The 56,607-nt window shown below is 62.9% G+C and carries 54 protein-coding genes (2 of these 54 only partly in view); 24 read left to right on the forward strand and 30 right to left on the reverse strand.

The genetic code is table 11. The annotated features are described in order from the left end of the window. Positions 1-751: the 3' portion of a LysR family transcriptional regulator gene (locus RL_RS26890; RefSeq protein WP_011649730.1), read on the forward strand. Its footprint begins 122 nt before the window's first position; only the last 751 of its 873 coding nucleotides appear in the window; the start codon falls outside the window, past its left edge; it ends in the stop codon at positions 749-751. Between the two features lie 6 nt (positions 752-757). On the opposite strand, the gene msrA is transcribed toward RL_RS26890, so the two are convergent. Further along, on the reverse strand, positions 758-1,267 hold the full coding sequence (gene msrA, locus RL_RS26895; RefSeq protein WP_011649731.1) for a peptide-methionine (S)-S-oxide reductase MsrA: 510 nt from the start codon (positions 1,265-1,267) through the stop codon (positions 758-760). A gap of 185 nt (positions 1,268-1,452) precedes the next feature. Here msrA and RL_RS26900 point away from each other — a divergent pair, with 185 nt between their 5' ends. From RL_RS26900 to RL_RS26915, 4 genes are read left to right on the forward strand one after another with little or no spacing between them, the layout of a single operon-like run. Further along, the gene (locus tag RL_RS26900) at positions 1,453-2,598 is read left to right on the forward strand and encodes an extracellular solute-binding protein (RefSeq protein ID WP_011649732.1); all 1,146 of its coding nucleotides are present in this window, start codon (positions 1,453-1,455) and stop codon (positions 2,596-2,598) included. Further along, a complete protein-coding gene (locus RL_RS26905; RefSeq protein WP_011649733.1) occupies positions 2,598-3,488 on the forward strand; it encodes an ABC transporter permease in 891 nt (296 codons plus the stop codon). Before RL_RS26900 ends, RL_RS26905 begins: the two co-directional genes overlap by 1 nt. Then, entirely contained in the window at positions 3,485-4,312 is an 828-nt protein-coding gene (locus RL_RS26910; protein ID WP_011649734.1) for an ABC transporter permease, read from the forward strand. Before RL_RS26905 ends, RL_RS26910 begins: the two co-directional genes overlap by 4 nt. A 31-nt stretch (positions 4,313-4,343) precedes the next feature. After that, positions 4,344-5,423: an ABC transporter ATP-binding protein gene (locus RL_RS26915; protein WP_041936776.1), complete on the forward strand. Its 1,080-nt coding sequence runs from the start codon at positions 4,344-4,346 to the stop codon at positions 5,421-5,423. A gap of 144 nt (positions 5,424-5,567) precedes the next feature. Here RL_RS26915 and RL_RS26920 read toward each other — a convergent pair whose 3' ends face one another. The 22 genes from RL_RS26920 to RL_RS27025 form a co-directional block, all read right to left on the reverse strand. Next, positions 5,568-6,401: an inositol monophosphatase family protein gene (locus tag RL_RS26920; RefSeq protein ID WP_011649736.1), complete on the reverse strand. Its 834-nt coding sequence runs from the start codon at positions 6,399-6,401 to the stop codon at positions 5,568-5,570. 104 nt (positions 6,402-6,505) lie between these two features. After that, entirely contained in the window at positions 6,506-7,399 is an 894-nt protein-coding gene (locus tag RL_RS26925) for a ribokinase (protein ID WP_011649737.1), read from the reverse strand. Positions 7,400-7,423: 24 nt separating this feature from the next. Then, entirely contained in the window at positions 7,424-8,071 is a 648-nt protein-coding gene (locus RL_RS26930) for a TenA family protein (protein ID WP_011649738.1), read from the reverse strand. Between the two features lie 2 nt (positions 8,072-8,073). Next, positions 8,074-8,916, reverse strand: a complete 843-nt coding sequence (locus RL_RS26935; protein WP_011649739.1) for a BtpA/SgcQ family protein — start codon at positions 8,914-8,916, stop codon at positions 8,074-8,076. Between the two features lie 35 nt (positions 8,917-8,951). After that, a complete protein-coding gene (locus RL_RS26940) occupies positions 8,952-9,725 on the reverse strand; it encodes a glutamine amidotransferase (RefSeq protein WP_011649740.1) in 774 nt (257 codons plus the stop codon). Positions 9,726-9,761: 36 nt separating this feature from the next. Beyond that, positions 9,762-10,841: a phosphotriesterase family protein gene (locus tag RL_RS26945; protein ID WP_011649741.1), complete on the reverse strand. Its 1,080-nt coding sequence runs from the start codon at positions 10,839-10,841 to the stop codon at positions 9,762-9,764. A gap of 4 nt (positions 10,842-10,845) precedes the next feature. Further along, positions 10,846-11,850 (reverse strand): ABC transporter permease, encoded by a 1,005-nt coding sequence (locus RL_RS26950; RefSeq protein ID WP_011649742.1) that lies wholly within the window; start codon positions 11,848-11,850, stop codon positions 10,846-10,848. Beyond that, entirely contained in the window at positions 11,847-12,668 is an 822-nt protein-coding gene (locus RL_RS26955) for an ATP-binding cassette domain-containing protein (RefSeq protein ID WP_011649743.1), read from the reverse strand. Before RL_RS26955 ends, RL_RS26950 begins: the two co-directional genes overlap by 4 nt. After that, positions 12,665-13,618, reverse strand: coding sequence for an ABC transporter substrate-binding protein (locus RL_RS26960; RefSeq protein ID WP_011649744.1), 954 nt, complete (start codon positions 13,616-13,618; stop codon positions 12,665-12,667). Before RL_RS26960 ends, RL_RS26955 begins: the two co-directional genes overlap by 4 nt. A gap of 37 nt (positions 13,619-13,655) precedes the next feature. Then, the gene (locus RL_RS26965) at positions 13,656-14,678 is read right to left on the reverse strand and encodes a LacI family DNA-binding transcriptional regulator (RefSeq protein WP_011649745.1); all 1,023 of its coding nucleotides are present in this window, start codon (positions 14,676-14,678) and stop codon (positions 13,656-13,658) included. Between the two features lie 133 nt (positions 14,679-14,811). Continuing rightward, positions 14,812-15,681, reverse strand: coding sequence for an ABC transporter permease (locus RL_RS26970; RefSeq protein ID WP_011649746.1), 870 nt, complete (start codon positions 15,679-15,681; stop codon positions 14,812-14,814). Between the two features lie 11 nt (positions 15,682-15,692). Further along, entirely contained in the window at positions 15,693-16,622 is a 930-nt protein-coding gene (locus RL_RS26975) for an ABC transporter permease (protein WP_011649747.1), read from the reverse strand. Positions 16,623-16,625: 3 nt separating this feature from the next. Continuing rightward, entirely contained in the window at positions 16,626-17,627 is a 1,002-nt protein-coding gene (locus RL_RS26980) for an ABC transporter ATP-binding protein (RefSeq protein ID WP_041936778.1), read from the reverse strand. Beyond that, the gene (locus RL_RS26985; protein ID WP_041936780.1) at positions 17,618-18,625 is read right to left on the reverse strand and encodes an ABC transporter ATP-binding protein; all 1,008 of its coding nucleotides are present in this window, start codon (positions 18,623-18,625) and stop codon (positions 17,618-17,620) included. The genes RL_RS26980 and RL_RS26985 overlap by 10 nt, the downstream gene beginning before the upstream one ends. Before the next feature lie 186 nt (positions 18,626-18,811). After that, the gene (locus RL_RS26990) at positions 18,812-20,446 is read right to left on the reverse strand and encodes an ABC transporter substrate-binding protein (RefSeq protein WP_011649750.1); all 1,635 of its coding nucleotides are present in this window, start codon (positions 20,444-20,446) and stop codon (positions 18,812-18,814) included. Between the two features lie 33 nt (positions 20,447-20,479). After that, positions 20,480-22,024 (reverse strand): phosphoric/sulfuric ester hydrolase PehA, encoded by a 1,545-nt coding sequence (gene pehA / locus RL_RS26995; protein ID WP_011649751.1) that lies wholly within the window; start codon positions 22,022-22,024, stop codon positions 20,480-20,482. Between the two features lie 306 nt (positions 22,025-22,330). Further along, positions 22,331-23,401, reverse strand: a complete 1,071-nt coding sequence (locus RL_RS27000) for an ABC transporter ATP-binding protein (RefSeq protein ID WP_011649752.1) — start codon at positions 23,399-23,401, stop codon at positions 22,331-22,333. After that, the gene (locus RL_RS27005; protein ID WP_003549270.1) at positions 23,398-24,225 is read right to left on the reverse strand and encodes a carbohydrate ABC transporter permease; all 828 of its coding nucleotides are present in this window, start codon (positions 24,223-24,225) and stop codon (positions 23,398-23,400) included. Before RL_RS27005 ends, RL_RS27000 begins: the two co-directional genes overlap by 4 nt. Beyond that, positions 24,222-25,124 (reverse strand): carbohydrate ABC transporter permease, encoded by a 903-nt coding sequence (locus RL_RS27010; protein ID WP_011649753.1) that lies wholly within the window; start codon positions 25,122-25,124, stop codon positions 24,222-24,224. The genes RL_RS27005 and RL_RS27010 overlap by 4 nt, the downstream gene beginning before the upstream one ends. 314 nt (positions 25,125-25,438) lie before the next feature. After that, entirely contained in the window at positions 25,439-26,671 is a 1,233-nt protein-coding gene (locus tag RL_RS27015; protein WP_011649754.1) for an ABC transporter substrate-binding protein, read from the reverse strand. A gap of 62 nt (positions 26,672-26,733) precedes the next feature. Continuing rightward, positions 26,734-27,636 carry a sugar phosphate isomerase/epimerase family protein gene (locus RL_RS27020; RefSeq protein ID WP_011649755.1) on the reverse strand — a complete coding sequence of 301 codons (903 nt, stop codon included), beginning with the start codon at positions 27,634-27,636 and terminating at the stop codon, positions 26,734-26,736. An 11-nt stretch (positions 27,637-27,647) separates the two neighbouring features. Beyond that, positions 27,648-28,682, reverse strand: coding sequence for a Gfo/Idh/MocA family protein (locus tag RL_RS27025; protein ID WP_011649756.1), 1,035 nt, complete (start codon positions 28,680-28,682; stop codon positions 27,648-27,650). 215 nt (positions 28,683-28,897) lie between these two features. Here RL_RS27025 and RL_RS27030 point away from each other — a divergent pair, with 215 nt between their 5' ends. Both RL_RS27030 and RL_RS27035 read left to right on the forward strand, forming a co-directional pair. Beyond that, positions 28,898-29,941 carry a substrate-binding domain-containing protein gene (locus tag RL_RS27030; protein WP_011649757.1) on the forward strand — a complete coding sequence of 348 codons (1,044 nt, stop codon included), beginning with the start codon at positions 28,898-28,900 and terminating at the stop codon, positions 29,939-29,941. Between the two features lie 49 nt (positions 29,942-29,990). Further along, positions 29,991-30,239, forward strand: coding sequence for a type II toxin-antitoxin system Phd/YefM family antitoxin (locus tag RL_RS27035; protein WP_233938709.1), 249 nt, complete (start codon positions 29,991-29,993; stop codon positions 30,237-30,239). 44 nt (positions 30,240-30,283) lie between these two features. Here the strand turns inward: RL_RS27035 and RL_RS27040 are convergent, their stop codons facing one another. After that, entirely contained in the window at positions 30,284-31,618 is a 1,335-nt protein-coding gene (locus tag RL_RS27040; protein ID WP_011649759.1) for an LLM class flavin-dependent oxidoreductase, read from the reverse strand. Between the two features lie 321 nt (positions 31,619-31,939). On the opposite strand from RL_RS27040, the gene RL_RS27045 reads away from it, so the two are divergent. Then, the gene (locus tag RL_RS27045) at positions 31,940-33,157 is read left to right on the forward strand and encodes an SfnB family sulfur acquisition oxidoreductase (RefSeq protein ID WP_041936783.1); all 1,218 of its coding nucleotides are present in this window, start codon (positions 31,940-31,942) and stop codon (positions 33,155-33,157) included. An 80-nt stretch (positions 33,158-33,237) separates the two neighbouring features. Here the strand turns inward: RL_RS27045 and RL_RS27050 are convergent, their stop codons facing one another. Continuing rightward, positions 33,238-34,446, reverse strand: a complete 1,209-nt coding sequence (locus tag RL_RS27050; RefSeq protein WP_011649761.1) for an acyl-CoA dehydrogenase family protein — start codon at positions 34,444-34,446, stop codon at positions 33,238-33,240. Between the two features lie 78 nt (positions 34,447-34,524). Continuing rightward, entirely contained in the window at positions 34,525-35,571 is a 1,047-nt protein-coding gene (locus tag RL_RS27055) for a substrate-binding domain-containing protein (RefSeq protein WP_011649762.1), read from the reverse strand. A gap of 235 nt (positions 35,572-35,806) precedes the next feature. Between RL_RS27055 and RL_RS27060 the strand changes: the two genes are divergently transcribed. The 9 genes from RL_RS27060 to RL_RS27100 all read left to right on the forward strand — a co-directional run bounded on the left by RL_RS27060 (position 35,807) and on the right by RL_RS27100 (position 46,047). After that, positions 35,807-37,291 (forward strand): sugar ABC transporter ATP-binding protein, encoded by a 1,485-nt coding sequence (locus RL_RS27060; protein ID WP_011649763.1) that lies wholly within the window; start codon positions 35,807-35,809, stop codon positions 37,289-37,291. Further along, entirely contained in the window at positions 37,288-38,349 is a 1,062-nt protein-coding gene (locus tag RL_RS27065; RefSeq protein ID WP_011649764.1) for an ABC transporter permease, read from the forward strand. The genes RL_RS27060 and RL_RS27065 overlap by 4 nt, the downstream gene beginning before the upstream one ends. Positions 38,350-38,365: 16 nt before the next feature. Then, entirely contained in the window at positions 38,366-39,736 is a 1,371-nt protein-coding gene (locus tag RL_RS27070) for an LLM class flavin-dependent oxidoreductase (RefSeq protein ID WP_011649765.1), read from the forward strand. A gap of 167 nt (positions 39,737-39,903) precedes the next feature. After that, complete coding sequence (locus RL_RS27075) at positions 39,904-41,514, forward strand: ABC transporter substrate-binding protein (RefSeq protein ID WP_011649766.1); 1,611 nt, start codon at positions 39,904-39,906, stop codon at positions 41,512-41,514. A gap of 40 nt (positions 41,515-41,554) precedes the next feature. Further along, on the forward strand, positions 41,555-42,544 hold the full coding sequence (locus tag RL_RS27080) for an ABC transporter permease (RefSeq protein WP_011649767.1): 990 nt from the start codon (positions 41,555-41,557) through the stop codon (positions 42,542-42,544). Then, complete coding sequence (locus RL_RS27085; protein ID WP_011649768.1) at positions 42,541-43,374, forward strand: ABC transporter permease; 834 nt, start codon at positions 42,541-42,543, stop codon at positions 43,372-43,374. The genes RL_RS27080 and RL_RS27085 overlap by 4 nt, the downstream gene beginning before the upstream one ends. Next, positions 43,371-44,165: an ABC transporter ATP-binding protein gene (locus RL_RS27090; protein WP_011649769.1), complete on the forward strand. Its 795-nt coding sequence runs from the start codon at positions 43,371-43,373 to the stop codon at positions 44,163-44,165. The genes RL_RS27085 and RL_RS27090 overlap by 4 nt, the downstream gene beginning before the upstream one ends. After that, positions 44,162-44,941, forward strand: coding sequence for an ABC transporter ATP-binding protein (locus RL_RS27095; protein WP_011649770.1), 780 nt, complete (start codon positions 44,162-44,164; stop codon positions 44,939-44,941). The genes RL_RS27090 and RL_RS27095 overlap by 4 nt, the downstream gene beginning before the upstream one ends. Before the next feature lie 11 nt (positions 44,942-44,952). Continuing rightward, positions 44,953-46,047: an aminotransferase class V-fold PLP-dependent enzyme gene (locus RL_RS27100; protein ID WP_041936786.1), complete on the forward strand. Its 1,095-nt coding sequence runs from the start codon at positions 44,953-44,955 to the stop codon at positions 46,045-46,047. Between the two features lie 60 nt (positions 46,048-46,107). Here RL_RS27100 and RL_RS27105 read toward each other — a convergent pair whose 3' ends face one another. Together RL_RS27105 and RL_RS27110 are read right to left on the reverse strand one after the other, a co-directional pair. Continuing rightward, positions 46,108-47,511, reverse strand: a complete 1,404-nt coding sequence (locus RL_RS27105) for a vanillate/3-O-methylgallate O-demethylase (protein WP_011649772.1) — start codon at positions 47,509-47,511, stop codon at positions 46,108-46,110. A gap of 52 nt (positions 47,512-47,563) precedes the next feature. Beyond that, positions 47,564-48,439: a methylenetetrahydrofolate reductase gene (locus RL_RS27110; RefSeq protein WP_011649773.1), complete on the reverse strand. Its 876-nt coding sequence runs from the start codon at positions 48,437-48,439 to the stop codon at positions 47,564-47,566. A gap of 288 nt (positions 48,440-48,727) precedes the next feature. Here RL_RS27110 and RL_RS27115 point away from each other — a divergent pair, with 288 nt between their 5' ends. The 7 genes from RL_RS27115 to RL_RS27145 all read left to right on the forward strand — a co-directional run bounded on the left by RL_RS27115 (position 48,728) and on the right by RL_RS27145 (position 55,277). Continuing rightward, the gene (locus RL_RS27115) at positions 48,728-49,492 is read left to right on the forward strand and encodes a GntR family transcriptional regulator (protein ID WP_011649774.1); all 765 of its coding nucleotides are present in this window, start codon (positions 48,728-48,730) and stop codon (positions 49,490-49,492) included. A 114-nt stretch (positions 49,493-49,606) separates the two neighbouring features. Continuing rightward, positions 49,607-50,785 (forward strand): ABC transporter substrate-binding protein, encoded by a 1,179-nt coding sequence (locus RL_RS27120; protein WP_003549244.1) that lies wholly within the window; start codon positions 49,607-49,609, stop codon positions 50,783-50,785. A gap of 63 nt (positions 50,786-50,848) precedes the next feature. Then, a complete protein-coding gene (locus RL_RS27125; protein ID WP_011649775.1) occupies positions 50,849-51,709 on the forward strand; it encodes a branched-chain amino acid ABC transporter permease in 861 nt (286 codons plus the stop codon). Further along, positions 51,706-52,752 (forward strand): branched-chain amino acid ABC transporter permease, encoded by a 1,047-nt coding sequence (locus RL_RS27130; RefSeq protein WP_011649776.1) that lies wholly within the window; start codon positions 51,706-51,708, stop codon positions 52,750-52,752. The genes RL_RS27125 and RL_RS27130 overlap by 4 nt, the downstream gene beginning before the upstream one ends. Continuing rightward, positions 52,749-53,498 (forward strand): ABC transporter ATP-binding protein, encoded by a 750-nt coding sequence (locus RL_RS27135; RefSeq protein ID WP_011649777.1) that lies wholly within the window; start codon positions 52,749-52,751, stop codon positions 53,496-53,498. Before RL_RS27130 ends, RL_RS27135 begins: the two co-directional genes overlap by 4 nt. Next, positions 53,495-54,217 (forward strand): ABC transporter ATP-binding protein, encoded by a 723-nt coding sequence (locus RL_RS27140; RefSeq protein WP_011649778.1) that lies wholly within the window; start codon positions 53,495-53,497, stop codon positions 54,215-54,217. Before RL_RS27135 ends, RL_RS27140 begins: the two co-directional genes overlap by 4 nt. 202 nt (positions 54,218-54,419) lie before the next feature. Next, the gene (locus tag RL_RS27145) at positions 54,420-55,277 is read left to right on the forward strand and encodes a glycerophosphodiester phosphodiesterase (protein ID WP_173364457.1); all 858 of its coding nucleotides are present in this window, start codon (positions 54,420-54,422) and stop codon (positions 55,275-55,277) included. Here RL_RS27145 and RL_RS27150 read toward each other — a convergent pair. Further along, positions 55,274-56,098: an inositol monophosphatase family protein gene (locus RL_RS27150; protein ID WP_011649780.1), complete on the reverse strand. Its 825-nt coding sequence runs from the start codon at positions 56,096-56,098 to the stop codon at positions 55,274-55,276. The two genes, RL_RS27145 and RL_RS27150, sit on opposite strands and share 4 nt — an antisense overlap. Further along, positions 56,098-56,607 carry the 3' portion of a LacI family DNA-binding transcriptional regulator gene (locus tag RL_RS27155; RefSeq protein ID WP_011649781.1) on the reverse strand. 495 nt of this gene lie beyond the right edge of the window, so the window shows 510 of its 1,005 coding nt (coding positions 496-1,005); its start codon lies beyond the right edge, outside the window; it ends in the stop codon at positions 56,098-56,100. Before RL_RS27155 ends, RL_RS27150 begins: the two co-directional genes overlap by 1 nt.

Below are 56,607 nucleotides of genomic sequence, written 5' to 3' on the forward strand. Positions count from 1 at the left end.
CGAGCTCGGGGTGCGGCTGCTGGTGCGCTCCGGCCGCGTGATGCGGCCGACGGAAGCGGGTTTTGCCATTCTCGACCGCTGCAGGGATCTGGTGCGCGATACACGCGACCTGAAGGCGATGGCCGGTACCGCGACGATTTCGGGCGAGATGCGGATCGGGGCGATCAATACGGCGCTGACCGGTCTCATTCCCGGCATTCTCCACCGCCTTGCGCAGGACTATCCGCTGATCGAAATCTTCCTCAAGCCGGGCGCGTCGATGGATCTCTATGCCGAGGTTCTCAGCGGCACGCTGGATGCCGCCTTCATCATCGAGCCGCGATTTCCGATGCAGAAGACGCTGACCTTCAACAAGCTGCGCCAGGAACCCCTGGTGCTGATCGCTCCGCGGGACTGCGAGGGCGCGGATCCGCTCGAACTGCTGCAGACCCTGCCCTTCATCCGCTACGACCGCAACCAGTGGGGTGGTCATATCGCCGACGAATATCTGCGCGAGATCGGCATCCGCCCGGTCGAGCGTTATGAACTCGACGCGCTGGAGGCGATAGCGGTGATGGTAGACCGCGGTCTCGGGATCTCGATCGTGCCGGATTGGGCGCCGCCCTGGCCGGCGGGATTAGATATCGTCAAGCTGCCCCTGCCCCGCTCGTCCGCTGTGCGCACGGTCGGCATCGTGGTGACGCGATCCTCGCCACGGGCAAATCTCGTCGCCGCGCTTCTGGAAACCAGCCGCGCGGCGATGGAGCTCTGATCAATTTCAGGCGATCTTCTGGCGGACCGGCAGTTTCCAGCCGGGCCGGACGAAATGGCAGGTATAGCCGTTCGGAATCCGCTCCAGATAATCCTGGTGTTCGGGCTCGGCCTCCCAGAAATCGCTGACCGGCACGACTTCGGTGACGACCTTGCCGGGCCACAGGCCTGATGCGTCGACATCGGCGATCGTGTCTTTGGCGACGCGCTCCTGCTCAGGGGTGACGTAGAAGATTGCCGAGCGGTAGCTCAAGCCAACATCATTACCCTGGCGGTTGCGCGTGCTCGGGTCGTGGATCTGGAAGAAGAATTCGAGGATTTCCCGATAGCTGATCCTTGCGGGGTCGAAGATGATCTCGATCGCCTCGGCATGGGTTCCGTGGTTGCGGTAGGTGGCATTCGGCACATCGCCGCCGCTATAGCCGACGCGGGTCGAAATCACGCCCTTGTATCGGCGGATGAGGTCCTGCATGCCCCAGAAGCAACCACCGGCGAGGACTGCACGTTCTTCGGTCATTGGATATCTCCTTTTCCGCAAGAGATAGTATCTCGTGCCGCCGATTTCCACACGGTGCAAAGAGCACAGCTGTGCAATTTCCCTCAGATACGCCCGATCTGTCATGTCGATGTTACGCGCCGGCGCTAGCAAGGCCTTGGACAATCCTGCGGAGGCTGAGCCTCGACACCTGATGGAGACGGGTTATGAATAGACGCGAATTTCTGATCACATCGTCGGCTGCAGCCGGTCTGCTGGCTCTTCCGCGTTTCGCATCGGCTGCGGCCGGCACGATCGATCTCTACAGCGGTTCGGATGCCAACATCGTCGACCTCTGGAACAACTCCATCCGCCCGGCCTTCGAAAAGGCGCATCCGGGTGTTGCCCTGAAGGTCACCGATGCCGGCGACAATAACGGTCTGCGCGCCATCGCCGACCGTGCGCTCGCCGCGCTGAAGACGAAGACCGATCCGCAGGCCGACCTTTTCGAACAATTCGATCCGCGCCTGCCGTCCGGCGGCATCGATGCCGGCCTCTGGGTGAAGTTCTCCGGCGAGAACATCGAGGGCTACGACCATATCAACCCGCTTGCCTTCGACACTCCCTACTCCCTTCCCTATCGCGGTTCGCAGGTCCTTCTCGCCTACGACACGACCAAGCTCGATCCGAAGGATGCGCCGAAGAGCTGGGATCAACTCACCGCCTGGATCAAGGCCAATCCGGGCCAGTTCATTTACAACCGTCCTGATAAGGGCGGTTCGGGCGGAAACTTCGTACGCCGCGCGATCCATGAGGCCAATGGCCGCGATCCGAAGAAGTTCAAGATCGACAATTTCACCGCCGACTTCGCCACTGAGACGCTGACGCCGGCCTGGAAAATCCTCAACGACCTCGCCCCGGCGCTCTATGACAAAGGCGCCTATACGGCCGGCAACACCCAGTCGATCCAACTGCTCGCCCAGGGCGTCGTCACCATGGTGCCGGTCTGGTCGGACCAGGTGCTGCAGGCAATCTCCCAGGGCGTATTGCCTGATACGACCGGCATTGTGCAGCTTAGCGATCTTGCCCTTTGCGGCGGCTTCTCCAGCATCACCGTGTTCTCGAACGGCGCCAACAAGGATGCGGCGTTGAAGCTTGCCGCATTCATGCTGACGAAGGAAATGCAGGAAGCGATCATCACCGGGATCGGCGGTTTCCCTGCCGTCTCCTGGGACCACATCTCCGACGAGCTCCGCAAGAAATATGCCGACGTCATTCCGGCGACCATCCCGACCTTCCCGGGCGGCGACTGGGAAAAGGCGATCGCTGACGGCTGGTATCGCAACGTTGCTCCGGGCATCAGCCGCACCTGATGTCCACTGATACTGCGCCGGCGGTTCTGCGCCGTCACCGGTCCATCAACAGGGGGAGCTCTATCGGGCTCCTCCTCGTTGCCCTGCCGGTCCTCCTGCTCGCATGGCTGATCGTCTTTCCGATCTTTTCGGCGGTCGTCGGCACGATCTTCGTTCGAGGCCCTGACGGCGCGATGGAATTCTCGCTTGCCTCCTACCGCTTCTTCTTCACCGACAGCTACAGCCTCGGCAATTTGTGGCTGACGCTCTGGACCACCGCCGTCTGCGGCATTCTGCTTCTGGCGATCGGCCTTCCGATCGCGCTTTACCTCCGGTTCTCGCAAGGGCGTCTTGCCGCCTATGTGCAGGCTCTTGCGATCTTCCCGATGTTCGTGCCGTCGATCATCCTCGCCTATGCGCTGATCAGGACCATCGGGCCGAACGGCACCGTCGACCTGTTGCTGAACGCTGTCAGCCTGCCCAAGCTGCGCACGCCCTATCTGACGCCCTGGGGACCGGTCATCGGCCTTGTCTGGGACAATCTTCCCTTGACGGTGCTGATGCTGACGGCCGGGCTCTCCTCCGTTTCGAACAGCGCCATCGAGGCCGCACGCGATGTCGGCGCAGGGCCGCTCCGGGTGTTCCTCTCGATTATCCTGCCGCGCATGGGCAATTCCCTGCTGGTGACCGCGTCCTTCGCCGTGCTCGGCATCTTCTCCGCCTTCACCCTGCCCTATGTGCTGGGCTCCGCATCGCCGGAGATGATGGGGCCGTTCATGCAGCGCACCTTCGCCGACATGAACGACCCGCTGAACGCCATGACCCAGGCCGTCATCACCTTCGGCTTCTGCCTGGTCTTCGGTATCTTCTATATCAGGTCGATCGTCCGTAACCGCGAGGCCCAGCCATGAGTGCCGGTAGATCGGGCACGGACCTTCGCTTCGACTGGATCGGCATGCTCTTCGCGTGCCTGCTGACGCTGTTCATCGCGCTGCCGCTGATCGTCGTCGGAACATGGGCTTTCACGGAGGTCTGGCGTTATCCATCGGTGATCCCGCAGCAATTCGGCCTGCGTTTCTGGGGCCAGACGCTGGCGCGTCCGGATGTCTGGGACGCGCTCTTCCTCAGCCTGCGACTGACGACGACGGTCACCATTCTTTCCGCCGTGATCTGCCTTCCCGCGGCTTACGCCTTCGCGCGCATGCGCTTTCCCGGCAGGAACATCCTGTTCCTGTCGTTCCTCGCATCGCATGCCTTCCCGAAATTCGGCCTGCTCGTCGCCATTGCCGGCATCTTCCTGCAACTCGGCTTGATCAGCACCTTCTGGGGCGTCGTGCTGATCCAGCTTGTCGGCACGCTGATGCTGATGATCTGGATCCCGGTCGCAGCCTTCCAGAATGTCGACCGGCGCATGGAAGAGGCGGCGCGCGATGCGGGTGCCACGCCGCTGCGCGTCTTCTGGTCGATCACTCTGCCGCAGGCTGGACCCACGATCGCAGCCGCACTGCTTTTGACTTTCGTCGGCACCTTCTACGAGACCGAAGGCGCCTGGCTGGTCGGCGCGCCTCAGGTCCGCACCATGCCGGTGCTGATGATCAGCTTCATCAACAATCAGATCGTCGTGCAATACGGCGCCGTACTGTCAGTCATGCTGTGGGTGCCGTCCTTCATCGCGCTGATGTTTGCGCGCCGCGTAATTGGCACCGGCGCGTTCGCACGAGGCTTCGGCGCGTGAGGCGCGTACCAGTTCAAGGAAGGGTTTGAGAATGGCACATCTGGCGATCGAGGGCGTTTCGAAGCTGTTCGGGACCACCTTTGCCGTTCGCGACTTCTCGCTCGAAGTGGGCGACGGCGAGCTCGTATGCCTGCTCGGCCCATCCGGTTCCGGCAAGTCGACGCTTCTCAGGATGATCGGCGGCTTCGAGCACCCGACCGGCGGAACGATCCGCATCGACGCGAAGAATGTGACGACGCTGCCGCCCGAGCGACGGCCGACCGGCATGGTATTCCAGAGCCATGCGCTCTGGACGCACATGGATGTCTTCAACAACATCGCCTTCGGCCTGAAGCTCCGCCGGCTACCGAAAGTGGAGATCCGCCAGCGTGTCGAGGATGCTTTGGCCCTGGTCGGCCTCGCCGATTACGGGCGGCGGATGACGACGCAACTCTCTGGCGGCCAGCAGCAGCGCGTTGCGCTTGCCCGCTCGCTGGTGCTCGAGCCGAAGATCCTTCTGCTCGACGAGCCCTTCGCCAGCCTCGACCAGCATTTACGCGAAAGGCTGCGGGAGGAGGTGCGCGATATCCAGCAGCGCCTCGGCATCACCACGCTCTTCGTCACCCATGGCCAGGATGAGGCCTTAGCGCTCGCCGACCGCATCGTCGTCATGCGCGACGGGGGCACCGAACAGATCGCGCCGCCGAGCACCATCTACCGGCAGCCTCAGACCGCCTTCGTCGCCGGTTTCATCGGCTCGATGAATTTTGTCCAGAGCCGCACCAGGAACGGTGTCTGCGAGCATCCGCTGTTCCCGCTTGCGGTTCCCGTCGAGGATGGGCCGGTGACGCTGGCCGCCCGCCCGGAAGCGCTGACGATCCGTTCCTCGGGCCGGGTCGATGCTGCGACAGTCCATCGCATCGTCGATTTCGGCACCCACAAGATGGTCGATATCGATCTTGCCGACGGCACCCGCCTGAAGGCAATGGTGGCGCCGGACGATCGGATCCGGGCCGGGATGAGGGTCGAGCCGAGTTTCGCCGGCTTTTTCGTCTTCCGCGACAACGAGCTCGTCCATCAGTCGATGCCGGCAAAGGGCGACGTGGAGATCGAAGAGCTGCTGCGGGTTTAGAGCGGTTCAGCTTTTCATGGAAACGCAGAACCGCTCTAACCTTTTGTTTTGACGCAATTCCCGGCAAAACCGCTTCGCGCTTTGCCTGGGAAAACCGCTTCGCACTTTTCCTGGAATTGCTCTAGACGCTCGGAATGCGCCCGTTCACGCCTTACTCTGGAAGCCTTCCAGCAGCCAGGGATGCAGCGCCTTGCTGGCGGCCAGGATATCGCTCTTTCCGACAACCTTAGCGCCGGAAAAACGGGTGACGATGCCGCCCGCCTCTTCGACCATCAGCGCCGAGGCGCCGAAATCATGGATCGCGAGCCCGTCTTCGAAGAATCCGTCCAGGCGGCCGCAAGCGACGTAGGCGATCGACAGGGCTGCCGAGCCGAGGCGGCGCACACCCGCCGTATTCGCCATCAGGCGTTTGACGGCTTCGAAATAGGTCTCTTCCGCAACCGCCGTGACCTGGCCGGGGATCGGCAGACCGGCGCCGACAAGTACGTTCTCAATGTCGCCGACATCGGCGCAGCGGATACGCTCGCCGTTCAGATAGGCGCCGCCACCGATCTCGGCGCTGAACAGCTCGTCCTGCATGGCATCATAGACGACGCCCATGACGAGCCTGCCGCTTTCGACGATCGAGATCGTCATGCCGAAATGCGGAATGCCCCAGGCGTAATTGGTCGTGCCGTCGATCGGGTCGATGTAGATAACAGGCGTTTCCGGACCCGCCGTGCGGTTGCCGACGGCTTCCTCGCCCTGGATGGCATAGTCCGGGAAGGCCTTCGTCATCTCGTCGACGATGATCCGCTCGACGGCGACATCGATTTCGGTCTGATAATCGCGCGGCGCCTTGGCGAGCATTTCCTGGGACGCGCGCCGCCGCAGGGAGCCGCGGGCAGTTTCGCCCGCCTTCAATACCGTTTCGGCAAGCACGACGAGGCGGGACGATGCGGTCGGGGAAAGACGCGCGGAAATCGGGGAAGATGTCATGAGAAAAGTCCGGATGCTGCTGATATGACGGGGTGAATCGCGAGGAGCCCATCCCTTCGCAGAGGCCGATGATGGTTTTATGAAGCGCGCCCATGCCTAGCGGATTATCTGAGGATCGCTTCAAGCTCGGAAATGGTCGGAAATGCCTTTCTTGTTCCATGTCTTGAGACGGTGATGGCTGCGGCTGCAACTGCGTGTTCGATGGCTAGCCTGTCCAGGCGCTGCCCACGCAGCGCGCAGGATGCAAGTGCTGCGGCCATGAAGGTATCGCCTGCGCCCGTTGTATCCACAACCTCACAGACCTGGGCGGGCACTTCGATGCTATCGTGCCGGTTCACCAGCGTCGCGCCGTCGCCGCCCAGCGTCAGCACGATTTCACGCAGGCCTCGGCTCAGCAGATATTCGGCAGCATCCCTGCCCGTCGTTCCCGTCAGGGCCTGCGCCTCGCCCTTGTTCAGGAAGGCGATGTCGATCAGATCCCAGAGATCGGAGAAATAGGAGCGCACCGGCGAGGGATTGAAAGCGGTGACCATGCCGATCGCTCTCGCATGCTCGAGAATGTCGCGGGTCGTCCGGTCGGAGAGGTTGCCTTGTAGTATCATCAGATCGCCGGAACCGGCCGTCGACAGGATCCGCCTGACATCGGACAGGGAGAGGCTCTGCGCCGATTCCGTCGTCGTGACGATGGCATTCTCGCCGCCTGGCAGCCGGAAGATGATCGAGACGTCGCTCGATGCATCTTCCATTTCGATCAGCTCGCTCCGAAGCGGCTCGTCCGCGAGGTAATGGCGTATCGTATCGGCCCTCGCATCCTTGCCGACAGGCGCCACCAGCGTTGTCGAAACGCCGCAGCGGGCCATGACGACCGCCTGGTTCGTGCCCTTGCCACCGAGATCGCTGCCCCCGGCATTGCCGAGGATGGAGGCGCCGGTGACGGGAAGTTCGGAAACCGCGATGGTTTCGTCAATGGCGACATTGCCGACTATGTAGGCGCGCATGCATCCGCTTTCACAAGGCTGAAGCTAAAGGTAAGGCGCATCATGAAAATCGATCTCGAGCTGCATCGCCCGGCCGAAGATCGCGCTCAGCCGCGCCTTTTCATTCTCTTCCAGCGTTTCTCCTGCGATGTCGAGTTCATTCTTCAGCCATTGCGCCTGGGCGGCGAAATTCGGATCGACATGCAGGTCGACCCATTCCTTCAAGAGCGGATCGCTGATTGGACGAGTTGCCGCTTCCTTCGACCAGGTCCAGTACATCCATTCGGCCGCAAACATCGCCGCAACCGTGTCGAGGAAGCCGCCCTGGCGGGCGATCTCCAACATGCCGGCGCGAAAGGCCTCGACCTCGGCGATGCCGGTGTCGAAGGACGAGGGATCGATGCCGCGGCTGGCAAAGGTCCGCTCGAAATAGGCGATCTGCTCGTTGGCAAGCGCATCGAGAACCGCGATCAGCCAGCGCTTCTGCGCCATCGTCCCGGCGGTCGCCGCCGCATAGGCGAAGATCGAGATGGCGCTGTCGACGAAGGCGCCTTCATAGACGAGATAACGTTCGAAAGCCGCCTTGCTCAGCCTGTCGTTCTTGACGTCCTCGACGAAGCGGTGACTCAGCATCGTCCGGAAGACGGCGTCGTTCTCGCGCAGGATGCGGTCTGAAAGGCTTTCTGCCGCCATGCTCAGCCCTCCAGTCCCGGTTCGGCCGCCGCCCGGAAGGCGCGCACCCGCTCTATGTCGACCGGGTTCCACCAGACGCCGCCATGCTTCAACGAAGAGGCGACGATGACGCCGTTGGTGCGAGCGAGAATATCGACGATATTGTCCTTGTTGACGCCGGAGCCGACGAGCAGCGGCAGGTGTGTCGCCGCACCGATCTCCTCGATTTCCTCCATCGTTGCCGAATTGCCGGTTCGCTGGCCAGTGGCGATGACGCCATCGGCATCGAAGAAGGCGAGGTCGCGGGTCAGCTCCTGGATCGAGCGGTCGGCGACGATGGCGTGGCTGCCATGCTTGACGTGGCTGTCGGCAAAGACCTTGATGTGCTCGGCTCTCAGCAGCGAGCGGTAGCGCATGGCTTCGGCGGCCCTGCCCTCCATGAAGCCTTCATTGGCGACATAGGCATTGGCCCATTGATTGACGCGGATGAATTTGGCGCCACCGGCCATGGCAATGGCGAAGGCTGGAATCGGCGCGTTGGCCAGCACGTTGACGCCAAGCGGAATGCCGGCGGCGCGCGCGATCCGGTCGGTGACGACGGACATGAAACCCGTCGTCTCGGGGCCGATATCCTCGGGCTTGGAAAACGGCACGTCGCCGTGATTTTCGATGATCAGCCCATGCAGGCCGCCTTCCACGCAGGCTTCGGCGTCGCGCATGCATGCGTCGTAAATCGCATCCATCGCAGTCCCCCGGTAGCGCGGCGCGCCCGGAAAGGCCGGGCAATGGATCATGCCGATCAGAACCTTGTCCCTGCCGAAGATATCCCTGATGGCGTTGGACGGCCTGTCCGAAATTTCCTGCATGTCATTCCCTTTCCAATTCCGGCCGCGCGCTGAAATCACGCCTGCTTTTCGGTGAGCCAGCCGAGGATGTTCTTCCAGAGCCGGCCGTAGCCTTCCCATTCGCAGAAAGCGGGCGAGAGCCAGTGCGGGCCGATATCCGACGTCCAAGCTGCCGTCCGCCCAGTGCCGTGCGTGCCGACGACGAGCAGCGGAAGGCCGCCCTGATCCTCCGGCAGGCGCGCGACGATCTCGACATCGGCACGGTCTCGCACTTCGACCTCGTTGACGCCGAGAAGCACCGGCCAGGCGCCTTCGAGACCCTGCATCGTCGGATGCTCCGGCTTCACGACCTCAGCAACGGTGCCCTCGGGAATTTCGACGCGGTCGTCATAAGGCAGGCAGGTGACGGGCAGCGTGTCTTCGACGGGGGTGCGCCGCCAGCGAGCCTTGCCGTCGATGCCCTGGAAGGAGAAGTAGCCGCCGACCATCAGCAGGCCGCCGCCCTTTTCCACCCAGGCCTTCAGGAGCTTCAGCCGGTTCGGCACGGTGCGCGAATGCAGCCACACATCTGGGGGCAGCAGCAGCGAGTTGGCGCCGATATCGGAGAGAATGATGGCGTCATAGGCGTCGAGCCCTGTCATATCGAAGGGGAATTTCTCCACTGCCTCGTGCGCCGGCATATAGGTGAGTTCGAAGGCGCTGCCGGCGAGCGCCTTGACCAGCGGTTCGGCGCCGAGATGGAAGGTGACGCTGCCGAACTGGTCGAAGCCTTTGTAATGCGTAGCCGAGCTGACCCAGCTCTCGCCGACAAGGAGGATTTTTTTGGTCATGGTCTAGTTTACCTGTGATCGATTGAATTGATGGAGCTACGCTCCGGCATGAAAGACGCGGCGCGGATTGCTGCGCATCATCTCGTCGAGAATCGTCCTATCGAGGCCGTGCCGCTCCAGACGGGGAAGAAAATGGCGAAGGATATAGGCGTAGCCGTTGCCGCCGTAGTGCGTCAGCATCATCTTCAGAAAGACGTCGTGTGACAGCAAAATCCGGCCGAGATGACCGGCCTCGACGAGACGAACGATCGCGCGCGCGGCCTCCTCGTCGCTCGGGCACTGCACCTGCTGGTCGGCATAGAAGAAATCCATGCCGATCATGTCGTATTCGATGAAAGCGCCGCGCGCCGCCAACTCGCTCTGATAGGCGATGTCGTCATGAGACGGGTTCATGTGGCAAAGCACGGTGTGGCGGAGATCCGCCCCCTCTTGCGCCACCACGTCGAGCACGCGGTGGCCGAGACGGAACCAGCCCGGCAGATGCACCATCAGCGGAAGTCCAGTCAGCACCTGCGCCCGGGCCGCACCGCGTAGCGACTTCTCCTCCTCGGCGGTGAAATCCGAGGAGACGCCGATTTCGCCGATCAGGCCGATCCTGACGCCGGTGCCGTCGACGCTCTCCCTCGCCTCGCGGACGATTTCGCCCGCGATATCATCAATGCTCATCGCGGTGACGCCTTCAGGATGCGAGGAGCCGAGATAATAACCCGCGCCCATCACGATGTTGAGGCCTGAGGCTTCGGAGATACGCCGGAGCGCCAGCGGATCGCGGCCGATGCCCTTGCAGGTCGGCTCGACTACGGTGCGACCGCCCGCCGTGGCGAAGTCCTTGAGCTCGGCCACCGCCAGATGTTCGTCGTCGAGGGTGATATTGTGCTTGTTGACGAAGGGGTCCTGCCGGAGTTCGCCAAGGATCTCCATGCAGACGAAACTTTCGGCGAGATATTGCCGCTCCGGCGTCTTCGGCGCATGCCACCAGCAGCGGCAGTCGTTGAGGATATGCTCGTGCATCAGCGTCACGCCGAGTGCATCCGCCGAAACGGGGCCGGTAACGGTCATCACCTTGCCGGAGCGGACATGCGCTTCGGACAGAGTCTCTATCGTCTGTTCGCTCATCGCCTCATCCTTTCCTGCCCAGCCGGAAATGGAAATTGGCCGTGAAGATGCGCGTGTTCAGCCAGATGGCGACGAGAATGATGGCGCCGGTGACGATCTGGGTGAAGAACGGCGATATGTGCATCAGGATCAGGCCATTGCCGATGACGGCGATGGTCAGCGTGCCCAATACGGTGCCGAGGATGGTGCCGCGCCCGCCCATCAGCGACGTTCCGCCGAGCACCACGGCGGCGATCACCTGCAGCTCGAAACCGACGGCGGCATTGGACGAGCCGGAGCCGAGGCGAGCGGCGATCAGCAGGCCGGCGACGGCGCAGGCGACGCCGGAGATGATATAGACCGAGGCGATGATCCATTTGGCGGGCATGCCGACACGCCGCGCCGCCTCTGCATTGGAGCCGACCGCCACGACCTGCCGGCCATATTTGGTCGCGGTGATGACGACATAACCGAGAATAGCGATGACGACGGCAATGACCGCGGGGATCGGGAAGCTGAGGATTTCGCCCCGGCCGAGCGCGAAGAAACCCGGCGCATCCTTGATCGGAATGGAATAGCCCTGGGTCAGATAGAGCGCCAGACCGCGCAGGATCGAGAGGCCGGCAAGTGTCACGATGAAGGCCGGGATGCCTTGATAGGCGGTAAACCAGCCCTGAACCAGCCCCATGAAGCCGCCGAGCACGAGCATACCGATGACCACCGACGGCCAGGGGACGCCCATCGCCATGACGATCGCAGCGACCGCATTGATGAGGGCGACCTGCGAGCCAACCGACAGATCGATGCCGCCGGTGATGATGACGAAGGTCATGGCGATGGCGACGATCAGGATGGGGGCGGCCTGGCGCACGATGTTCAGGATGTTGCCGAGCGTGAAGAAGGTTTCGCTGCCGATCGAGAAGAAGATCATGCAGGCGAGGAAGAAAATGGCGATCGACAGGACCTGTGCGTGTTCACCGAAGAAATCGGCGACGCGCGAGCCGTGGCCGCGTTCCGTATAAGCCGTCATTGCCTGGCTCCTTCACCGACGATCAGCCTGACGAGATCCTCGAGGTTGGTACTGCCGATCTGCCGTTCGGCCACCTTCGTGCCCTCGTACATCACGGCAATGCGGTCACAGACCCGGAAGAGATCCTGCAGCCGGTGGGTGATGAGGATCACCGAGACCCCGTTAGCCTTGACGCGGTTGATCAGGGCCAGAACCGCCTCGACCTCGGCCACGGCAAGTGCTGATGTCGGCTCGTCCATGATCAGCACCTTCGGCTTGAAGGAGGCGGCGCGCGCAATGGCGATCGCCTGGCGCTGCCCGCCGGAAAGCTGGGCGACCTTGCCGGTCAGTCTCGGTATGCGGATCTCAAGCGAATCCAGCATCTTGCGGGCTTCCGCCAGCATCGTCCTGGTGTCGAGAAACGGCCCGCGGCTGAGTTCGCGGCCGAGAAAGAGATTGCCGACGACATCGATATGATCGCAGAGGCTGAGATCCTGAAACACCATTTCGATGTTCCGCCCACGCGCATCCGCGGGGCCGGAGAAACGGACCTCCTCCCCCTCCATGGTGATCGTGCCGGCATCGGGAATATAGGTTCCCGAGATGATCTTGGTCAGCGTCGACTTGCCGGCGGCGTTATCGCCGACGAGGCCCAGGCATTCGCCGGGGAAGATGTCGAGATCGACGCCGCGCAGCGCCTGGTGCGAGCCGAAGGACTTGCGGATGCCGCGCAGTGAGATGCGCGGGTCGGATCGGGTGCTGCCGGATGTTCCGGTTCCGGAGGGTGCTGCCCCTCCGGAACCGGCGACAGCGATATCATGCTGTCCGTTGCCGATCATTTGAAGACGGCCCGGTACGGCTCGACATTCTCCTTGGTCACGATAGTGATCGGCACCGAGATCGTCTTGGTGACGGCCTCGCCGGCCGAGGCCTTCACTAGCGCGTCGACGGCGGCACCGCCCATTGCGGCCGGATCCTGCTGGACGACGGCGACGACGAAGCCGGCATCGATACCGGCAATGGCTTCAGCAGTCAGATCCCAGCCGAACACCTTGATTTTGTCCTGCTTGCCCTGGCTCTGGACGGCGGCGATCGCCCCCATCAGGGCCGGCTCGCCAGTGGCGTAGATCGCTGTCAGGTCAGGATTGGCGGTGATCAGGTTTTCAGCCGCCGCAAGGGCGTTGTCCTGGATATTCTGGCCGTCGACGACGCCGGCCATTTCAATGCCGTCGACGCCTTTCAGGGTCTTCTCGAAGCCGTCCTGGCGGATGTTCTGGATGAACGAGTTCAGCGCGCCGACGACGCCGAGCTTGGCTTTGCCGCCCATGTTCGCCTTGACGTAGTCGAGGAAGTATTTGCCCATGTCGGCGCCGGCCGCGGCATTGTCCACGCCGATCTGCGCCTTCTGCGGACCATCGGGCAGGATGGCGTCGATGGCGACGACAGGAATGCCGGCATCGGCCGCCTGCTTGACCGCCGGCATGATGCCGTTGACGTCGATCGCCACGACAGCAAGGCCGGAGACCTTTTCCTGGACATAGGTTTCGATCGCGCTGTTCTGCGCCGTCGTCTCGTTGTTGGCGTTGAAGATCACCAGCTTGACGCCGGCGGCATCGGCCGCCTTCTGGGCGCCCTCATTCATCTGGTTGAAGAAAAGCGCCTGCTGGTTGATCTGCACTAGTGCGACGGTCTTCTTTTCCTGCGCCTGAGCGCCGGTGAGGCCGATGAAGGTCAATGCCGTAAATCCGGCGGCTGCGATCATCGTTCGTCTTGTCAAATTCAGTGTCATGTTCTCATCCTCTTTTGGTTTTTGACGTTGCTGATTATTATTTCGCAGGCGGCGCAACGGAGTTCCGCACCACGATTTCGACAGGCAGGAGTTCTTCCGAGGCGGATGGTTTCCACTCGTGCCAATTGGTTTCCAGAAGCAGTTCCAGCGACCGCCTTCCGATCTGGCGCACCGGCTGGCGGATGGCCGTCAGCGGCGGCGCAAAGAGATGAAGCGGACCGACATCGTCGAAGCCGATGACCGAGATGTCGCCTGGGATCGAGACGCCTCGGCTTCTGAAGACCTCGACCAGCCCGATGGCGATCTCGTCGGAGCTGGCGAAAATCGCCGTCGCTTTTCGGTCTCCGGAGAGGTAGTCGAGTGCCGCCGCACGGCCGTATTCGATCGTATATTCGCCGGCATAACGATCGGCCCGGGCCTCACCGCCATGCCGCTCCCTCAGCGCTTTCAACAGGCCGTCATAACGCCTGCGGGCGCTGATCATGCGCTCGTCGCCGCCGATGAAGAGAACGTGGCGATGGCCCTGCTCGGCCAGATGTCGGCCGGCGAGATGACCGCCCTGCTCGTTGTCGCAGAACAGCTTCGGCGCCTTTGAATCGGGAATGTCCTCGTCGACGATGATGACCTTGCCGCTGCCGTTGATCAGCGCGGCAAGCGCGCCGTCGTCGGGGTGGTTGGTGACGAAGATCAGGCCGTCGACGTGATTGCGCTCGATCAGCTGCAGATATTCGATCTCGCGCCCCGGTCGGTTGAGCGTGGCGTGCAATGAGACCGCGAGCTTCTTTTCATCGGCCGCCTGCTCGACGGCGGCGACGAGCGTCGCGAAGAAGGGATTGGCGATATCGGGCACGACGAGGCCGATCGTGTCCGAACGCCCCCTGCTTAGCCGGCGTGCATGCGGGTTCGGCCGGTAGTTCAGTGTCTTGATCGCATCCTCGATGCGCTTCTTGGTCTGAAAGGGAAGATCGAGGCTGCCGTTGACGAAACGCGACACGGTGGTGACCGACACGCTGGCCGCGGCGGCAACATCCTTCAGACTTGGCGTCGTTCCCCTGGCCATTGACTGGGCCCATTGTAAAGCGGTTTAGTAAAGCGCTTTACAAGACAATATCGAATGATCGCCGTTGTCAACAGCGATGAACGCACGAGATCTGTTTTTCTTGCCAGCCGATCGAAACTCGACCGGCGGGCAGTCAGGCGATCGTCGGGTCGAGCTTGTCGCGCAGCCAGTCGCCGGTGATGCTGATCGACAGCGTCGTCAGCATGATGACGAAGGACGGCGCCAGCATGATCCAGGGCGCGCGGGTCAGATATTCGCGCCCGTAGCCGACCATGTTGCCGAGGCTGGTCATCGGCGGCTGCACGCCGAGGCCGAGGAAGGAAAGGCTGCTTTCCATCAGGATGATCTCAGGGAAAGTCAGCGTCATCGAGACGATCAGCGTCGAGGCGATGTTCGGCAGGATATGCTTGAGATAGACATGGGCCGGCTTGGCGCCGAGCTGCGTGACGGCGGCGGCATAACCCTGGCCACTGGCGGCGATGGCAAGGCCGCGGGCGATGCGTGCATAGCGTTCCCAGCCGTAGAAGCCCATCAGGCAGATGAGCAGCGGCAGCGAACTGCCGAAGAAGGCGAGCACGGCAAGTGCCATGATGAGGAAGGGCATGGCCGCCTGGAAATCGGCAAGCATGACGACGAGCTGCTCGACGACGCCACGAAAATAAGCGGCGAGAAAGCCGAGCGTCGTACCGACGAAGGCAGAGATCAGGGTTGCGCCGAAGGCGATCAGCAGCGAGATACGGATCGACACGATGAGGCGGGAGAGAACGTCGCGGCCGAGTTCGTCGGTTCCAAGCCAATGCGCGGCATTGCCGGGCAGTGACAGGCGGTTCTTCAGGTCGAAGGCCGTGATATTGTAGGGCCGGATCCAGTCGGCCGTCAGCGCGATCAGGATCACGACGGCGATCCAGGCGAAGCCGATGATCACGAAAACCGGCACGCCGCGCTTCTTCTTCGCGCGCACTTCGTAGATGACGGTCGCCGGTTGAGCAGAGATATTTGTCATGGTTCCGCTCCTTAATGCCTGGCCTGGTTGCTGCGCAGACGTGGGTCGAGATAGCCGTAGAGGATGTCGACGACGAAATTCGAAAACACCATGGTCGCCGCCACCAGCAGCAGGATGCACTGGACGACTGCGAGATCGCGGTTGGAGACGGCGACAACGAGAAGCCGGCCGACGCCCGGCCAGGAGAACAGCGATTCCACCACGACGGCACCGGCGATCAGAGTGCCGACCATGAAGCCGGCGATCGTCACGATCGGGATCGCCGCATTCGGCAGCGCATGGCCCCAGATGACGTTTCGCCAGGCAGTGCCTTTGGCGCTGGCCGTACGGATATAGGGCTGGCCAAGCACCTCGATCATCGCGCTTCGGGCAAAGCGGGCAAGAATGCCGGCACCGCCGATGCTCATGGTGATAATCGGCAGAATGGCATGCATCCAGCTGTCCTGGCCGCCCGACGGCAGTAGGCCGAGCGTGACGGAGAAGACCAGCACCAGCACGAGGCCAAGCACGAAGCTCGGCATGGTGAAACCGACCACCGCGCTCGCCATGACGGCGCGGTCGGTCGAGCTGTCGCGGTGGAGGGCGGCGTAGACGCCAGCCGGAATGCCGATCGCCAGCTTAAGGATGAGGGCCGGGATCGTCAGCTCCAGCGTTGCCGGAATGCGGTCGAGCACGAGCTGGATTGCCGATTGGCCGTCGCGCATCGAAATGCCGAGATCACCGCGGGCGATCGCGCCGAAGTAGCGCAGATACTGCACCCAGATCGGCTGATCGAGACCCCAGGCGGCTCGGAAGGCGCGGATCGCTTCCGGCGGCGCTTCCGGACCCATGATCGTCAGGGCCGGGTCGCCGGAAAGGCGCAGAACGACGAACGCGAAAGTCACCACCAGCACGATGGTCATCAGCGCGCGGAACGCCCTTATGAGGAAGAAACGGATCATGGCTCAGCTCTCCATGAGCGTTGACGCGGATGCGGACGTGACGAGGTGGCAGGCAGCTTTTCGACCCGCCTCGATGGTGACGAATTCAGGCGTCTCGACGCGGCAGCGCTCGACGGCATGGCCGCAGCGGGGATGAAAGGCGCAGCCGGCAGGCCGGGCAGCGGGGTTCGGCGGTTCTCCCTGCAGGATGATACGGTCGCGCAGCGCCGTGCCGGGAACCGGAACGCTGGAGACCAATGCTTGCGTATAGGGATGCAACGGGCTGCGGAAAATATCCTCCGAAGCGGCTTCCTCGACGATCCGGCCGAGATACATCACCGCGACGCGGTCGGCGATGTTGCGCACGACCTTCAGGTCATGGCTGATGAAGGCCATGGCGATGCCGCGCTTTTCCTGCAGGTCGCGCAACAGGTTGATCACCTGCGCCTGGATCGAGACGTCGAGAGCCGAGACCGGCTCGTCGCAGACCAGAAGCTCCGGACTGGTGGCGATGGCGCGTGCAATGACGACGCGCTGGCGCTGGCCGCCCGAAAGCTCGTGCGGATAACGCTCCGCCTGATCGCGGCGAAGACCGACGGCGACGAGCAGTTCATCGACACGTCCGCGCCGCTCCTCCTCGCTTCCGACGGCATGGATGGCAAGCGGTTCGCCGATCTGAGCGCCGATCGAAATGCGCCGGTCAAGGGCTGCCAGCGGATCCTGGAAGACGAGCTGCATGCGCGCCCTCAGGCTACGCCAGCGCGGCGTTCTGAGTGCCGGCATCGCCTCCCCGTCGAAGCGGACGCTGCCTTCGGTCGGAGCTTCGAGCCCGAGCAGCAGCCGGCCCATAGTCGATTTTCCTGAGCCGGATTCGCCGACGATGCCGAGCGTCGTCTTCGGCGCGACCGACAGCGAAACGCCGTCGACCGCCCGGACATGGCTCGGCTTTCCGAAGACGCCGCGGCGCATCGTATAGGTCTTGACGAGGTCGTTCGCTTCGATCAGCTGAGGTTCGCTCATGCCCATGCCACTCCCTGCTGTGCCTGCATGAGGTTCGGCTTCGATGCGGTGGCGCCGTCACTGAGCGGATGGAAGCAGGCGGTTGCACGGTCGTCGTCAACTGCGACGAGCGGCGGTACTTTGTTATGACAGAGTTCCGAGGCATGGCCGCAACGCGGCGCAAAGGCGCAGCCGCCGGGCATCCGGCCGGGCTGCGGCACGGTGCCGGGGATCGGTACCAGCCGGTCGCGGCCGGCATCGATACGCGGAATGGCATCGAATAGCCCGCGCGTATAGGGATGGTGCGGCGACCGGAACAACGATTCCGTCGGGCATTTCTCGACGATGTTGCCGGCATACATGACGCAGACGCGTTCGCAGATCTGCGACACCGCGCCGAGATCATGACTGATGAAGACGATCGCCATGCCAGTTTCCTCGCGGATCGAAATCAGCAGATCGAGGATCTGCGCCTGGATCGTCGCGTCCAGCGCCGTCGTCGGCTCATCAGCGATCAGCAGATCCGGATTGCCGGCAAGCGCCATGGCGATCATCAACCGCTGGTTCTGGCCACCGGAAAATTCATGCGGAAAATTGTCGAAACGGCGCACCGCGTCGGGAATGCCGACCATTTCCATCAGGCGGACGGCCTCGTTGCGGGCGGCCCTGCCGGTCAGGCCGCGGTGCAGTTCGACGGCTTCGGCGATCTGGCGCCCGGCGCGGATGACCGGGTTGAGCGAGCTCGACGGATCCTGGAAGATCATGGCGATGCGGCCGCCGCGAATGCTTTCGAGCTTCGTGCGCGACGCGCCGATCAGCTGATCGCTGCCGAGACGCACGCTGCCTGAGACGGAAGCCTTTCCAGGCAGGAGCCCGAGTGCCGCCAGCCAGGTGACCGACTTGCCGCAGCCGGATTCGCCGACGAGACCCACCGCCTCGCCCTTCTCGATCGCCAAATCGACGCCGTGCAGGACTTCGATACCGCTGAAAGCGACCTTCAAATTGGAAATTTCGACCAATGGCATTTCAGCCTCTCCTTCTTGCATTCCCGCCGGCCGCCAGATCCGAATGAGAGCATGATGCCGAAAACCGCTCACACTTTTCGCCATCATGCTCGTGCCTGTCGGGCCTGCCTGGTTTCCGGATAGCCGGTGCACCAAATGGCAGCGAGCCGGAGTTTCCCCCGGCTCGCTGATGTCGTCAGGTCTTGATCAGGACCAGTTGCCCTGGCGGAAGTCCATGGCGAAGGCCGATGCGGCCTTCCAATTGATCGACTTCGACTTGGCGGTGAAGACGGCGTTCTGGTGGAGAACGGTATAGGCGGGGTCTTCGCGCTCGCAGATCTGCAGCATGCGGGCGAAAGCGTCATGACGCTTGGCGCGATCGGTGCTGGTCTCGAGGAAGGTCGACAGCGTGTTCATTTCGGCGTTGGTCCATTCGCCGACCTGCTGCTGCTGGCCGTTCGGGCCGTGCTGGGCGACGATCGAGGAAACGGGATCGGGGAAGCTTGCGGAGTTCGACCAGTCGCGGACGGCGCGCGTCGGCGTCTTTTCGAGGATCTGCTGCCAGTTTTCCTTCATCTCGATCTGCACGTTGAGGCCGACCTGCGCCCACATTTCGACGAGGATCTGCGCCGTCGGGGTCTGGTTGGTATAGTAGTTGTTCAGCAGGCGATACGGGATCGGGTCGCCCTTGTAGTTGGCTTCCTTGAGGAGCTGGCGGGCGAGATCCGGATTGTATTCCGGCACGGTCCAATCCTTGACCAGCATGTCGCCATAGAAGTCCCACTGCAGGCCGGCCGGAACGCGGGTGCGGCCTGCCCAGAGCGAGTCCACGATCGCCTGGCGGTCGATGGCATGCGTGAAGGCGCGGCGAACCAGCGGGTTGCCGAGCTGGGCATGGGTCTTGTCGAACACAGTCAGACGGTGGTTGGTGATGATGCCGCCCTGGACTTCGAAGGCAGCGTTCTTTTCAATGCCTTCGATCTGGTCCGGCGGGATGTCGCTGGCGAGGTGATATTCGCCGGACAGCAGGCCGTTGACGCGCGAGGCGACTTCCGGAACTTCGACGAAGCGGATCTGCTTCACCGGAGGACGGCCGCCCCAATACTCGTCATGCGCTTCGTAGATCAGGTAGGTATCCGGCTTGAATTCGGCGACGCGGTAGGGACCGGTGGTGATCGGCGCGCGAGCCCAGTCGAGATAGCTCTTGGCTTCGTCCCAGCTGCGGCGGTTGGCGATGGCGCTGGCGGCAACGGAGATGCGGCCTTCCATCGTCACGTCAGGCGAACCGTTGACGAAGCGGACGGTGTATTTGTCGACGATTTCGATGCCGAGCAGGGCCGGCCAGATACGGCGGGCGACGGCCGGGATTTCGACCGGCAGTTCCTTGCTTTCGCGGCCGAGCGGGTTCTTTTCGGTGACGAAGATCGTCTTGCCGGTGCTCGGCTGCGTATCGCCGAACATCCGTTCCTTGCTGAAGGAGAAGGCGACGTCTTCGGCCGTCATCTCGTCGCCATTGTGAAATTTGACGCCCTGGCGCAGTTTCAGCTCGACGGTCTTGTCGTCGATACGGCGCCATTCGGTAGCGAGCGACGGAACGGCCGAGAGGTTGCCGAGCCAGTCGAGGCCGATCAGGCTTTCCCAGAGCGACGAATTGAAGATGCGCTGGCCGACATTCGACTGTTCGCGCAGCGTATCCAGCGTGTTCGAGTTCGAGATCTTCTGGACGGCGATGGTGATCGAAGGACGGTTGTCGTCCTGGGCGATGGAAAAGCGCGGCAGGATCAGCGAGCTGGCGACGCCGGTGGCAAGGCCGAGAGCACCGCGACGGGTGAAGCTAACCATGGGATATCTCCTTGGGTTCTCTGGTGGTTCGGATCAATGGCTGCGTTCGCTCAGGCCCTCGGGACCGGAGCGATAGTGGGTCAGGGTTCTGTCGGCATGTTTCAGGCGCCAGGAGAGCGCCTTCTGCGCATAGTCCCGCACGAGCGCGGCATAGGCCGGATCGTCGGCGAGATTGGTGAATTCGTTCGGATCGTGCCGCAGATCGAAGAACAGCGGCGGCAGCGCTGCGAAATGAACGTATTTGTATCGCTCGTCCTGGATGACGCAGAGGCTGCAATCATTCATGCCGAGGCCGAGGAAACTCTGCGGCTCGGAATAATAGACGTCGCGGAAGTCGTATTCGTAGTGCAATTCGGTGCGCCAATCCTGCGGTCGGCCCTCGCTCAGGAAGGGCAGCAGCGACAGGCCGTCACAGGCGTGCGGGATCTTTCCGCCGAGCCAGTCGAGTATGGTCGGCATGACGTCGATGCTCTCGGTGAAGCCGCTTTCGATCGCGCCGGCACGCGCATTTTCGCCGGCGTCCTTGATGACGAGCGGAATGCGGAAGCTCGGATCGTTGTAGCCGATCTTGCCGAGCAGGTGATGATCGCCGAGCTGCTCGCCGTGGTCGCTGGTGAAGATGATCAGCGTATCGTCCCACTGTCCGGTCTCGTCGAGATAGCTAAAGACCCGGCCAAGGCAATCGTCGACCTCGGTGATGAGGCCGCAATAGGTCGCGCGCATCTGGCGCAGTTCCGCTTCGTCGAGCGTTGCGCCCGACCCTTCGGCGCCCTGGAAGAAGGAGCCGCGGCGGATGCTGTCGACATAGAATTTCATCAGTGGATGTTGTGCAGCTTCGATATCCGGGTTGGCCGCGCGGATCGGCGCCGGCATGTCTTCCGGCCGGTACATGGCATGATAGGGAGCAGAGGCGACGAAGGGCGGATGCGGCCGATAATAACCGAGATGCAGGAAGAAGGGCTTGCCGTCACGGCCCTTGAGATAGGTCAGCGCCCGCTCGGTGAAGAAGGTCGAGTCCGAAAATTCTTTCGGGATGCGTGACGGACGGTCGGTGGCGCCGGCAACGGCATCCTCGCCCTCTGGCAGCCAGATATCAGGGCGATGCTCCGGCAGATCGAAGCCGTTCTGTGCCACCCAGCCGAAATAACCCTCCATATTGGGCTCGAAGGCGCCGACCGGATGGAAGCCATCCATCAGGTCGCCAAGCACCCTGAAGCGCGGATCGTTCGGCGAAGTGGTGCGCGGATCCGGCACCGTCGTCGTATAGCCGATCAGCGCCGGATCGTAGCCGACGCCGCGCAACGCCTTGCCGAGGTTGAGATGGCGTTGGTCGAGCGGCACCGTGTTCTGCACGGCACGATGGTTCATCAGGTAGAGGCCGGTGAGCAGGCTCGCACGGGCCGGGCCGCAGGGAACGCAGGTCGTCACGTGGTTCCTGAAGGTCACGCCCTCGCGACAGAGCCGGTCGAGATTGGGTGTCTTCAGGAAATCGATTTTCCCGTCGGCACGCAGAACGTGCGGAACGAAATCGGCTCGCCATTGGTCAACGACGATGAGTAGAACGTTTTTCTTTCGCATGGAGCCCCCACTTGTGCGGGGCTGTTTGAACCGCGATTATTGCAGCGCGATGACCACTTTTTCAAAGTTCCATGACATTGAACGGATCGTGGCTTTCTTCGCTTTTATTCCAGAAGCGTCATGAAATTGTAACATTCACGACACACTCATCGCCCGCGCCTGATCTGATCTGATCGCGGCACGCACCGTCAGTTTGCAGTTCTTTGAGACCCGGCGGCATGCTTCCCGCGGCAAGATCAAGGAGGCGGGCAACGTCTCCTACGATCAGACGACGGTTGCTCTGCCCGACCGGCTGCTCGACTGAGGTTATATCAGGTGATCCGTTAACGCGTCGAAGAGATGGACCTGGCCCGGATCGACCGACAGTCCGATCATGTCTCCAGTTTTGACCCTGTCGCGGCGCGTCTCGACGATCGTCAGCTCCGGCTGGGTGGCCGCGACGATGAAGGTCGAGGAGCCGGTCGATTCGACGAAGGCGATCGGCACATCGAAACTGCCATGCCCGGGCTCGACGACGCCGATATGTTCGGGCCGGATGCCAGCGATGAGCTTACGCCCGGGTTCGATGGCGCGTGATATCGCAAGCGTCCGTTTCACCGCGCCGAAATCCAGGATCAGGCTCTTTCCGTCTTCCGCGGCGATCGCGGGGATGAAATTCATGGCCGGCGAACCGATGAAGCCGGCAACGAACCGGTTCGCCGGCCGGTCGTAGAGATCAAGCGGCGCGCCCTGCTGTTCGATGATGCCGTCGCGCATGACAACCACATGGTCGGCCATCGTCATCGCTTCGACCTGGTCGTGCGTAACGTAGACGAAGGTGGCGTGCAGCCGGTCGTGCAGCGACCGGATTTCCTTGCGCATGTGGACGCGCAGCGCAGCATCGAGGTTGGACAGCGGCTCGTCGAACAGGAAGGCCTTGGGATGGCGGATGATGGCGCGGCTCATGGCGACGCGCTGGCGCTGACCGCCGGAAAGCTCGCGCGGATAGCGCTTCAGGAGATGGGAAAGACCTGTCGTCGCCGCCACGTCCTCGGCGGCCTTCTTGGCCTCGGCCTTGGCGATGCCGCGGATGCGCAGACTGTAGGTCAGGTTCTCCTCGACCGTCATATGCGGATAGAGCGCATAGGACTGGAACACCATGGCGACGTCGCGCTTGCGCGGCGGCACGCCGTTCATCAGCTCGCCGGCGATCCTGAGATCGCCCGACGAAATGCTTTCGAGGCCGGCAAGCGAGCGCAGCAGCGTGGACTTGCCGCAGCCCGACGGGCCGACGAGCGCAACGAAAGTGCCCTTGGCGATCGAGAGGTCGATATTCTTCAGGGCGTGGAAGGCGCCGTAGTATTTGTTGACGCCTCTGAGCTCGATCTGTGTGGTCATTTGAGGGCTCCAGAGGTGAGGCCGGATACGATGCGGCGCTGCAAGAGAACGAAGATGGCAAGGATCGGCGTCACATACATCGTGGCGTAGGCCATGATGTTGTTCCACTCGTTGGTGTTCGGCCCCATGAAGGAATTGAGACCGACGCTTGCCGGCTGAAGCTCGGCCGCCTGGATCATCGACTTTGAATAGACGAATTCGCCGAAGGCCTGCATGAAGATCAGGATGGCGCTGACCAGGATGCCGTTGCGGGCCAGCGGCAGCACGATGTTGAAGAAGGCGCCGACGCGCGAATTGCCGTCGACGAGCGCCGCCTCCTCCAGCTCCTGGGGAACGCTCATGAAGGTGGCGCGCACCAGGATGACGAAGAAAGGCATGCTCTTTGCCGCGACCGCGATGATGACGGCAAGGCGCGGAGTGGAAAGCAGGCCGATCTGCGAGAAGCCGACGAAGATCGGCGTGATCATCAGCGAGGCCGGCAGGACCTGCAGCATCAGGATCAGGAACAGGCCGATATCCACCCAGACGTTGCGGTACCTGGCAAGCACATAGGCGCAGCCGACGCCGAGCAGGGTGATCAGCGCCACGGAACCAAGAGCGATGACCAGTGAGTTCCAGAGGTAGCGGCCCATGTCGCGGCTTTCCCAGACCGCGGCATAGGTGCCCCATTGCGGCGAGGTCGGCCAGAAGCTCGGCGGCGTCGCGAACATCTCCGAGCCGCTTTTCAGCGCGGTGATGTACATCCAGTAGAGCGGGAACAGATAGATCGCCGCCATGACGATCGATATCGCGAGCATCAGCCGGTCGCGGTTCGTCGTATTCATCCGCGCACCTCGTGGCGTGTGGACCGGACATAGACGACGGACGCGAACATGACGAAGACGATCATGATGACGGAGATCGTCGCGCCCTTGGCGAAGTCGTATTGGCGGAAGGAGAGATCCCAGGCCCAGTATTGCGTGACGTTCGACGAATTGTTCGGCCCGCCCGATGTAATCGCGGCGAAAAGATCGAACTGCTGCAGCGTGAAGATCAGGCCGAGTGAGATGATGGCGCCGATGGTCGAGCGCATCATCGGCAGCGTGATCGTCCAGAAGCGCTGCCAGACATTGGCGCCGTCGAGTTCGGCCGCCTCAAAGAGATCGGCCGGGATGCCGGCAAGGCCGACGGACAGCAGGATCATGTTGAACGAGGTGCCGAGCCAGACATTGGCTATGATGACGGCATAGAGCGAATAATGCGGGTCCGAGCGCCAGAAGATGTTGCCGGAGATGATGCCGCTTTCCTTGAGAATGAAGTTCAGCACGCCGAAATCGCCGGAGAGAATCCAGTTCCAGATGGCGCCGACGACGAGGCCGGGCATCACCCAGGATACCAGGAACAGGCCGCGCATCCATGAGGCGCCGGGAAAATTGACCCAGAAGAACAGCGCCAGGCCGAAGCCGATCAGGAACTGGCCGGCGATGGAGCCAACGACGAAGATGACGGTGTTGTAGAGGATCGGCAGCGTTTCCGGCTGCGCGAAGAGGTCGGTATAATTCTTGAAGCCGACGAAGGGACGCGAGAAGGTCCCGAGGCTGAACATGTCGACCTCCTGGAAGCTCATCACGACGTTGTAGATCAGCGGCAGCCCCGCCATCAGGAACAGAAAACCGAGCGGGAAAGCGACCAGTACGATATCGAAACCGCGGCCGTCCCTGACGCTCATCAGGATCCTCTTCATGGGTCCTCCGATACTCCGAACGGGGCCGCCTGGCGCATGATGCGGAAGACGGCCCCTGCCGGGAGGAAATGGTTGGATGGCTGTTGAGCCATCGGTGGATACCCTTCTCCCCAGCGGGGAGAAGGTGGCGGCAGCCGGATGAGGGGGCGGCGAACTCGGCGTCTGCTGTTCTTCACTTGCGTTCAGAACATTCGTCGCTGTCGCTCCTCACCCCCTCATCTGCCCTTTGGGCATCTTCTCCCCGCTGGGGAGAAGAGAGAGCAAGAGGCCAACCCCGGCCCTGCGCTGTCGCTTCGGCTGCGCCGAACCGCTTCTCACCCAAGCACAGCCTTGATCTTATCCGCGGCCTGATCGAGCGCGTCCTTCGGGCTCATCTGGCCGGTCAGTGCTGCCTGAATAGCGTCCTGGATCGCCTTGGAGATCTTCGGCCATTGCGGATGCGGGCCGCGCGGCTTGGCGTATTTCAGCTGTTCGAGGAACACCTTGAGGGCGGCATCCTTCAGCGGCTGACCGGTTTCCGGGATCGAAATGTCGGAGCGAGCCGGAAGCTGGCCGAAATTCTTGAACATCTTGTCGTCCTGCGAGGCGAAAAATTCGAGCGCCTTGAAGGCTTCGGCCGGATGTTTGCTGGTGGCGAAGATCGCCCAGTTGAAGTCGCCCATGGCCGACGAGCGCTCAGCCCCTTCCTTCGGAACCGGAAGCAATGTGACGCCCCAGTCGAATTTCGCTTCCTGGCTCATGCGGTCGAGTTCCCAGGGACCCGAGATCGCCATTGCCGCATTGCCTGAGTTGAAGGTGCCGGTCGAATCCCACTGGCCGCGCGTCAGCGTGTCGGGGGAAGCGAGCTTCTCGTCCATGATCGTCTTCCAGACCTCGAGCGCCTTCACCGCGCCTTCGGCATTGATATTTTCATAGCTGCCGCCACCCATCTGAGCCCAGGGAAGGAACTGGAAGGTGCCTTCCTCATTGGCCTTGGCCGAGAAAGCGAGACCGTAGACGTTCTTGGCGGGGTCGGTCAGCTTGCGCGCATCTTCGACGAGTTCGTCCCAAGTCTGCGGCGGCTTGTTCGGATCGAGGCCCTTCGCCTTGAACATGTCCTTGTTGTAGTAGAGCGCGATCGTGTTCGTCGCCTTCGGCACGCCAAAATACTTGCCGTCCCACTCCACGGATTTCAGCGGTCCGGGGAAATAGTTTGCCGGCTTGATCACCGTCGACTTGGAGATCATGTCGGTGAGATCGAGGAAAGCGCCGCGCGACGAGAACAGCGCATGCTCCGGATTGTCGACGGCAATGATGTCGGGCGCTTGGCCGGTCGCAAAGGCGCGCATGGCCTCGGTGACGACGTCGTCGAACTGGATCAGCCGATACTCGATCTTGATGCCGTTGTTCTGGGCATTGAATTCCTTGACGAGGTTCGGCGCCGGCTGGATGTCCCTGTCCAGCGACCAGAGCGTCAGCGTGACGTCTTCGGCCCTGGCCGAAAGGCCGGTGAGCGAGATGCCTGCAAGCGCCAGAGCGCCCAGAATTGCATATTTGCGGATAGCCATGATTCTCCTCCTTTGTGGTTATCCCCGTTTCCGGCAATTCCTCCTTGCCGGCCACGATATCATCAGACCGGATCGACGACGAATTCGCCGCCCCGGGCATGCTTGAGGTGGTTGAGCGCATAGACCTGGCCGGTCATTTCAAGCGCGTCGCGATAGACCGGGTCGTGCCAGCCTTCGATGTCGATGGAGCCCGACCAGCCGGCAAGGCGCAGCTCGGAAATGATGTCGGTCCAGTTGCTGTCGCCGAAGCCCGGCGTGCGCATGAAGACGAACTTCTCCTTGCCGAAGATGCCGTGTTCCTTGATGACCTCCCAGCGGATGGTCGCGTCCTTGCCGTGGACGTGGAAGAATTTGTGCGCCCATTTGCGGATCTGCGGTAAAGGGTCGATCAGATAGACCATCTGATGGCACGGTTCCCACTCCAGCCCGATATTGTCATCAGGCGTCTCGTTGAAGATCAGTTCCCAGGCATCGGGATTGTGGGCGATGTTCCAGTCGCCGCTTGCCCAGTTGCCGTCCATGGCGCAATTCTCGAAGGCGATCTTGACGCCCTTGTCGGCGGCGCGCTTGGCAAGCTCGCTCCAGATCTGCTTGTAGCGCGCCAAGCTGTCGGTCAGCGGCTTGCCGCGGATGCGGCCGGTGAAGCCGGCAACGCAGGTGGCGCCGAAGTGATGGGCATTGTCGATGCAGTCCTTCCAGCCCTGCAGCGTCTCGAGGTCGATCGCGCTCTCTTCCAGCGGATTGCCGAACATGCCGAGCGTCGAGATGGTGATGTCGCGGTCGCCGATCGCATCGAGGCAGCGCTTGCCGAGTTCGGCAAGGTTCTGCCCCTTGGTCGTCTGCCAGAAGAAGGGTTCGAAGCTTTCGAAGCCCATGCCGGCGATCTCGCCGATGCGGGTGGCGGCGTCGCCCTTGTTGCCGCTGACCATGGTGCCGATACGAATGGATTTTGCAGGGTTGCTCACGTCACGTCATCCTATGCTGAAATTTCGACGCGCCTGCCCGTCTTGGCGCTTTCGATCGCGCCGAAGACCATGGCAAGGCTTCGGATATTGTCGGAATTAACCGTCTCGGGCCGTTTGCCGGTGCCGATCGCCGCGATGAAGTCGGCGATGACGCTGGCGTGACCATGGGTCTCCTCGTCATGGTCCGGACCGGGAACGTTTACGGCAACAGAGCCGCGTAGAAGGCCGGGCTCTTCGCCGGCGATGGTCGCCTTGAAATTCTCTTCGCCATCCCAGGCGAGCATTCCCTTCGAGCCGACGAGGCGCCACTGGCTTTCCCAACTGGTGCGCTCGCCTTCAGCGCACCAGGAGCCGCGATAGGTGAAGACGATGTCGTCGGAAAATTCGAAGATGGCGTTGGCCGAGGCGCCGTGCCGGTACCACGAACCCTTCGGATTGCGCTCGACGCAATAGACGGCAAGCGGCTTCCTGTCGGCGACGTAGCGCGCTGCATCGAAGGTGTGGATCGCCATGTCGAGAAGCAGGACGTTGTCCATCTCTTCGCGGAAGCCGCCGAAATGCGGCGCCAGGAAGAAGTCGCAATGGATGCCGGTGAGTTCGCCGATCGCGCCGCTTTCGACGAAGCGGCGAAGGCGCCTGACGCCTGATATGAAGCGGCGGTTCTGGATGACGGCGTGGATGCGGCCGGTCTCGGCGGCAAGATCGACCAGCGCGGCGCCCTCGGCAAGCGAGGCCGCCATCGGCTTTTCGCTGAGCACATGGCAGCCGGCCTTGAGTGCGGTGGAAACGACGTCGTAGCGCGCGGCCGGAATGACGATGTCGAAGACCAGGTCGGCCTTTGTGGCCGCGATGACGTCGGACAGGTCCGAACCGATGACGGCGCCTTCAAGGCCGAACTCCGAGGCAAGCTTTTCCGCCGTCTCCCGATTCAGGTCGACGAGGCCGACGATGGTGATGGAGTCGGCCAGCAGAGGGTTGGAAGCGATGGCGCGCAACCAACCTTTGGACATAGCTCCGCACCCGCACAGAATGGCACTGAATTTCACGATTTCCTCCAAGGGAACGGTGTCAACTCTCCTCGTGACACGCACTCCGTAAACGTTTACGACTGTAGGCGAAAACATTTTGCGGTGTCAATAGACGGCAAATGGGAAATTACGGGCCCAGATCCGGACGGATCTGAATTATAGAAATGGAGCATGATGTCGTCCGAAAACCGCGCACACTTTTCGGCATCATGCTCCCGGGAAAATCGTCAGCGATGAAGGGGATTCGCCAGCTTGCCGAACACTTGAATATCTCGATCGGCACGGTCTCCCGCGCGCTGAACGGCAAGCCCGATGTCAATCAGGAAACCCGCCGGCGGGTGCTGGCGGCGGCCGAGGAACTCGGCTATGTCGCCAACCAGTCTGGGCGGAGCCTGAGGCAGGGGGAGACGAAGGTCATCGGATTGATGATCGAATCCAGCAAGGAGACGGTCGAGAACGCCGACAACTTCTTCCTCGGCGTCACCAGCGGCCTGCAGAGCGTCTTTGCCCGCCACAAGCTCGATCTCCTCATGTTGCCCTGCCCGAGCGACGAGGATCCGCACGAATATCTGAAGCGGATGGTGGCGCGGCGCATCGTCGATGCGATGATCATCTCGGACACGCAGCGCGTCGACCGGCGCATCGACTTTCTGTCGCGGGCGAAGATCCCCTTCGTCGCGCTCGGCCGCAGCCTTTCGGCCAGCAATTTTCCATGGATTGATCTCGATTTCGAGGGCGTGGCCGACCATGCCGTCGAGCGGCTGATCGCGCTGGGCCACCGCCGGATCGCGATCACCGCGCCGTCGAGCGAGGCCAACCTCGGCTATCTCTTTATCGACAGCTATCGCCGGGCGCTTGAGCGGCACGACATTCTCTTCGACCCGTCACTCGTCATCCGCATCAGGTCGAGCGAACAGGGCGGCTACCAGGCGGCCCATGAGCTGCTGCTGCTCGAAGAGCGGCCGACGGCGGTGATCCTGATCTACGAGCTGATGGCGATCGGTCTTTATCGCCGCCTGATGGAATCGGGCGTCATGCCCGGCCGCGACCTTGCGGTGATCGGCTTCCGCGACGCTCCGCGCGCACGGTTCCTGCAGCCGTCGCTGAGCTGCTTTCGTATCTCGCTCTACGATCTCGGCGTCGCGCTCGGCCGGATGCTTCTCGCCACCATGCCGGCCTATCGAGAGTTCTATCCGGGCGACGGCCGAAACATCATCTGGCCGCTCGAACTGATGCCGGGCGAAAGCGATGCATTCGATGTGGGGGCCATGGTCTGAGACCGGCAGGTTGGGTATATTCCCTCTTGATGTAGAGTGGATGGTTTCGATGAAAATGTCCTTCATGACCGGCGCAGCCTTCAACCGGAATCCGAGCAAGGCGAAGAAGGAAGCGAGCGAGCGGCCGCTGGTGATCACTGATCGCGGCGAAGCGGCCTATGTCCTTGTCAGCTATGCGGAATTTCAGGTGAACTGGACGCCGAAGACGCTGTTTGAGGCATTGCGCGATCCCTCCGCTGATGAAAGGGAATTCGAACCCGCGCGGCCGGGCTTTGACAACAGGACCGTCGAATTCTGACGGTTACGCCATCGTATTGCCGCGCGGGGATTGCCCGTAGCGTCTTAGGCATTGGCGGCGAAAAACCGGTTCTCCGGCCGCGGCAATCCGAGATGTTCACGCAGCGTCATGCCCTCGTATTCGCTGCGGAACAGGCCGCGGCGCTGCAGCTCGGGAACCAGCCGTTCGGTGACGTCGGTGAGACCTTGCGGCAGATAGGGGAAGACGATGTTGAAACCGTCCGAACCCTCCTCGTCAAGCCAGCGCTCCATCTCGTCGGCGATGCTGGCCGGCGTGCCGACGAAGGCAAGGCCGGCATAACCGCCATAACGCTGCGCCAGCTGGCGCACCGTCAGATTTTCCTCCGCCGCAAGCTTCAGCACCTGTGCCCGGCCGGTCTTGCTGGCATTGGTGTCGGGAATATCGGCCGGCAGCGGTGCGTCGGGATCGAAGCCCGAAGCGTCATGGCCGAGCGCGATCGAAAGCGAAGCGATGGCGCTGTCGTAATGCACCAGACTGTCGAGGGTGGCGCGTTTGGCGCGGGCCTCCTCGATGCTGTCGCCGACGATGATGAAGGCGGCAGGCAGGATCTTCAGATGCTCGCGGTTGCGGCCGATACCTTCCATGCGACCCTTGATATCGGCATAAAGCGCCCTGCCCGCGGCCAGATCGCGCGGCGAACAGAAGACCATCTCGGCGGTCTCCGCCGCAAGCTGGCGGCCGGGGTCCGACTGGCCGGCTTGGACGATGACGGGCCAGCCCTGCGGCGGCCGGGCGATATTGAGCGGCCCGCGCACGCTCAGTTCTTCGCCCTTGTGGCCGAGCACATGCATCCTTTCCGGATTGAAGAACAGGCCGCTTTCCCGGTCGCGGATGAAGGCATCGTCGGCGAAGCTGTCCCAAAGCCCGGTCACGACATCGTAGAATTCCCGGGCGCGATGATAACGCTCGCCATGCTCCACATGTTCGTCAAGGCCGAAATTGAGCGCGGCGTCGGGGTTGGAGGTCGTGACGATGTTCCAGCCGGCGCGGCCGCCGCTGATATGGTCGAGCGAGGCGAAACGCCGGGCGATGTGATAGGGCTCGTCGAAAGTGGTGGAGGCAGTGGCGACGAGGCCGATGCGCTCCGTCACCGCCGCCAGCGCCGAGAGCAGCGTGAAGGGCTCGAAGGAGGTCACGGTGTGGCTGCGCCTGAGCGCTTCGACCGGCATGTTGAGCACGGCAAGGTGATCGGCCATGAAGAAGGCGTCGAATTTCGCCCGCTCCAGCGCCTGCGCGAAGGACTTCAAATGGGCGAAATTGAAATTGGCGTCGGGATAAGAACCGGGATAGCGCCAGGCACCGGTATGCAGGCTGACGGGACGCATGAAGGCGCCGAGGCGCAACTGCCGTGGGGTCATGACTTTCCTCATGGATCGGGCAAGGCGGCCGCCTGCCCCGCATTGGGCATTCTGTCTGAAGCCGCTGCAGCGACGCATCGGATATCGGTTACGTAGGAACTCGACGAATTCAAATCGAGGCCGGCTCCGCTAATTTCCGGTAGCGATTTCGGCACTTTTCCGGCCACGTTTTCGCAGAACCGCCCGACTGAGGCACTAATCGCGGCAGCCAGAAGCCGATAAGCAAACACTTTTCATTTTCGATGACATCTATAGAATTTGTGCTCTTATTTCGACGCTCGATTTCTTTCACCGATAGGCTCGTCAGAAATGGAGACATCGATGAACACCGTGCTGAGGCAAGCAGACCAGATCCGGCCCGTGGCCGACCGTATCGGCAGCGACGAGGAGGCGATCGCCACTGCCCGCAGATTGGCAGCGCAATTTGCCGCACGCGCCGCCGAGCGCGACGCCGACAGGATCCTGCCTTTTAGCGAACTCGATCTTCTCGCCCAGTCCGGCCTTTTGGCGATCACCGTGCCGGCGCAATATGGCGGCCTCGACGTCTCCAACGCCGTGCTTGCCGAGATCACCGCGATCCTGTCGGAGGCGGACGGTTCGATCGGCCAGATCCCGCAGAACCATTTCTATATCCTCGAAGCGCTCAGAACCGATGGCGGCGAGGAGCAGCAGCGCTATTTCTTCGGCCGCGTGCTGGCCGGCGATCGTTTCGGCAATGCGTTATCCGAGCGCGGCACCAAGACGGCCGGCCACTACAATACGCGCATCACCCGCGACGGTCCGGGTTACCGGATCAACGGCCGCAAATTCTATTCGACCGGCGTCCTCTTCGCCGATTGGATCACCATCTTCGCGCTCGATCCGGAGGATCGCCTGACCATGGCCTTTGTGCCGAAGGGCACCGAAGGCGTCGAGATCGTCGACGACTGGGACGGTATTGGCCAGCGCACCACCGGCAGCGGCACGACGATCCTCGACAATGTCTATGTCAGTGCCGATTCCGTGGTCTTCCATCACAAGGGCTTCGAGCGGCCGACGACGATCGGCTCCGTTGGTCAGATCATCCATGCCGGCGTCGATCTCGGTATCGCACGGGCGGCCTTTGCCGAAACGCTTGAGTTCGTCAGGACGAAATCGCGGCCCTGGATGGATAGCGGCCTTGAGCGTGCCTCTGACGATCCGCTGACGATCGCCAAGGTTGGCCAGATCGCCATACGGCTGGAAGCCGCAACGGCTCTGGTGGAGCGCGCCGGCCACAAGGTCGATGCCGCGCAGGTCGAGACGACGGAGGAAAAGGTGATCGCGGCGACGCTGGCAGTCGCTGCGGCGAAGGTGCTGACGACCGAAGTGGCGCTCGAGGCCTCGAACACGCTCTTCGAGCTTGCCGGAACTTCGTCGGTGCAGGCGAGCCTCAACCTCGACCGCCACTGGCGCAATGCCCGCACCCATACGCTGCATGATCCCGTGCGTTGGAAATATCACGTCGTCGGCAACTACCATTTGAACGGCGTAACGCCGCCGAAGAACGGCGCGCTCTGAAATCTCCCCGCTCTTCCAAACGAAAGCCCCATTGCCGGCGCCGGCAATGGGGTATTTGCTTTCGATGAAAGATGGCCGCCTCAGCTATAGAGGCTGACCTCCGGTATCTTGTCGTTCAGCACGAATTCACCCACTTCCCTCGCCTTGTAGAAGACCGGGTCGTGCAGTGTATGGGTGCGGACATTGCGCCAGAAACGGTCGAAGCGGTATTTGTCGGCTGTTGAGCGTGCGCCCGTCAGCTCGAAGACGCGCGAGGTGATGTCGAGCGAGACATGGGTGGCGTGAACCTTGGCGGCATAGGCTTCCGCCGCCGCCTCGCCGCGCTCACGCGCGGTGACGTCGCGGCCGCGGGCAAGGCCCGCCTGCACGGCGGCTGCCGCACTGTCGGCAAGGGCTGCCGAGGCCTTCAGCGCGGCAGTGAATTCGCCGACGCGTTCGAGGATATAGGGATCATCCGCCGCCCGCTCGACACCCGAGGTGATCCACGGCCGGGTCGTGTTGCGGACGTAATCGACGGCCGCTTGCAGCGCGCCTTCCGCGGTGCCGAGATAAAAGTTGACGAAGACCAGCTGGATGAACGGCGTATTGAAGGTCGACAGCACCGGCGGCGCCACGTCGGATGCAGCCGGCGCGCCGACGAAATCCTCCTCGTAGACGGGGAAGTCGCGGAACTCGACGCTGCCGCTGTCGGACAGGCGCTGGCCAATATTGTCCCAGTCGTCATTGGCGACGTAACCTTGACGATTGGTCGGCACGGCGAAACCGGCGATCTTGTCGTCAAGCGTCGCATTGGCATTGATATAGTCGGAGACCCGCGCCGCCGTGGAGAAGGACTTGCGTCCGTTCAACACATAACTGTTGCCGCGACGGGTGAGCACCAGTCCGGGATCGCGCGGATTGACGGCTGCACCCCAATAGAGGTTCCTGGCGACGGTATCGCTGCCCAGCGCATGGGCGCGTGCGGCATCAAGGGCCCAATAGATGTACTGGCTGTTGACATAGTGGTAGCCGAGCAGCTGGCCGATCGAGCTCTCGCCACGGGCGAGAATGCGCACCAGCCTCAGCCCGTCGACCCAGTCGAGGCCACCGCCGCCGATTTGCGTGGGATGCAGCGCATTGAGCAGGCCGGCATTCTTCAGTTTGACGATCTCGGCGAGCGGCGGACGGCCTTCGCGGTCGAGGTCTGCGGCGCGCCGCGACAGGTCGGCAGAGATATCCTCCGCACGGGCAAAGAGGTCTTCGCGCGTCGGGTTGCGGCTGGCCGCGAAGATGACATTGGACTGGCTCATAGGCGGAACTCCATTTCTCCAAAAAGATGATCCGGCGGGAGCCACACGCTTCCGCCGGAAGGATCGAAGTGCGAGTTCTCAGAACAGCTTGTCGGGGATCCAGCTGGCGGTCGCCGCATCGCTCGTGCTGAAGGCCGGGATCTTTTCGGCCAGCTCCTCGATCGTCTTGACGCCGGCTGCGCGCAGGCTTTCCTGCGTCAGAAGTGTTGGCTTCACGGTGATCTGGTGGGGAACCGTCTGTCCGGCGATTTCGAGTGCTGCGGCGCGAATGGAGACGGCGCCGACGACGGCCGGATTGGTCGCGACGGTCGCGACCCAAGGGCTGCCTTCTTCGATGATTTCCTGGATATCGGCCGTCGAGACGTCAGCCGAATAGATCTTGAGCTTGCTTGCTATGCCGAGATCGTTGGCAGCGAGCTTCACGCCGCGGGCGAATTCGTCATAGGGGGCGAAGACGACCGATATATCGGGATTGGCAGTGAGCACGGCCTTCGCCTGATCGGCGGTCGAAGTCGCCGTCGTGTCGCTGACATTGCCGAAACGGGCCTTTTCGACCACGCCTTTATTGTCCGACTTGAACTTGTCCCAGACTTCGTTGCGGCGGTCGAGCGGCGCAAAGCCCGCGACATAGACGTAGCCGGCGTTGAAGCTGTTGCCGTTGTCCTTCACCACCTGTTCGAGCGCCAGTGACGCGAGTTCGTGATCGCTCTGCTCCACCTGCGGAATCTTGGGGTTGTTGAGGTTGACGTCGAAGGCCACGACCTTGATGCCCTTGTCGAGCGCCTGCTGCACGACGTCGCCGAGCGATTCCGGCAGGCCGTGGTCGATGACGATGCCGGAGACGCCGAGATTGATCGCCTGGAGGATCTGTTCGCGCTGCTCGGCGGCATCCTGCCGGCCGGGGAAGATGCGCAGGTCGATATCCAGCGCCTTGGCCTGGGCTTCAGCCCCTGCCTGGTAGGCCTGGAAGAAATCGCCGGCCGAGATGTAGCTGATCAGCGCTACTTTGACGCCGCCCTTGTCGAAAGGGGCAGGAGCGCCGGACAGACCGTCGGCTTTTGCGCCTTGAATGAAAATGAACGGAATGACGGCGGCGGACAGTGCGAGCCGTGCGAGGGATTTCATCGTCGCGTTCCTTTTAGCAATCGGGAGCGTCGTCTGACAGGTCTGGCAGCCCTCGCGACGCGTTGGATTATTAGATATAATCTCTATGTTTTTAGTAGAGTAAATGATCCGATTTTATGGGCTGTGTGAGATTCTTTGTTTCCCGAGGGCAGTTCGCCGGGGAAAGGCGTGCCTGGAGTTCAACCGCCCGGACAGGGCACACTCCGGCTTCGATCGCAGTCCCGGACCTTTATCGATGCCGCTTCTTCACATTGAAAATATCACCCGCAGTTTCGGGTCGACGCGGGCGCTTGCCGGCGCTGATTTTTCTATGGAACGCGGCGAGATCGTGGCGCTGATGGGCGCAAACGGCGCGGGAAAATCGACGCTGGTCAAGATCCTTTCCGGCGTGCTTCCGGCCGATGGCGGCATGGTCAGCCTCGATGGCCGCGCCTTTGCGCCGCGTAGCCCGGCCGAAGCAGCAAGGGCCGGTGTCGTCACGGTGCATCAGTCAACGGATCTCGTCGGTGCGGCCGGTCTGACGGTTGCCGATGCCCTGCTGCTCAACCGGTTTGCCGATCGCAGCACACCCTTCTTCGTCTCGCGCGCCGGCATCCGCCGTGCAGCGCAGGCCATGCTAGATGCCGCCGGCTTCTCCCTGCCGCTGGACCGTGATTTCGGTGACCTCGCCAGCGCCGATCGGCAACTGGTGGCGATCGCCCGGGCGCTTGCCAACCGCGCCGACCTCCTCATCCTCGACGAGCCGACGGCGAGCCTCTCCGGAGAGGAAAGCCGCCGCCTCTTCGATATTCTGCTTAGGCTTCGCCAAAAGGGCCTGGCGATCCTCTATATCTCGCACCGCACCGCCGATCTCGAAGCCATCGCCGACCGCGCGCTCGTCATGCGCGGCGGCCGCGTCGTCGGCACCTTCTCGCGGCCGATCGATTTTTCGAGCGCCATCGAGACGATGATCGGCCGCAGACTGGATGCGGCCCGGCCGGATGCGCGGCCCGCGACCGGACCAGTGATTTTCGAGATGCACAATGCCCGCCTGCTGCCGACAGGCGCCCCCTTCGATCTGTCGCTGCATGAAGGCGAGGTGGTTGCGGTCACCGGCGTGCTCGGCGCCGGCAAGAGCCGGCTGCTCCAGGCGATCTTCGGCGTGGCGGCGCTTGCCGGCGGCCAGATGTTCCTCGATGGCCGGCCCTACCGGCCGAAAAGGCCGGCCGGAGCGATAGCGGCAGGTGTCGCCATGGCCGCCGAAGACCGTCATCGCTCCTCGTTGATGCCGCCGGCATGGCCGGGCAATTCGCTGTCGGCGACGATCAGCCTGCCGCATCTTGCCAAATGGTATCCGCACGGCTTCCTCGTCGGCGGCCGTGAGCGCCGCGAAGCCGAACAGGCGATCACTCGTCTCGGCATCAAGGCCGCGGGTCCGCTCGCCTCGGTCTGGTCACTGTCCGGCGGCAACCAGCAGAAGGCGGTGATCGCCCGCTGGGAGGCGGAACCAAGCCGGCTTCTGCTGCTCGACGAACCCTTCCAGGGTGTCGACGTCGGCGCCCGTCATGACATCATCCGGGCAATCCGCGCCCGCAGCGACCGGGCGACGCTGATCGCGACCTCCGACCCGGAGGAGGCCTATGAGGTGGCCGACCGCATCCTCGTCATCGACCGCCACGTGTTGAGGCCCGCGGCAGACGGGGCCGCTCTTTCCTCTGCCATCCAGGGAATATCCGCATGACGACGATCGACGACGACACTCTTCCACAGGCAAGCGCCCGGCCGAAGGCATCGCCGCACGCCGATAGCGGTCGTCTTGCAGCACTCGGGGCGTTCCTCCGGGCGGGCGCGGTGTTCATCCTGTTGGCACTGCTCGTCGTCGGGTTCACCGTCGCCGAGCCCGCCTTCATCAATATCGCCAATCTCATGAGCATCCTGCAGGCGGTGTCGGTCGTCGCCATTCTCGGCGCCGGCGTCACCGTCACGCTTGCTGTCGGCGGTTTCGACCTGTCGATCGGCGCGGTCGCCGCATCGAGCGTGATGGCGGCGAGTTACGCGATGATCGTCTGGGGGCTCGACGCCTACGCGACGGTGCCGCTGGTGCTCGCCTTTGGCGCTCTGGTCGGCCTCGTCAACGCCTTCCTCATCGTGCGCCTGAAGGTGCCGGATCTTTTGGCGACGCTGGCGATGATGTTCCTGCTTTCCGGCCTGCAGCTGATCCCGACCGCCGGCCGGTCGATTTCGGCCGGCCTCACCCTGCCGGACGGCTCGAAGGCGACCGACGCTTTCGACCCCGCCTTTTTGCTGATCGGCCGCTACAGCATCCTCGGCACCCTGCCCGTTTCCGTGGTGCTGATGGCGGTAGTCGCCATCGCACTCTTCATTCTCACCGAACGCACCCGCATCGGCCGGCTACTGTTTGCGACCGGCGGCAACGAGGTCGCGACCCGGCTTGCCGGCGCCTCGACGGTGCGGCTGAAGACGCTCGCCTATGTCCTATCGGGCACGCTGGCATCGCTCGGCGGCATTGTCATTGCCGCCCGCGTCGGGCGTGGCGATATCTCGTCCGGCGGCTCGCTGCTGATGGATTCGGTCGCCGCAGCACTGATCGGCTTTGCCGTCTTCAACCTGCGCCGCCCAAACGTGTTCGGCACCATTGCCGGCGCGGTCTTCGTCGGTGTGCTGCTGAACGGCCTCACCATGCTGAACGCCCCTTATTACACCCAGGATTTCGTCAAGGGCGCCGTGCTCGTCGGCGCGCTCGCCCTCACCTACGGCCTCGGCCGTAGCAATCCCTAATTCCGAGGAAGAAAACATGACCCGCGAAATCAGGCTGAACGCCTTCGACATGAATTGCGTCGGACACCAGTCGCCGGGGCTCTGGCGCCATCCGCGCGACAAGTCCTCAACCTACAAGGATCTCGACTACTGGGTGCATCTGGCAAAGACGCTGGAGCGTGGCAGGTTCGACGGGCTGTTCATCGCCGACGTGCTCGGCCTCTACGATGTGCTGAACGGCAATGTCGATGCGGCACTTCGCCATTCGGCGCAGGTACCGGTCAACGATCCGCTGCAGCTCATTCCAACCATGGCCTACGAGACCGAACATCTCGGCTTCGGCCTGACGGCGTCGCTCTCCTTCGAGCACCCCTACACCTTCGCCCGCCGCATATCGACGCTCGACCATCTGACCAAGGGGCGCGTCGGCTGGAATATCGTCACCTCCTACCTCAACAGCGGTGCGCTCAATATCGGCCAGCCGGCGCAGACCAAGCATGACGATCGCTACGACCTCGCCGAGGAATATCTCGAGGTCTGCTACAAGCTCTGGGAGGGAAGCTGGGAGGACGGCGCCGTCGTCCGCGACCGGGAAAGCGGTATCTTCACCCATCCGGAAAAAGTCCACCCGATCCGCCATTCCGGCAAGCATTTCAACGTGCCCGGCATTCACTTGAGCGAACCCTCGCCGCAGCGCACGCCGGTGCTCTACCAGGCCGGCGCTTCCAGCCGCGGCAAGGATTTCGCCGGCGCCCATGCCGAGTGCATCTTCGTCGCGTCGCCGTCGAAGCCCGTGCTGAAGCGTTACGTCGCTAATGTCCGCGAGGCGGCCGAACGCGTCGGCCGCAACCCGCGCGAAATCCTCGCCTTCAACCTGCAGACCGTGATCCTCGGCGAGACCGATGCTGAAGCGCAGCGGAAGTTCAACGAATACCGCAAATATGCCTCCTTCGAGGGCGCGCTGACGCTGATCTCCGGCTGGACCGGCATCGATTTCGGCCAGTTCGGCCCGGACGAAGTGCTGCGGCACCGCCATACCAATGCGGTGCAATCGGCCGTCGAGACCTTCACCACAATCGATCCCAACAAGGAATGGACGGTGCGCGAAATGGCCGACTGGGTCGGCATCGGCGGTTTCGGCCCTGTCTTCGTCGGCTCGCCGCAGACGGTCGCCGACCTCATGCAGGAATGGATCGAGGATACCGACGTCGACGGCTTCAACCTCGCCTATGCCGTGACGCCCGAGAGCTTCGAGGATGCCGTCGATCTGCTGGTGCCGGAACTGCAAAAGCGCGGCGTCTACAAGACCGACTACGCCAAGGGAACGCTGCGGGAAAAGCTTGGGGGAGCGGGGCCGCGGCTCGTCGCGCCGCATCCGGGGGCGGCCTATCGCAACCTCGCCGGATAACCGGTCAGGCTTGCCGCCGGCGGCTGACCGGCAGTGATTGCTCAGGCGAATGCGCACAGGGCAGAAAAATATCTCGCCCGGCTCGCGCATTTGAATTTAATATCCGTCGCAATGATCTTTTCGCTTCGAATATAGTCTGGCGAATTGTTCACCGACCAGGAGGGGTCATGACCGTACCATCTATCTCCAGGCGCACGCTGATGAAGGGCACTGCCCTGCTGCTTGCCTCGACGGCGCTCGCCCGGCAGGCGCTCGCGCAGACCGCGTCCGGCGGCGGCCGGCTGATCGTTGCGGCCGATTCCGAGCCGAAGAACCTCAACCCTGCCATCGTCGCCTCGAACGGCGTCTTCTTCGTCGCCAGCAAGGTGATCGAGCCGCTTGCCGAAGCGTCGTTCGACGGCAAGGACGGGCTTTCACCGCGCCTCGCCACCTCCTGGGAGGGCTCGGATGACGGCCTCTCGGTCACCTTCAAACTGCGCGACGGCGTCACCTGGCACGACGGCAAGCCGTTCACCTCGGTCGATGTGGCCTTCTCAGCGCTCAACATTTGGAAGCCGCTGCAGAATCTCGGCCGCCTGGTTTTCGCCAATCTCGAAGCCGTCGATACGCCCGACGATTACACCGCCATCTTCCGCTTCTCCAAGCCGACGCCGTTCCAACTGATCCGCAACGCCCTGCCTGTAGTGACCAGCGTCGTTGCCAAGCACATTTTCGACGGCACTGACATCGCCACCAATCCGGCCAACAACACGCTCGTCGGCACAGGGCCCTTCAAGTTCGCCGAACACAAGCCCGGCGAATATTACCGGCTGACGCGCAATGAGAATTACTGGGACAAGGAGCAGCCGAAACTCGACGAGATCATCTTCCGCGTGCTGCCCGATCGCGAGTCGGCGGGTGCAGCACTCGAAGCAGACGAAATCCAGCTTGCCGCCTTTTCGGCCGTGCCGCTCGCCGATCTCGACCGCATCTCGAAAGTCGCCGGCATCAAGGTGATCTCGAAGGGCTACGAGGCCCTGACCTATCAGCTCGTCGTCGAGATCAATCATCGCCGCAAGGAACTGGCCGATCTCAGGGTACGCCAGGCGATCGCCCAGGCGATCGACAAGAAATTCGTGGTCGACACGATCTTCCTCGGTTATGCCGCCGCCTCGACCGGCCCGGTGCCGAAGAATGCGCCGCAGTTCTACACGCCTGATGTCGCCGCCTATGACTTCAACCCGGCGGCGGCCAACGACATCCTCGACAAGGCAGGATACAGCCAAGGCCCGGACGGCAACCGCTTTACGCTGAAGCTCCGCCCCGCGCCCTATTTCAACGAGACCCGCCAGTTCGGCGACTACCTTCGTCAGGCCCTCGCCGTCATCGGTATCAATGCCGAAATCGTCAATGTCGATGCGGCCGCGCATCAAAAGGCAGTCTATACCGACCACGACTTCGACCTCGCCGTCGGCCCGCCGGTCTTCCGTGGCGATCCGGCGATCTCCACCACCATTCTCGTCCAGTCCGGCACGCCAGCCGGCGTGCCCTTCTCCAACCAAGGCGGCTACGTCAATCCGGAGCTCGACAAGATCATCAAGCAGGCCTCGGAGACTGTCGACACGGCGGCGCGCACCGATCTCTACCGCAAGTTCCAGCAGCTCGTCGTCGCCGATCTGCCGCTGATCAACGTTGCGGAATGGGGTTTCATCACCGTCGCGCGCGACAGCGTGCTCAACGTCGCGGAAAATCCGCGCTGGGCCGTCTCGAACTGGGGCGATACGGCGCTGCAATCGTGATAGGATCGGCGGCAATTCTCTTCCAGAGGCCCTGTCCGGCGTGAGACGTGCAATCATCCTCCTGAGGCGCAGGGCGATCAGCAGCATTCCAGTGCTGCTGATCGTGGTGATCTTCACCTTTTTCCTGCTTGAATCCGCCTCGGGCGATGCTGTCGACGCCTATCTCGGCTCGATCGGCGGCGGCGATGCCACACTTAGGCAGTCGCTGCGCGAGAGCTACGGCCTCGACCAATCGATGTTCGCGCGCCTCTGGCTCTATCTTTCCTCACTCGCACGCTTCGATCTCGGCTGGTCGGTCGCCTTCGGCCGGCCGGTCGGTGCGCTCATTGCCGAACGCCTGCCCAATACGCTGCTGCTGATGGGCAGTGCGACGGCGCTGTCCTTCGGCCTCGGCTCGGCGCTCGGCATCCTTGCCGGGGCGCGGCCGGGCGGTCTGCGGGATCGGCTGCTGTCGATCGGCTCGCTGATCGTCTATGCCATTCCGAGCTTCTGGCTCGGCCTGGTGCTGAGCATCGCCTTTTCGGTGAAGCTACGCTGGTTTCCGATCGCCGGCGTCGAGACGATCGCTTCCGGCAAGACAGGATTTTCGCGCGCGCTCGATATCACCGATCATCTGGTTCTGCCGGTCGGCGCGCTGGCGCTGATCTATCTCGCCTTGTTCCTGCGGGTGATGCGCAGCAGCATGGCCGAGGCCTGGAAGCTTGATTTCGTGCTCTTCGCCCGGGCCAAGGGTCTGTCGCGGAGCCGGATCGTGCTGCGCCATGTCGCGCGCAACGCGCTGCTGCCGCTCGTCACCATGCTCGGGCTGCAATCGGCGGCCATGCTCGGCGGCAGCGTGGTGATCGAGAGCATCTTTGCAATCCCGGGCTTCGGGCGGCTGGCGCAGGAGGCGGTCAACGGCCGTGACGCGCCGTTGTTGATGGGCATCATCGTCACCAGCGCCGTCCTGGTCATCTCGGTCAATTTCCTCGTCGATCTCGTCTATGCCGCACTCGACCCGCGCATCGGCGCATCGGAGGGCGGCGCATGAGCTGGCTGTGGCGGCTGCTGCGCAAGCCGGAAGGTGCGGCAGGATTTGCGATCCTTCTCGTCCTGCTTGTGGCCGGGCTGCTCGCTCCCGTTATTTCGCCGGGCGATCCGCTGAAAATTGCCGGCCGCGCCCTGCTGGGGCCGTTCACCGATCCGGGTTTTCCGCTCGGCACCGACCGTCTCGGCCGCGACGTGCTGGCGGGCCTACTCTATGGTGCCAGAACCTCGCTTGCCGTTGGCCTGGCGGCGGCGTTTGCGGCCATGGTGCTTGGGCTCTGCGTCGGCCTTGCGGCCGGTTTTGCCGGCGGGCTCGTCGACGAGGCGCTGATGCGCGTGGTCGACGCCTTCCAGATCATGCCGGCTTTCCTGCTCGCCCTCGCTTTCGTCAGCACCATCGGCGTCTCGACGCCGGTTGTCGTCCTTGCCATCGCACTCGGCACCTGGGCCGATCCGGCGCGGTTGACGAGAGCGCAGGTGCTTGCGATCCGCGAGCAGGATTATGTCGCCTCAGCAAGGGTGATCGGCATGCATCCGGCCGAGATCGCCTTCCGGGAAATCCTGCCAAATGCATTGCCGCCGGTGCTGGCGCTTTCGGCCACCATCGTCGCCGGTGCGATCCTCACCGAGGCAGCGCTTTCCTTCCTGGGTCTCGGCAATCCCAATATTGCCACCTGGGGTTCGATGATCGCAGAGGGCCGCAGCGTGTTGCGTTCGGCATCCTATCTCTCGGTCATACCGGGTGCGGCACTCGCCGTGACCGTGCTCGGCGTCCATCTCTTCAGCGAGGGTCTGGGCAAGGCGCTTGGCGACAACGGCGTGAGGGCGGCATGAGCGGGATTTTTTTGAGCCTGCGACAGCTTTCGGTCACCTATGGGCGCGGCAGCAGCGGTGCAGCCGCGCTCGACCATATCGATCTTGATATCGCCTCCGGCGAAAGGCTGGCGATCATCGGCGAAAGCGGCTCCGGCAAGAGCACGCTTGCCCGCGCGCTTGCCGGTCTGCTGCCGGAGGGGACGAAGGTCGGCGGCGAGATACTTTGGCCCGGCCTTGGCCATCCGCCCCGCCCAGGCCGCGATTTCGGCTTCGTCTTCCAGGATCCGGGCTCCAGCCTCAATCCCGTTTTGACGATCGGCGAGCAGATCGCCGAGGGCGTCAGGCGCCATCTCGGCCTCAGCTGGAAACAGGCCTATGCCAGGGCCGAGGAATTGCTTGAGCGGGTACGGATACCGCAGCCTGATAAGGCGATGCGGGCCTTTCCGCATCAGCTCTCCGGCGGCCAGCGCCAACGCGTGGCGATTGCGGCGGCCATTGCCGCGAGACCTGCGCTGCTGATCGCCGACGAGGCGACCAGCGCGCTCGACGTCGTAGTCCAGGCCGAGATCGTCCGCCTGCTCGACGGGCTGGTGCGCGAGGACGGCATGACGCTGCTCTTCATCACCCACGACATCGCGCTGGCCTCCGGCTTCGTCGATCGCATCGCCGTTTTCCGCAATGCGAGGCTGGTCGAGGCAGGTCCCGTCCGTTCGGTGCTTTCGGCGCCGAAAAGCGACTATACCGCCGCCCTGATCGCCAGCCATCGCGACCTCGCGACGCCGCCGCTGATCGAAGAGTTGGCGTCATGAACGACGGGCTGCTTTCCATCGAAAACCTGTCGAAGGGGTTTTCCTCCTCCGGCCGTCGGGTCGCCGCCCTCGACAATGTGTCGCTGACCATCGCGGCCGGGGAAACGCTCGGCCTCGTCGGCGCCTCCGGCAGTGGAAAATCGACGCTATCGCGCATCCTGCTGCGGCTTGTTGCTGCCGATGCCGGCTCGATTCGCTTCGAGGGAGAGGATTGGCTCGCGCTGAACGGCGCGCCTTTGCGCCGCCGGCGGGCACGTATGCAGATGGTGTTTCAGGATCCGCTCGCCGCCTTCAATCCGTTGGCGAGCGTTGGTGCAGTGCTCGACGATCCGCTTCGCATCCACGGCGTCGCAAAAGACCGGCGCCCCGGGGAGATCGTCGAGCTCCTGGAGCGTGTCGGTCTCACCGCAGATCATGCCGGCCGTCCGGTGCGGGCACTCTCCGGCGGCCAGCGGCAGCGTGTGGCGATTGCGCGAGCGATTGCGACACGGCCCTCGTTGCTGGTGCTCGATGAGGCGGTCTCGGCGCTCGATGTGACCGTGCGCGGCAGGATCCTGGAGCTTCTGGTCGACCTGCAGAAAGAACAGGGCATTGCCTGTCTGTTCATTTCGCACGATCTTGCCGTGGTCCGCGCCGTTTCCCACCGCATTGCCGTCATGGATGGCGGGCGGATCGTCGAGGTCGGCCCGGCAGCGGCGGTCGTTGCCGCGCCGCAATCGGAGGCCGCCCGCGCACTCGTTGCCGCAGTCCCCCGTCTCGTGACCGATCCTTGCTGAAGGAACTATCCATGTCCGATCTTGGTTGGAATCCCCTGCATGGCGTGCCCTCCTATCCCGCGGAGCGCTACGCCGTCCTTGCCGACAGGATCGGCGGTATCCTGCGCAGCCGCAACGACATAGTGCTGATGCAGGCAGAAGCGGTGGTGGCGCTGGAGGCGGCGGCGGTCAGCCTTGCGCGCCCCGGCCTTTCAGCGCTCAACATCATCACCAGCACCTATGGCGGCTGGTTCGGGCAATGGCTGCGGCGGGGTGGCGCGACGGTCAGGGATATCGTCGCCGAGCCGGGCCTGCCGATCGAGATCGAAGCCGTTGCAAAAGCGCTCGATGCCGGTCCTCACATCGATGTGCTGGCGCTGGTTCATGCCGAATCCGCAAGCGGCAGTCTCAACCCCCTGCCGGAGATATTGGCGCTTGCCCGGGCTCGCGGCGTCGTCACCGTCGTCGATGCGGTCGCCTCGGTCGGTGGCCACCGGCTCGATGTCGACGATCTCGGCATCGACATCGCAGTGATCGGTCCGCAGAAAGCGCTCGGCGGACCGGCCGGCGTGTCGGCGCTCTCGGTCAGCGGCCGCGCCTGGCATCTCATTCTCAGAGATGGCGCACCGCGCGATTCGATCTTGTCGTTGGCGGATCAGAAGTCATGGGTCGATGGCGGCCGACGTGGCCTGCCGGGAACACCGGCGCCCCTGGAATTCTTCGCGCTGGAGAAGGCGCTCGACCGCATCGAGGCTGAAGGCCTGGAGAATGTCGTCGCCCGCCATGCTCTGGCGGCATCGGCGACACGGGCAGGGCTTGCCGCACTCGGAGCCCCGGCCTGGGTACCGGCAGCAAAGGCTTCGAACCTGGTGACGGCGGTGCCGGTGCCGAAGGCACTGGCGCCTGCCGCGCTGATCGCAGCCGCCGGACAGCTAGGGGTCGAGCTGACCGAAGGCGTCGGAACCGCGCCAGCCCGCCTCATGCGGCTGAACCATACTGGGCCGCGCGCTGCATTCCAGACGGTGCTCTCGAATGTCGTGGCGTATGGTGCGGCCCTCAGGCAGGCTGGCCATCCCTCGGACATAGCAGCCGCTTCGGAGGCGATATCCGCAGCCTACCGCTCCTGAGAGAATGCTCTCAGGAGCGGGAAAGCAGCATCGACGAATCCGCTTTCAGGGCGCCCTTGCTTACGCCGTCTGCCGGGTGCGCCAGCTGTCGGCATAGGCTTCGCGCGCATCGCGAGCATAAGGAACCGGCGCGACCTTGACGCGGATCTCAAGCTGCCTGTGACGTTCGACGGTGGTTTTGCGGGTCCCGCCGTCCGGCTCGCCCCATACGAGGGTCAGCACGTCGCCCACCTCTACATCAGGCTCGACGGTCCCGAGCGAAAGCATGGTGCGTTCGTTGTGGCTGTAGCCTGAGAACATCGACAAGCCGATCGTCCTGCCGTTCTTCACTACCATGTCGTAGTTGGACGAAGCATAGTTCGATAGCGGCAGATCGATATACTTGTAGTTATCGGCGGAGGGGTCGAACAGCGACTGGAAGACTTTGGCGACATCGTCCTGGTTCCAGGCAAATGTCACCTTCCTGCGATGCGGCTTATCGGCAATCTTTTCGAGCGCCGCGCGGCCGATGAAATCGTGATCGAACTTGACGAACGGGCCATAGCCGAGTTCGTACGGGGTCAGATAATAGTCCTCGATATTGTCGGAGACGAAGCTGCCGCCGATCGAGCCGGTCGCTTCATAGCTGTCGGCGCCCAGCCATTCGCGGAAGGGTTTCATGCGTTCGTCGGTATACACCGCCGGCAGCGGCGATGGAATCCAGCCGGATTCCAGCGTGTTGGTCGCATAGGCACGAGCACCGACCTGGCGCAGGCCGAATTCTTCGCCCGCTTCCAGGATGACGTTGCGGATCTCGTCACCTTCTTCATAGGGTCCGAAAATCTCGAGGCCGGGCGCGCCTGACATGCCGTGGCGCAGCGTGCGCACGCGGCGCCCGCCGATGTTCATCGTATCCATGTTGAAGAACTTGACGTCGGCGAGTGGTCCGCCGTTGACCTTTTCGAGGATCTTCCAGGCGTTCGGTCCCTGTATCTGGTAGCGGTACCGCCGGCGCACGACCGGTTTGCCGCCGGGGCGCGATGGTGACCGGTCGTCGCGGTCGAGCTTCACGTCGTAGCCGCTGGTCTGCCCGTGGAACTCTACCCAGTTGATCGTCGGTGCGCGGCCGACGATGAGATACTGGCTTTCGGCCAGATGGAAGAGAATGACATCGCCGATGACATGGCCGCTATGGCTAACCGGCACGAATTGCTTGGCGCGATTGACCGGGAAATTGGCAAAGCTGTTGATGCCGAGATGCGAGATGAGCTTCAGCGCATCCGGCCCTTCGATCATCAGTTCGGCCATATGGTGCGACTGGTCGAAGAGCACGGCGGTTTCGCGCCAGGCGCGCTGCTCGTCGCGCCAGTTGCTGAATTCCGGCGGTACGACAGGATAGATATAGGCGCCGATCTGCGAATTGCGGAGCATATCCACCGTGTTGCCGGTGGCATTCAGCTTCTGCTCGAGGCTCTGTTTCGTCATGATATTCCTCCCATTGAAAAGATGCTTGTCGAGGCCTTGCAGCCGGTTTCAGTCAGCGATCCACCTGCTGCTCTGCCCAGCGGATCGATTGGGCCGGATCGCCGAAGGTGAAGAAATGCACGCCGCTGATGCCGAGATCCGGTTCGGTGGCCTGTGCTGCGGCAATCTCCATCAGCAACTCTTCCGGTGTTTCGCCCGAAAGTACGTTGCGGGCGATCTCGCTTCTTTCGCGCAGCGCCCGCAAGGATGCGCCGACGCCGCAGCGAAGCGCGTATTTGAGAAGCTTTGTGCGGCTGGCCGGCCCGGCGATGCCGACGCTCAGCGGCGCCGTCACGCCCCGTTCGCGAAGCCGCCTTGCAAAGTTCAGGAGCGGTTTCGGATCGAACAGGAACTGGCTCACCAATAACACATCGAGCCCCGCAAGTGCAGCCGCATCGATCTTTGCCGTCAGTGCCGCATCGAGGATGGCGCCGGCGATCCGGGGATGCCCTTCCGGGTAACAGGCGATGGCGATCCGGTCGATGCCATATGCCTGAAAGAGCCCTGTTTCGATCAGTTCCAGGCTGGAGCCGAAGGCTCCGGCGGCATCGTCGCGATCACCGCCGAGGACGAGCGCATGGCGGACGCCGGCCTCCTCAGAAAGCCGGGCAAGCATGGTGTCGAGTTCCAGGCGGTTTCGGATGTTGCGGGCGACGATGTGGGGAATCGGCACGAAACCGGCATCTCTCAGCCCCGCCGCGGCCCTTACCAGAAGGCCGATGTCCTCCTTCGGAAGATGGGCGATGAAGACCTCGCAACCCTGCTGCAGGGTGGCCGTCATGCTCTCCAGCGACTGGAGGTCCCGCGACGTCACCTCGATGGAATAATGCGAGAGAAGATCGGCAAGCAGCGCCTCCTCCCGGCTCTCGCTTTGCGGCGCAATCATCATAAGCCTCTCTCCTCACCCTGTGGGATTTATGTGTGTCCAGGCTGTATACAATGATAGGCCGAAATTTGTGCCGCCATCAAGTGACATAACGAATATCGCGAAAAAATACCAAAATGTAGTCATATCGATAACCATATTGATATGAAATGATGTGGCATTGATCATGTAATAATCACTTGACAGGCGTTGGTATACACGTCGTACTCTTTTCGGAAAGGAATGGGGAATATCGTCCGCGACACGTGAAGGCCCAAGCGCCCGAATAGGCCGCGGACCGCAAATTTCGGGATGGAACGGGAGATGGTTGCGGAAAAGAGAACCGTGGATCGCAAGCGCGACAGCCAGGCCTTGAAAGGCCTTCTTGGCGTGCGTGATCTCGTGCTCGGCGGCGGAGTCTCGCCGGGCGAACGTCTTTCGGAAGTCTGGCTCGCCGAAAAGCTCGGCATTTCGCGCACACCGCTGCGCGCTGCGCTTGCGCGTCTCGAACAGGAGGGCCTGCTCGAGCAGATCCCCTCCGGCGGTTACGCCGTGCGCGGTTTCACCACCGCGGATGTTTTCGACGCCATCGAGCTGCGTGGTGTGCTTGAGGGCACCGCGGCGCGTCTCGCCGCCGAACGCGGTGTCACGCCAGCCAAGCTCAAGGCGATCAAGGGTCTGATCCTCGAGCTCGACAAATGCTTTCGCGATCGGCCGGAGGACATGCTGTTTGACCAGTATGTCGAGCTCAATGCGGAATTTCATTCCATGCTCGCCGGTCTTGCGGGCAGCGAGATGATGCGGCGCGAGGTGGAACGGGCGACGCAACTGCCCTTTGCCTCGCCGAGCGCTTTTCTGGAAAAGCAGGAGGACGTGCTCGCCTTCCGCCTGTCGCTCGTGCATGCGCAGCGTCAGCACCGCGACATCGTTTCGGCGATCGAGATGCGTGAAGGCACCCGCGCCGAGGCGCTGGCGCGGGAACATGCGCGCCTTGCGCGGCACAATCTGGAATTCGTCATGGAAGAGGATCGCAGCCTGATCACCCGCGTTCCGGGATTGACACTGATATCGACGTGAGACGCGGCCGGCGATCGAGGGCGAGGAGGCCCCCGGCTGACCGACGAGAATGCCGATTGGAGAAAGAGGAGGCCGGCGGATCGCGCAGATCGCCGGTAAAAGGAGGAGAAAGCCGTGATTGCCAGAAGAAGTCTGATCGCCCTGTCCGCGGGGCTTGTCATGTCGGCCGGCCTTGGCCTGCCGTCCTATGCCGAGGATACATTCAAGGTAGGTCTCATCCTGCCGATGACCGGCCCCTTCGCATCGACCGGCCGCCAGGTGGAGGCCGGCGCCAAAGCCTATATCGCTGCGCATGGCGACACCGTCGCCGGCAAGAAGATCGAACTCGTGGTGCGCGACGATGCCGGCACAGCCGACCAGACCCGCCGTATCGCCCAGGAACTGATCGTCAACGACAAGGTCAATACGCTTGCCGGCTTCGGACTGACGCCGCTGGCGCTTTCCGTCGCGCCCGTGATCACGCAGGCCAAGGTGCCCGCCGTCGTCATGGCCGCCGCTACCTCGTCGATCACCCAGGCATCGGAATATTTCATTCGCACCAGCGGCACCCTGCCGCAATATTCGGTGCCGGTCGCGCGCTGGGCGCATGAAAACAATATCAAGAAGGTCGTAACCCTGGTGACCGATTACGGCCCGGGCATCGATGCGGAAACCTGGTTCACCAAGGAGTTCAAGGCAAAGGGCGGTGAGGTCGTCGAGGCCGTGCGTATTCCTCTGCAGAATCCGGATTTCGCGCCTTTCCTGCAGCGTGTGCGCGACGCCAAGCCGGATGCGGTCTTCGTGTTCCTGCCATCCGGCGTCGGCTCGCTGTTCATGAAGCAGTTCGTCGACCGCGGCCTTGCCGAAGCGGGCATCAAGCTGATCGGAACCGGTGACATTACCGACGACGACATCCTGAACGGCATGGGCAAGCCTGCGCTGGGCACCATCACGGCGCATTTCTACGCGGCTGCACACGACAGCCCTGAGAACGCCGAATTCGTCAAGGCCTTCAAGGCCGCCAACAACAATATGCGCCCGAACTTTATGGCGATGGGTGGTTATGATGGCATGCATGCCATCTATGCCGCGCTCGAAGCCACCAAGGGCGATGCGGACGGTGCGGCGCTGATCAAGGCGATGAAGGGCCTTGCCTGGACGAGCCCGCGCGGACCGATCTCCATCGATCCGCAGACCCGCGATATCATCCAGAATATCTATATGCGCGAAGTCAAGGACGTGAACGGCGAACTGCAGAACGTCGAATTTGCGACCTACAAGGATGTGAAGGACCCGGTCAAGGCCGGTCAGTAAGCTTTACGATAAGATGCGGCGGAGCCAGCTCCGCCGCTTTGCTCCTGGAAAGTCGGGTTTGTCATGCTGACTATTCTGTTCGACGGCATCGCTTATGGAATGCTGCTGTTCATTCTCGCCTGCGGATTGACCATCACGCTTGGATTGATGAATTTCATCAACCTCGCCCATGGCGCTTTCGCCATGGCGGGCGGCTACATCACTGTCGTCCTGATGAACAGCTATGGCGTTTCCTTCTATTGGTGTTTGCCGATCGCCTTCCTCGCAGTCGCGCTTGCCGGCCTGGTTCTGGAGCGCCTGCTCTACCGGCATCTCTATTCCAAGCCGCATCTCGATCAGGTGCTGTTTTCCGTCGGCCTGGTCTTCATGTCGATTGCCGGCGCTTATTATTTCATGGGCGGCCAGCAGCAGATGATCCAGCTGCCGCAGGAGCTCTCCGGCCGCTGGGATTTCTACGGCGTCGGCATCGGCCGCTACCGGCTCTTCATCATCGTTGTCTGCATCCTTCTGACGATCACGCTGCAGTTCCTGCTGACGAAAACCCGTTTCGGCAGCCAGCTGCGTGCCGCTGTCGATGACGGAAGGGTCGCCCGCGGGCTCGGCATCAATGTCTCGGCGGTCTTCGCGCTGACCTTCGCCGTAGGCTCGGGCCTTGCCGGCCTCGGCGGCGCGATGGGCACCGAGATTCTCGGGCTCGATCCGAATTTTCCGCTGAAATTCATGATCTACTTCCTGATCGTGGTGACCGTCGGCGGCACGTCCTCGATAACTGGGCCATTTCTTGCCGCCCTCCTGCTCGGCGTCGCCGATGTCGCGGGCAAATATTACGTGCCGCAGATTGGCGCCTTCGTCATCTACGGCGTCATGGTCGCCGTGCTTCTCCTGCGTCCGCACGGGCTGTTCTCGCGGGAGGGTGGCCGATGAGCGACGCGCGCAACGAGGCGAGAAAACGCGCCATCGAACAGCTTCGCCGCGGCAATGCCTGGCGGCTCTATGAGATCGTCCTCTGGATTGCGGCGGTCGTTGCCATCTTCGTGCTGCCTTCGAAGATGCTGCTGCTCACCGAAATCGCCATCACCGCGCTATTTGCCTTATCCCTCGATCTGGTGCTCGGCTACGCCGGCATCGTTTCGCTCGGTCACGCCGCCTTCTTCGGCCTCGGCGCCTATGCTGCAGGTCTCTTTGCCAAATATGCCATCGCCGAACCCGTCACCGGCCTCTTTGCCGCAGCCGCGGTCTCCGGCCTTGCCGGCTTCGGGGCGAGCTTCCTCGTCCTTCGAGGCTCGGATCTCACGCGGCTGATGACGACGCTCGGCATCGCCTTGATGCTCGCCGAGCTCGCCAACCAGATGGCATGGGTGACGGGCGGGGCGGATGGCCTCAGCGGCGTCACCATCGGGCCGATCCTCGGCCTTTTCGAGTTCGACCTCTGGGGCCGCACCGGCTATGTCTACAGCCTCGCCGCACTCTTCGTCCTGACATTTGTCGCACGGCATCTGGTGAACTCCTCCTTCGGCCTGTCGCTGAGGGCGATCAAGGCCAATCCGATGCGCGCCGCGATGGTCGCCATTCCGGCGAGGAACCGGATCATCGTCATCTATACGATCGCCGCCGCCTATGCCGGCATTGCCGGCGCATTGCTGACGCATACGACGAGTTTCGTTTCGCCCGATGTCCTCGCCTTCCATCGCTCGGCGGATGTGCTTCTGGTTCTGGTCATCGGCGGTGTCGGTTATCTCTATGGCGGCATCATCGGCGCGGTCATCTTTACCGTGCTGCGCGACTGGCTCTCGGTCTCCACGCCGCAATACTGGATGTTCTGGATCGGCCTGATCCTGATCGCCATTGTGCTCGTTGGCCGCGAGCGCATCGCCCGCTGGCACACATTTCTGCCGGCCTCGCTGCAGGCCGGCATCAAGCGGCTGGCGACATGGCGGCCTGGCGTGAAACTGAAAGAAAGCCGATGACCGTCGCGCTTGAAACCCGCAATCTCGTCAAGCGTTTCGGCGGCTTCACTGCCACCAACGATGTCTCGCTGACGGTTGAAAGCGGCGCACGCCACGCGCTGATCGGCCCGAACGGCGCCGGCAAGACCACACTGATCAATCTGCTGACCGGGGTATTGAAGCCGACCTCCGGACAGGTGATCGTCGACGGCGAGGATATCACCAGCCTTTCCTCGCACAGGCGCGTGCGGCGCGGTATCGCACGCACGTTCCAGATTAACCAGCTCTTTTCGGGCTTTACGCCGCTGGAATCGGTTCTGCTGGCGATCAATGAGCGGGACGGTTTTGGCCGCTCCGCCTGGCGCCCGCTGGCGGCCCATCTGGATGCGACCGATGAGGCGGTGGACCTGCTGGAGCGTTTCGGCCTTTCCGGGGTCATGGGCGAGAAGACCGGCCGGATTGCCTATGGCAAGCAGCGGCTTCTTGAAATCGCGCTTGCCTTTGCGAGCCGGCCGCGGGTGCTGCTGCTCGACGAGCCGGCGGCTGGTGTCGCCGAAGAAGAGCGCAGCGAGGTCCTTGCCATCGTCCGCAGCCTGCCCGCCGAGGTGACGGTGGTGCTCATCGAACATGATATGGATCTCGTCTTCTCCTTTGCCGACCGCATTTCGGTTCTGGTCGCAGGCGTGGTGATGGTCGAGGGGACGGTCGGCGAGATCGCCGCCGATCCGCGCGTCAAGGCGGTCTATCTCGGGGAGGACGCGACATGACGGCGCTTTTGCGGATCGACAGACTCGTTTCCGGCTACGGCGAGGCCCGGGTTCTCGGCGGTGTGAGTTTCGAGCTCGATGAAGGTCGGTCCCTGTCGCTGCTCGGCCGCAATGGTGCGGGCAAGACGACGCTGGTCGACACGATCGTCGGCGTCACCACCCATCATTCCGGAACGATCAGCTTTGCCGGTGTCGATCTGACGCGCACGCGGCCGGAACGGCGAGCCGCCGCCGGCATCGGCTGGGTGCCGCAGGAGCGCAACATCTTCAGGTCGCTCACCGTCGAGGAGAACCTGACGGCGATCGCCCGCCCCGGCCCATGGTCGGTCGAGCGCGTCTATTCGATGTTCCCGCGGTTGAAGGAGCGGCGCTTCAATCGCGGCAACCAGCTTTCGGGCGGCGAGCAGCAGATGCTGGCGCTCGGACGGGCGTTGATGCTCAATCCGAGGCTGCTGCTGCTCGACGAGCCGCTCGAAGGACTGGCGCCGATCATCGTCGACGAACTGCTGGCCGCACTCCGGAAGATCATCGACGGCGAAGGCATGTCGGCGATCATCATCGAGCAGAAGGCGCGCAAGATCCTGCCGCTGACCGATCGCACCGTGGTTCTGGAGCGTGGCCTTGTCAGCTACGCCGGCGAGAGCGCGCCCTTGCTGGCCGACAGCGAGATATTCGACAGGTATCTGGCGCTCGGCGACCATAAGGCCGCTACTGCCTAATTCCTTAAATCGGAACCGATTTGAGGCTAAAATTATGCAGCAATTCAAAGTGTTACAATGTCCTTTGCGCGTCTGGAAAGACGCGCGGCGCTGTAGCCCGGCCTGACGAAAACTTTCCGGCACCCCGATGAAAGCCGTATTCGGCCCTTGATAATCACGGCTCGTCAAGGCAGGAAAGTGGCATCGCGGAGACTTGGTGCAGATGACGAGATTGCTGGATGCGCAGGGGCTGGAGATTTCGCATGAGGGGCATCGCACCCGCCTGAAATGGCACCGGTTGCGCAAGCAGTTTGCCGATCCGCTGTTCTCAGCCGAAGTGATGGCGGAGGGCTTTGCGGCGGGCGCCTCGATGGAGCTCGATCTGCGCGTGCGCGCCGACGGCGGTTTCGTCGTGCTGCACGACAAGGAACTCGAAGGCGAGACGACAGGACATGGAGCGGTCGCCGAAAAGAGCGGCAGTGACCTCAGCGATATCAGGATGCAAGAGGGCGACCGGCCGCTGATCCTCAGCGAGGACCTGGCCGCTATGATGCAATCGACGCATCCAGCCGCCTTGCTGCAATTCGACATGAAGGACGGCTACGAAGCGATCGGCGCCAGGGGCGTCGCGCATCTGGCCGCGCATTTCCGCGATATCGCCGCCTCGGTGATCGTCAGCGGCGACAGTCTCGACCTCATCGTCGCGGTCAAGGAGAAGCTTCCCCATCTCCTGCGCGGCATCGATCCGACCAACAAGCTCTACGATATCAGGATGGCCAACGGCTGGAAGGCGGTCGAGACGGAACTGCGCGCTGACCTCAGCGGCCCGACCGAACCGGACACGATTTATCTGCACTGGCCGCTGATCCTTGATGCCGCCAATGCGGGGCTGGATATGATCGCGCTCTGCCGGGACGAAGGCAAACGCGTCGACGCCTGGACTTTCACTCTGAAGGATCCGGAGGCTGGCTTCAGCGAGGCCGAATGGCGCAACTTCTCGGCGCTGATGGCCCTGAAGCCGGATCAGATCACCACCGACGAGGCGCCGGCGACCGAACGCGCCTGGCATCAACGCATCTAAATAGCGACCGGCGCCAATCCCTCGATGTCGAGGATGAAGGCGAATTCGCCGGCAAGCCCCGGCGAATGGGCGATGACAGGCCCGCCTTGCGCAAGCAGCTTGTCGACCGGCGGCATCGCCACCATCGCGCCGGCCTCTTCGGCGATCAGCGCGCCGGCAAGCATGTCCCAGGCATTGAGGTGGCGTTCGTAATAGAGATCGGCAGCACCCTCGGCGACGCGGACGAGGTCGATTGCGGCAGCGCCCATACGGCGATAATCCATGCCGCGTTCGTGGAGCCGCCGCGAGAGCGCGAGATGGTCGTCGAAGCTCGTCTTGCGGGAATGGCCGAGAATGACAAGCGCATTGACTGGATCGACGGTCGCAGCCGCATGCACCGGAAGCCCGTCCTTGAAGGCGCCGCTGCCGCGGACGGCGTGAAAGACTTTGTCTCCGGCGGCGTCGTAGACCACGCCGATCTCCACCTTGCCGCCGACGACGAAGGCGATCGAGACACCCCAGTGCCGGAAGCCTCTGATATAGTTGGTCGTGCCGTCGATCGGATCGACGACCCAGGTGCCGCCCTCGCCCGACCGTCCGCCGCTTTCTTCGCCCATGAAGGTGTCATCCGGAAAGCGCGAGAGCAGGCCGTCGCGGATCGCCTGCTCGGCCCTCCTGTCGGCGATGGTGACGAAATCCTGCAATCCCTTGTTCTCGACGGCAAGCGAGCCGGGGTCAGAGTCGTGCCGAAACCGGGCCGTTTCCCGTCCGACTTCGAGGGCAACGGTGATCGCGGCCTCCGCCCGTGCGCGGATGGCGTCGGCGTCGAAAGCGGCATTCATCAGGCAGTCCTTCTTCTGATCAGTGTCACCGGTGTGAATTCGACACGCGCCGTCAGGTCCGGCTCGACTATACGGCTCATCAGCAGGTCGACCGTCTTTTCGGCCTGGACGTCGCAGGGTTGGCGGATGGTCGTGAGATCGTAGGCGGTCCAGCTCGCCTGAGGAATGTCGTCATGGCCGATGATGGAGAGCGGTGGCGCATCATCGCGGCCGCGGCCCTGCATGACGCGGTCGATGACGCCGCAGGCCATGTAGTCGTTGGCGCAAAACAGCCCGTCTATGCCGGATGCGGCAAGTTCGGCTGCCGCATCATAGCCGCTCCGGTAGTCGTTGATCCTGACCTGCAGGAACTGCGCCTCGACGCCGAGCTGCTTGCAGCGTGCGATGAAGGCCTCGCTGCGCCGCCGCGCCGTATAGGATATGGCAGGAGCGGCCATCACGGCGGGCTTTCGCACGCCGCTGTCGATCAGGTGGGTGGCAGCGAGATGGCCGGCCATGCGATCATCGGA

This window comes from Rhizobium johnstonii 3841 (genome assembly GCF_000009265.1).
In the GTDB taxonomy this organism is placed as follows: Bacteria; Pseudomonadota; Alphaproteobacteria; order Rhizobiales; family Rhizobiaceae; genus Rhizobium; species Rhizobium acaciae.

Excerpts from the sequence above, each read along its gene's own strand:
- pehA (WP_011649751.1), bottom strand. The coding sequence starts at position 22,024 with ATGCGAAAGAAAAACGTTCTACTCATCGTCGTTGACCAATGGCGAGCC.
- RL_RS27015 (WP_011649754.1), bottom strand. The coding sequence starts at position 26,671 with ATGGCTATCCGCAAATATGCAATTCTGGGCGCTCTGGCGCTTGCAGGC.
- RL_RS26915 (WP_041936776.1), top strand. The coding sequence starts at position 4,344 with ATGGCACATCTGGCGATCGAGGGCGTTTCGAAGCTGTTCGGGACCACC.
- RL_RS27085 (WP_011649768.1), top strand. The coding sequence starts at position 42,541 with ATGAGCTGGCTGTGGCGGCTGCTGCGCAAGCCGGAAGGTGCGGCAGGA.
- msrA (WP_011649731.1), bottom strand. The coding sequence starts at position 1,267 with ATGACCGAAGAACGTGCAGTCCTCGCCGGTGGTTGCTTCTGGGGCATG.
- RL_RS26970 (WP_011649746.1), bottom strand. The coding sequence starts at position 15,681 with ATGACAAATATCTCTGCTCAACCGGCGACCGTCATCTACGAAGTGCGC.
- RL_RS27045 (WP_041936783.1), top strand. The coding sequence starts at position 31,940 with ATGAACACCGTGCTGAGGCAAGCAGACCAGATCCGGCCCGTGGCCGAC.
- RL_RS27035 (WP_233938709.1), top strand. The coding sequence starts at position 29,991 with ATGAAAATGTCCTTCATGACCGGCGCAGCCTTCAACCGGAATCCGAGC.
- RL_RS27050 (WP_011649761.1), bottom strand. The coding sequence starts at position 34,446 with ATGAGCCAGTCCAATGTCATCTTCGCGGCCAGCCGCAACCCGACGCGC.
- RL_RS26910 (WP_011649734.1), top strand. The coding sequence starts at position 3,485 with ATGAGTGCCGGTAGATCGGGCACGGACCTTCGCTTCGACTGGATCGGC.
- RL_RS26955 (WP_011649743.1), bottom strand. The coding sequence starts at position 12,668 with ATGATCGGCAACGGACAGCATGATATCGCTGTCGCCGGTTCCGGAGGG.
- RL_RS27010 (WP_011649753.1), bottom strand. The coding sequence starts at position 25,124 with ATGAAGAGGATCCTGATGAGCGTCAGGGACGGCCGCGGTTTCGATATC.
- RL_RS27115 (WP_011649774.1), top strand. The coding sequence starts at position 48,728 with ATGGAACGGGAGATGGTTGCGGAAAAGAGAACCGTGGATCGCAAGCGC.
- RL_RS26945 (WP_011649741.1), bottom strand. The coding sequence starts at position 10,841 with ATGAGCGAACAGACGATAGAGACTCTGTCCGAAGCGCATGTCCGCTCC.
- RL_RS27100 (WP_041936786.1), top strand. The coding sequence starts at position 44,953 with ATGTCCGATCTTGGTTGGAATCCCCTGCATGGCGTGCCCTCCTATCCC.
- RL_RS26900 (WP_011649732.1), top strand. The coding sequence starts at position 1,453 with ATGAATAGACGCGAATTTCTGATCACATCGTCGGCTGCAGCCGGTCTG.
- RL_RS27000 (WP_011649752.1), bottom strand. The coding sequence starts at position 23,401 with ATGACCACACAGATCGAGCTCAGAGGCGTCAACAAATACTACGGCGCC.
- RL_RS26920 (WP_011649736.1), bottom strand. The coding sequence starts at position 6,401 with ATGACATCTTCCCCGATTTCCGCGCGTCTTTCCCCGACCGCATCGTCC.
- RL_RS26905 (WP_011649733.1), top strand. The coding sequence starts at position 2,598 with ATGTCCACTGATACTGCGCCGGCGGTTCTGCGCCGTCACCGGTCCATC.
- RL_RS26950 (WP_011649742.1), bottom strand. The coding sequence starts at position 11,850 with ATGACGGCTTATACGGAACGCGGCCACGGCTCGCGCGTCGCCGATTTC.
- RL_RS27090 (WP_011649769.1), top strand. The coding sequence starts at position 43,371 with ATGAGCGGGATTTTTTTGAGCCTGCGACAGCTTTCGGTCACCTATGGG.
- RL_RS27105 (WP_011649772.1), bottom strand. The coding sequence starts at position 47,511 with ATGACGAAACAGAGCCTCGAGCAGAAGCTGAATGCCACCGGCAACACG.
- RL_RS26985 (WP_041936780.1), bottom strand. The coding sequence starts at position 18,625 with ATGCCATTGGTCGAAATTTCCAATTTGAAGGTCGCTTTCAGCGGTATC.
- RL_RS27140 (WP_011649778.1), top strand. The coding sequence starts at position 53,495 with ATGACGGCGCTTTTGCGGATCGACAGACTCGTTTCCGGCTACGGCGAG.
- RL_RS26960 (WP_011649744.1), bottom strand. The coding sequence starts at position 13,618 with ATGACACTGAATTTGACAAGACGAACGATGATCGCAGCCGCCGGATTT.
- RL_RS26935 (WP_011649739.1), bottom strand. The coding sequence starts at position 8,916 with ATGCAGGAAATTTCGGACAGGCCGTCCAACGCCATCAGGGATATCTTC.
- RL_RS26925 (WP_011649737.1), bottom strand. The coding sequence starts at position 7,399 with ATGCGCGCCTACATAGTCGGCAATGTCGCCATTGACGAAACCATCGCG.
- RL_RS27065 (WP_011649764.1), top strand. The coding sequence starts at position 37,288 with ATGACGACGATCGACGACGACACTCTTCCACAGGCAAGCGCCCGGCCG.
- RL_RS27150 (WP_011649780.1), bottom strand. The coding sequence starts at position 56,098 with ATGAATGCCGCTTTCGACGCCGACGCCATCCGCGCACGGGCGGAGGCC.
- RL_RS26975 (WP_011649747.1), bottom strand. The coding sequence starts at position 16,622 with ATGATCCGTTTCTTCCTCATAAGGGCGTTCCGCGCGCTGATGACCATC.
- RL_RS27060 (WP_011649763.1), top strand. The coding sequence starts at position 35,807 with ATGCCGCTTCTTCACATTGAAAATATCACCCGCAGTTTCGGGTCGACG.
- RL_RS27070 (WP_011649765.1), top strand. The coding sequence starts at position 38,366 with ATGACCCGCGAAATCAGGCTGAACGCCTTCGACATGAATTGCGTCGGA.
- RL_RS26930 (WP_011649738.1), bottom strand. The coding sequence starts at position 8,071 with ATGGCGGCAGAAAGCCTTTCAGACCGCATCCTGCGCGAGAACGACGCC.
- RL_RS26965 (WP_011649745.1), bottom strand. The coding sequence starts at position 14,678 with ATGGCCAGGGGAACGACGCCAAGTCTGAAGGATGTTGCCGCCGCGGCC.
- RL_RS27030 (WP_011649757.1), top strand. The coding sequence starts at position 28,898 with ATGAAGGGGATTCGCCAGCTTGCCGAACACTTGAATATCTCGATCGGC.
- RL_RS26990 (WP_011649750.1), bottom strand. The coding sequence starts at position 20,446 with ATGGTTAGCTTCACCCGTCGCGGTGCTCTCGGCCTTGCCACCGGCGTC.
- RL_RS27095 (WP_011649770.1), top strand. The coding sequence starts at position 44,162 with ATGAACGACGGGCTGCTTTCCATCGAAAACCTGTCGAAGGGGTTTTCC.
- RL_RS27040 (WP_011649759.1), bottom strand. The coding sequence starts at position 31,618 with ATGACCCCACGGCAGTTGCGCCTCGGCGCCTTCATGCGTCCCGTCAGC.
- RL_RS26940 (WP_011649740.1), bottom strand. The coding sequence starts at position 9,725 with ATGACCAAAAAAATCCTCCTTGTCGGCGAGAGCTGGGTCAGCTCGGCT.
- RL_RS27110 (WP_011649773.1), bottom strand. The coding sequence starts at position 48,439 with ATGATGATTGCGCCGCAAAGCGAGAGCCGGGAGGAGGCGCTGCTTGCC.
- RL_RS27075 (WP_011649766.1), top strand. The coding sequence starts at position 39,904 with ATGACCGTACCATCTATCTCCAGGCGCACGCTGATGAAGGGCACTGCC.
- RL_RS27005 (WP_003549270.1), bottom strand. The coding sequence starts at position 24,225 with ATGAATACGACGAACCGCGACCGGCTGATGCTCGCGATATCGATCGTC.
- RL_RS27055 (WP_011649762.1), bottom strand. The coding sequence starts at position 35,571 with ATGAAATCCCTCGCACGGCTCGCACTGTCCGCCGCCGTCATTCCGTTC.
- RL_RS27130 (WP_011649776.1), top strand. The coding sequence starts at position 51,706 with ATGAGCGACGCGCGCAACGAGGCGAGAAAACGCGCCATCGAACAGCTT.
- RL_RS26980 (WP_041936778.1), bottom strand. The coding sequence starts at position 17,627 with ATGGGCATGAGCGAACCTCAGCTGATCGAAGCGAACGACCTCGTCAAG.
- RL_RS27135 (WP_011649777.1), top strand. The coding sequence starts at position 52,749 with ATGACCGTCGCGCTTGAAACCCGCAATCTCGTCAAGCGTTTCGGCGGC.
- RL_RS27145 (WP_173364457.1), top strand. The coding sequence starts at position 54,420 with ATGACGAGATTGCTGGATGCGCAGGGGCTGGAGATTTCGCATGAGGGG.
- RL_RS27125 (WP_011649775.1), top strand. The coding sequence starts at position 50,849 with ATGCTGACTATTCTGTTCGACGGCATCGCTTATGGAATGCTGCTGTTC.